38 protein-coding genes (2 of these 38 running past the window's edge) are annotated in these 57,671 nt (G+C 44.7%); 19 read left to right on the top strand and 19 right to left on the bottom strand.

The window, feature by feature from the left end:
- The 4 genes in view from bioB to RB622_RS13725 are tightly spaced (at most 3 nt apart) and all read right to left on the bottom strand, a layout consistent with a single transcriptional unit that may run on beyond the window.
- On the bottom strand, positions 1-927 hold the 5' portion of the coding sequence (gene bioB / locus RB622_RS13740) for a biotin synthase BioB (protein WP_308047136.1). Its footprint begins 63 nt before the window's first position; only the first 927 of its 990 coding nucleotides appear in the window; its start codon is at positions 925-927; the stop codon falls past the left edge of the window.
- A 3-nt stretch (positions 928-930) separates the two neighbouring features.
- Complete coding sequence (bioD, locus tag RB622_RS13735; RefSeq protein WP_308047135.1) at positions 931-1,557, bottom strand: dethiobiotin synthase; 627 nt, start codon at positions 1,555-1,557, stop codon at positions 931-933.
- On the bottom strand, positions 1,554-2,669 hold the full coding sequence (locus RB622_RS13730; RefSeq protein ID WP_308047134.1) for an aminotransferase class I/II-fold pyridoxal phosphate-dependent enzyme: 1,116 nt from the start codon (positions 2,667-2,669) through the stop codon (positions 1,554-1,556). Before RB622_RS13730 ends, bioD begins: the two co-directional genes overlap by 4 nt.
- Entirely contained in the window at positions 2,656-3,270 is a 615-nt protein-coding gene (locus RB622_RS13725) for a hypothetical protein (RefSeq protein WP_308047133.1), read from the bottom strand. The genes RB622_RS13730 and RB622_RS13725 overlap by 14 nt, the downstream gene beginning before the upstream one ends.
- A 66-nt stretch (positions 3,271-3,336) precedes the next feature.
- On the opposite strand from RB622_RS13725, the gene RB622_RS13720 reads away from it, so the two are divergent.
- From RB622_RS13720 to RB622_RS13680, 10 genes are all read left to right on the top strand, one after another.
- A complete protein-coding gene (locus RB622_RS13720; protein WP_308047132.1) occupies positions 3,337-3,519 on the top strand; it encodes a hypothetical protein in 183 nt (60 codons plus the stop codon).
- Between the two features lie 141 nt (positions 3,520-3,660).
- On the top strand, positions 3,661-4,224 hold the full coding sequence (locus RB622_RS13715; protein ID WP_308047131.1) for an RNA polymerase sigma-70 factor: 564 nt from the start codon (positions 3,661-3,663) through the stop codon (positions 4,222-4,224).
- A gap of 112 nt (positions 4,225-4,336) precedes the next feature.
- Complete coding sequence (locus RB622_RS13710) at positions 4,337-5,392, top strand: FecR family protein (RefSeq protein ID WP_308047130.1); 1,056 nt, start codon at positions 4,337-4,339, stop codon at positions 5,390-5,392.
- Positions 5,393-5,626: 234 nt separating this feature from the next.
- Positions 5,627-8,917: a TonB-dependent receptor gene (locus tag RB622_RS13705; protein WP_308047129.1), complete on the top strand. Its 3,291-nt coding sequence runs from the start codon at positions 5,627-5,629 to the stop codon at positions 8,915-8,917.
- A 33-nt stretch (positions 8,918-8,950) separates the two neighbouring features.
- Positions 8,951-10,441, top strand: coding sequence for a RagB/SusD family nutrient uptake outer membrane protein (locus RB622_RS13700; RefSeq protein WP_308047128.1), 1,491 nt, complete (start codon positions 8,951-8,953; stop codon positions 10,439-10,441).
- Positions 10,442-10,586: 145 nt separating this feature from the next.
- Positions 10,587-11,756, top strand: a complete 1,170-nt coding sequence (locus RB622_RS13695; protein ID WP_409021438.1) for an FG-GAP repeat domain-containing protein — start codon at positions 10,587-10,589, stop codon at positions 11,754-11,756.
- A 60-nt stretch (positions 11,757-11,816) separates the two neighbouring features.
- Positions 11,817-13,070: a GDSL-type esterase/lipase family protein gene (locus tag RB622_RS13690; RefSeq protein ID WP_308047126.1), complete on the top strand. Its 1,254-nt coding sequence runs from the start codon at positions 11,817-11,819 to the stop codon at positions 13,068-13,070.
- 113 nt (positions 13,071-13,183) lie between these two features.
- On the top strand, positions 13,184-16,633 hold the full coding sequence (locus RB622_RS13685) for a PVC-type heme-binding CxxCH protein (protein ID WP_308047125.1): 3,450 nt from the start codon (positions 13,184-13,186) through the stop codon (positions 16,631-16,633).
- A gap of 152 nt (positions 16,634-16,785) precedes the next feature.
- Positions 16,786-16,968: a RagB/SusD family nutrient uptake outer membrane protein gene (locus RB622_RS30330; protein WP_409021429.1), complete on the top strand. Its 183-nt coding sequence runs from the start codon at positions 16,786-16,788 to the stop codon at positions 16,966-16,968.
- A 25-nt stretch (positions 16,969-16,993) separates the two neighbouring features.
- Positions 16,994-19,144, top strand: coding sequence for an acetylxylan esterase (locus RB622_RS13680; RefSeq protein WP_308047124.1), 2,151 nt, complete (start codon positions 16,994-16,996; stop codon positions 19,142-19,144).
- A 167-nt stretch (positions 19,145-19,311) separates the two neighbouring features.
- Here RB622_RS13680 and RB622_RS13675 read toward each other — a convergent pair whose 3' ends face one another.
- Complete coding sequence (locus RB622_RS13675) at positions 19,312-21,261, bottom strand: beta-L-arabinofuranosidase domain-containing protein (RefSeq protein ID WP_308047123.1); 1,950 nt, start codon at positions 21,259-21,261, stop codon at positions 19,312-19,314.
- 648 nt (positions 21,262-21,909) lie between these two features.
- On the opposite strand from RB622_RS13675, the gene RB622_RS13670 reads away from it, so the two are divergent.
- The 4 genes from RB622_RS13670 (at position 21,910) to RB622_RS13655 (ending at position 24,586) form a co-directional block, all read left to right on the top strand.
- Complete coding sequence (locus tag RB622_RS13670; RefSeq protein WP_308047122.1) at positions 21,910-22,485, top strand: hypothetical protein; 576 nt, start codon at positions 21,910-21,912, stop codon at positions 22,483-22,485.
- Positions 22,486-22,718: 233 nt separating this feature from the next.
- Entirely contained in the window at positions 22,719-23,522 is an 804-nt protein-coding gene (locus RB622_RS13665) for an alpha/beta hydrolase (protein WP_308047121.1), read from the top strand.
- A gap of 271 nt (positions 23,523-23,793) precedes the next feature.
- Positions 23,794-24,159, top strand: a complete 366-nt coding sequence (locus tag RB622_RS13660; protein WP_308047120.1) for a DUF4180 domain-containing protein — start codon at positions 23,794-23,796, stop codon at positions 24,157-24,159.
- A gap of 196 nt (positions 24,160-24,355) precedes the next feature.
- Positions 24,356-24,586 (top strand): hypothetical protein, encoded by a 231-nt coding sequence (locus RB622_RS13655; protein WP_308047119.1) that lies wholly within the window; start codon positions 24,356-24,358, stop codon positions 24,584-24,586.
- Between the two features lie 190 nt (positions 24,587-24,776).
- Here RB622_RS13655 and RB622_RS13650 read toward each other — a convergent pair whose 3' ends face one another.
- The 7 genes from RB622_RS13650 to RB622_RS13620 form a co-directional block, all read right to left on the bottom strand.
- Complete coding sequence (locus tag RB622_RS13650) at positions 24,777-25,973, bottom strand: VCBS repeat-containing protein (RefSeq protein ID WP_308047118.1); 1,197 nt, start codon at positions 25,971-25,973, stop codon at positions 24,777-24,779.
- 14 nt (positions 25,974-25,987) lie between these two features.
- Positions 25,988-28,780 carry a PVC-type heme-binding CxxCH protein gene (locus RB622_RS13645; protein ID WP_308047117.1) on the bottom strand — a complete coding sequence of 931 codons (2,793 nt, stop codon included), beginning with the start codon at positions 28,778-28,780 and terminating at the stop codon, positions 25,988-25,990.
- A gap of 255 nt (positions 28,781-29,035) precedes the next feature.
- Positions 29,036-30,766, bottom strand: coding sequence for a RagB/SusD family nutrient uptake outer membrane protein (locus RB622_RS13640; RefSeq protein ID WP_308047116.1), 1,731 nt, complete (start codon positions 30,764-30,766; stop codon positions 29,036-29,038).
- A 13-nt stretch (positions 30,767-30,779) separates the two neighbouring features.
- Positions 30,780-34,256, bottom strand: coding sequence for a TonB-dependent receptor (locus RB622_RS13635; protein WP_308047115.1), 3,477 nt, complete (start codon positions 34,254-34,256; stop codon positions 30,780-30,782).
- A gap of 180 nt (positions 34,257-34,436) precedes the next feature.
- Entirely contained in the window at positions 34,437-35,507 is a 1,071-nt protein-coding gene (locus RB622_RS13630) for a FecR domain-containing protein (RefSeq protein WP_308047114.1), read from the bottom strand.
- 114 nt (positions 35,508-35,621) lie between these two features.
- Positions 35,622-36,197, bottom strand: a complete 576-nt coding sequence (locus RB622_RS13625) for a sigma-70 family RNA polymerase sigma factor (protein ID WP_308047113.1) — start codon at positions 36,195-36,197, stop codon at positions 35,622-35,624.
- Positions 36,198-36,643: 446 nt separating this feature from the next.
- The gene (locus tag RB622_RS13620; protein WP_308047112.1) at positions 36,644-37,549 is read right to left on the bottom strand and encodes a helix-turn-helix domain-containing protein; all 906 of its coding nucleotides are present in this window, start codon (positions 37,547-37,549) and stop codon (positions 36,644-36,646) included.
- A 141-nt stretch (positions 37,550-37,690) separates the two neighbouring features.
- Here RB622_RS13620 and RB622_RS30325 point away from each other — a divergent pair, with 141 nt between their 5' ends.
- Positions 37,691-37,819 (top strand): hypothetical protein, encoded by a 129-nt coding sequence (locus tag RB622_RS30325; protein WP_409021428.1) that lies wholly within the window; start codon positions 37,691-37,693, stop codon positions 37,817-37,819.
- Positions 37,820-37,918: 99 nt separating this feature from the next.
- Here RB622_RS30325 and RB622_RS13615 read toward each other — a convergent pair whose 3' ends face one another.
- From RB622_RS13615 to RB622_RS13585, 7 genes are all read right to left on the bottom strand, one after another.
- Positions 37,919-39,412, bottom strand: a complete 1,494-nt coding sequence (locus tag RB622_RS13615) for a c-type cytochrome domain-containing protein (protein ID WP_308047111.1) — start codon at positions 39,410-39,412, stop codon at positions 37,919-37,921.
- Positions 39,413-39,425: 13 nt separating this feature from the next.
- Complete coding sequence (locus tag RB622_RS13610; protein ID WP_308047110.1) at positions 39,426-40,901, bottom strand: DUF1501 domain-containing protein; 1,476 nt, start codon at positions 40,899-40,901, stop codon at positions 39,426-39,428.
- Between the two features lie 64 nt (positions 40,902-40,965).
- Positions 40,966-43,728 carry a DUF1553 domain-containing protein gene (locus tag RB622_RS13605; protein WP_409021427.1) on the bottom strand — a complete coding sequence of 921 codons (2,763 nt, stop codon included), beginning with the start codon at positions 43,726-43,728 and terminating at the stop codon, positions 40,966-40,968.
- Between the two features lie 124 nt (positions 43,729-43,852).
- The gene (locus RB622_RS13600) at positions 43,853-45,418 is read right to left on the bottom strand and encodes a RagB/SusD family nutrient uptake outer membrane protein (RefSeq protein WP_308047109.1); all 1,566 of its coding nucleotides are present in this window, start codon (positions 45,416-45,418) and stop codon (positions 43,853-43,855) included.
- Between the two features lie 27 nt (positions 45,419-45,445).
- On the bottom strand, positions 45,446-48,829 hold the full coding sequence (locus RB622_RS13595; protein WP_308047108.1) for a TonB-dependent receptor: 3,384 nt from the start codon (positions 48,827-48,829) through the stop codon (positions 45,446-45,448).
- A gap of 243 nt (positions 48,830-49,072) precedes the next feature.
- Positions 49,073-50,140, bottom strand: a complete 1,068-nt coding sequence (locus RB622_RS13590) for a FecR domain-containing protein (protein WP_308047107.1) — start codon at positions 50,138-50,140, stop codon at positions 49,073-49,075.
- A 195-nt stretch (positions 50,141-50,335) separates the two neighbouring features.
- Positions 50,336-50,902 carry a sigma-70 family RNA polymerase sigma factor gene (locus RB622_RS13585; RefSeq protein WP_308047106.1) on the bottom strand — a complete coding sequence of 189 codons (567 nt, stop codon included), beginning with the start codon at positions 50,900-50,902 and terminating at the stop codon, positions 50,336-50,338.
- Positions 50,903-51,445: 543 nt separating this feature from the next.
- On the opposite strand from RB622_RS13585, the gene RB622_RS13580 reads away from it, so the two are divergent.
- The 4 genes from RB622_RS13580 to RB622_RS13565 all read left to right on the top strand — a co-directional run.
- Positions 51,446-52,015, top strand: a complete 570-nt coding sequence (locus tag RB622_RS13580; protein WP_308047105.1) for an RNA polymerase sigma-70 factor — start codon at positions 51,446-51,448, stop codon at positions 52,013-52,015.
- Between the two features lie 205 nt (positions 52,016-52,220).
- The gene (locus RB622_RS13575) at positions 52,221-53,405 is read left to right on the top strand and encodes a FecR domain-containing protein (protein ID WP_308047104.1); all 1,185 of its coding nucleotides are present in this window, start codon (positions 52,221-52,223) and stop codon (positions 53,403-53,405) included.
- Between the two features lie 174 nt (positions 53,406-53,579).
- The gene (locus RB622_RS13570) at positions 53,580-56,969 is read left to right on the top strand and encodes a TonB-dependent receptor (protein ID WP_308047103.1); all 3,390 of its coding nucleotides are present in this window, start codon (positions 53,580-53,582) and stop codon (positions 56,967-56,969) included.
- A gap of 11 nt (positions 56,970-56,980) precedes the next feature.
- On the top strand, positions 56,981-57,671 hold the 5' portion of the coding sequence (locus RB622_RS13565; protein WP_308047102.1) for a RagB/SusD family nutrient uptake outer membrane protein. The gene runs 776 nt beyond the window's last position; 691 of the gene's 1,467 nt are visible here — the first part of the coding sequence; its start codon is at positions 56,981-56,983; its stop codon lies off the right edge, out of view.

Below are 57,671 nucleotides of genomic sequence, written 5' to 3'. Positions count from 1 at the left end.
CATTTGCATATCTTCCGATATGCCAGGATTTGGGGTCACCAGCAGGGTTTCGCGTTCCCCCGTAAAGATTGAATTGGCTCCTGCCATAAAACACCAGGCTTGTTCTTCTTCGGTCATTTCTATGCGCCCGGCACTGAGACGTACCACAGAAGCCGGCATGGTAATACGTGCGGTAGCAATCATACGCACCATATCCCAAATAGGCACTTTTGGATTGTTTTCTAACGGTGTTCCTTTCACTCGGGCCAGTGCATTTACAGGAACCGATTCCGGATGTTTAGGCATAGTCGCCAAGGTTAGCAGCATAGATACACGATCGGCAGGGGCTTCTCCCAGACCGATGATACCTCCTGAGCAGACCGTGATCCCGGCTTTTCTCACATTGTTGATTGTGTCGATACGTTGATCAAACTTACGTGTACTTATAATTTCATCGTAATAGCTTTCCGAAGTATCCAAATTGTGGTTATAAGCGTGTAAGCCTGCTTCTTGTAAGCGCAAGGCTTGTTCTTCTGTAAGCATCCCCAATGTGCAGCAAACTTCCAACCCCAGATCATTAACACCTTTTACCATCTCAATAATTCGGTCAAAATCTTTGTTGTTCCTTACTTCGCGCCAAGCCGCTGCCATGCAGAAGCGAGATGACCCGGCATCTTTTGCCTTTTGTGCATGTGCAATCACTGTTTCGGTAGGTAGAAGTGCTTGTACTTTGATATCGGTATGATAACGGGCTGCTTGTCCGCAGTACGAGCAATCCTCTGGACACCCGCCTGTTTTTACAGAAAGCAACGTACATACCTGTACTTCTGAGGGTTTGTGCCAGGTGCGGTGTACGGTTGCGGCCTGATAAACCAATTCTAATAAAGGTTGGTCATAAATAGCCTGAATTTCTTCTTTAGTCCAATCGTGTCTTAATTCTTTGTTCATTTTTTATGCTGTTAGGCTTGTTATCTGTTTTGCGATTTGTTGAACGGTAGCTCGGTCAAGTGTTGCTATATCGGGCAATTGCAAGATGCAGGTGTTCCGGTCTAAAAATTTGGTGATGGCTCGTTTGGTATCCGGATCAAAAAGCCCATTAAAGACAAAATAGGCAATCGGAATACGGTCTTCTTTCAAGACTTTTAACGTAAGTAGCGTGTGATTGATGCACCCGAGATAATCTCTGGCGACGAGTACTACCGGAAGCGCTAATCGTTGGATAAGATCGCGTACATAAACTGTGTCCGATATGGGTACAAAAAGTCCACCGGCTCCTTCAACAATCAGGTGGTTGTCGGTTTCGGGTAGTTTAAAATCCGCTAGCTGTATCGTCAACTGTTCTTGTGCTGCCGATTTATGTGGAGAGGCGGCCAGTTTCAAACGATAACGTTCCGGGTGAATCCGTATGTGTTCATTGACCAATTGTTGTATCTGCATACTGTCGGATTGCTCCAGGTCACCGGACTGTATAGGTTTCCAGTAATCGGCCTGCAGGTATTCAACGAGTATGGCAGCGCAAATGGTTTTGCCAACACCCGTCCCAATACCCGTTACAAAAAGTTTGTTAGATGCTTTCATGTCGTCAAATAATTGCGCAATGCATAAGTAAGTTGATCCAGCTCTGCTTGGGTATTAAAAGCATGCAGGCAGATGCGCAAGCGTTCTGTACCCGCTTTTACAGTGGGTGACACTACTGCAAAGGTTAAGAGTTGCTGCTTTTCTAGTTCCATTTGCAAGGCTCTTGCTGCGGTACTGCTCGGCACTAATAATGTTTGTATAGGACTATTTGCAGCCGAAAGCAATGGAATGCCAGAAGTTCTAAATTCCAAAATGCGTTGCTGTAATGTTTGAGCAAGCTCTGGATAATGCGCAAGAAATTCGTAACCTTTTCGCAAGCTCACTGCATGGAAATCGTTCAGGGCGGTGGTATAGATAAAAGCGGCGGCAAAATTAACCAGATAAGAAATCAAGGAATGGCTTCCTAAAATAGCTGATCCATGTAAACCCATCGCCTTACCGTAAGTAATTACAGTTGCAAAGACTCTCTCTTGCAGATCTTTATGTGCAACCAACCCATAGCCAAAAACGCCAAAGGCATGGGCTTCATCTACGATCAATGCGGACTGATAGCGTTCTGCTAAAGCAACGATGGTTTCCAAATCAGCAAAATCACCTTCCATGGAATACAAACTTTCTATGGCTATAAAAGTGGTTCCCTTGCTTTTTTTCAACAACTGCTCCAAGTGATTCAGGTCATTATGCCTGAATCTATAGCCCTGTGCAGCAGACAAACGGGCACCATCGCGCACAGATCGGTGTATGAATTCATCCATCAACAAAGTATCACCTCGTTTTGGCACGCTAGAAAATAGCGCAAGGTTTGCCATAAAACCAGATGGGAACAATAAGGCTGCTGCTGCTTTATGTTTTGCGGCAATGAAAGCTTCTGTTTGCATGGTGCATGCAGAATTCCCGCTAATCAGACGTGATCCTGTGGCTCCTACCAATAAAGAGGGGTCAGTATTAATTGCCTCAAGAAGTAGTGTGTGAAATTCATTGTTATGGGTCAATCCAAGATAATCGTTGGAGTAAAAATCAATCCCTTTTTTAGGAGCCTTTAAACTGCGTAGCATATCCAGATCAGTACGATGCGCCAAGGCTTTGTTTAGTCGTTGATTAATTTGATGCATGATGAATTTCCGTATTGATTCGGTGCAGCCAGTCCTCAAACAATACTTGTTCGAATGCTAAGATAGCCGAGGCGTGTTCTTTCCAATCTGATCGAAAGTTGTTCAGTTGGCCAATCATCTCTTCCAAATGACCTTCTTCCTCAACAATAATCGATTTTACCATTACATGATGTTTGACATTGGAAAGGATATCTTGGTAAACGGGATACAATAAATCAGCACGTACTTCAATAGCATAAGTCACAAATAGATAAGCCGCATATTTTAGTTCAGCTCCCTGTAATTGAAACTGCTTTTTTAAATAGCGAGAGCATTGGATGTCCAAAGCATGTAAATAAAAACGCGTTGCCCGAGGGGCAAGCAGCTCAGCATCGCTATAAGTGCTGCAACTGTTTGCATCAATTTTTAGAATTTGTTTTTTTAAATAATACGCATGTCGATGTTCTTCGGCAGCATGTTTTAATTGGATGATGCCAACTTGGGTAGGATGCTCACAGGCAGATATTTTACGTGCTCCTGCATTCTCCATAAATGATAAGGTATTGAGCCATTTTATGTGTAGCGCGTTATTTTCAACAATGCATTGAATGGTATTGGTCATTTTCTTTTAGTTTTTTGCCAAATATAGTTGCTTGCCGGATAGTCAAATGGTGCCGCTTTTTACTTTATGGATAGTCCGGTTAAAATTCTGTCGCAGGGTATCGTGCATCAACGCCATCCTACGTGGATATTTAACGGCAGGTACAAACTGCCCGGAACTGAAACCCTGGAAGGATACAATGACTATTTATTCTCTCATGGCGTGGTACCAGACGAAGCTATTTTGCGGACCTTAAAAAAGAATACCTGAAACCCAGGCGTTATAAATCGGAGACAGTGCAATGGTATTGGTAACGTTTAGAAAAAACATTACGCAGTGCCACATAAGTAGGAAAGGCCACCCAGAGACCTTTTTCTGTTGTTAACTTCACTGTTTTATTACAAAAAATAATTGAATTCTGATTTTTCACATAGTTCCGGACTTAATTCCCTTCCTGCAATAGCCAATAAAAAGGATTTCGAGGAGTTGTATAGGGAATACTGGCAACGTTTATACGATTTTGCGCTTGCTAAGACGCATAATAAAGACGTTGCGGAGGAAATTGTGCAGGATCTGTTTGTGACCATTTGGGAAAAACGTAATGAACTAAAGATTACCAGTATTCAAAGTTATTTGTTCGTTTCGGTCAGGAACAGGGTTATAACCTACTTCAAACAAAAGATATTTGCCGATCTTGACACCGCGTCGGATTCTGTTGCTCCTGATTATCCTTTATTTTTGGATGAACTGGAAGCTACGCTGCAGGCTGCGCTGGGTCAGCTTCCTCAGAAAACAAGGGATATTTTTCTTTTAAACCGGTTTGAAGGAAAATCGGCACATGAAATATCCGAGAAGTTACGTATTCCGGAAAGGACCGTCGAATACCACATCACCCAGGCGCTTCGCCAACTTAAAAGCTTACTTCGAAACACAACGACGATCTTGGTAGCAATTATTTCGAGTATTACGTTTTGAAGATAATTCTTCTATTTATGCTTGTTTAGTATAAATTTTCCGTTATTTTTTTATCTCATTTGCGGTGGGTGGTCTTTTTTTAGTCCTTATGAAAAGGGCACACAAAACGAACATGAGCAAGGAAAACTTTTATACACTGCTAAGCCGCTACAAAAGTGGAAAATGCACAGACCAGGAAAAACGATTAGTAGAACAATGGTTTGCTATTCTGGATGAGGAAATTCCTGAACGCAGCATTCAGGAAAATGGCGTCCTTGAGGAGCGAATCTGGAACGCGATACAAGAGGAAACCGAAGCGGAAAAACCTGCAATCGTTTCTGTTTTCTGGAAATGGGCGGCCGCCGCGATGGTTATTTTGGCACTGGGATGGGGAGGATACAGGTTTCAGTCCGTTCAAAACCCGGCCTCGACGTCATCTGCCACTGTTGCTAAGGAAAACTTCTATACAGAAACCAATCATTCTGATGTAATCAAGACGATTGAACTGCCCGACAGCTCCGAGATTCAACTTTCGCCCAACAGCAGTATCTCTTATGAACCGCGCTTTGATGGCGTCAGACGCGAAGTATATCTGGAAGGCAAAGCATTTTTTCATGTTAAACGAAATACCGAGAGGCCGTTTTTCGTACATACCGGCGAAATCGTTACCAAAGTTTTAGGAACCAGTTTTTGGGTCAATGGCGGCGACCATAACAGTGCTATTGAAGTATCAGTCGTGACGGGTAAAGTTTCAGTATCAGAGCATGGCAAAGCAAACTCCGCTAAAACCAGTAAAATAAAAGATGGGGTAATATTAACGGCGAATCAACGGGTTAAGTACACGACACAGACCCATTCATTTGAAACCGGCCTGGTTTCAAACCCAATACCTGTGGCTACGGACAAAAAAGGGAAACCGTTTGAAGGATCGTTTGTTTTTGAAGACAATTCGTTCAGTGATGTAATCGGAAGACTGGAAAAAGCTTATGGAATTGAAATAATCCTGGAGGATGAAACATTTACCGGCTGTCTTTTTACCGGCAACATTACCAGGCAGCCCTTATTTACCAAGCTGGATTTATTGTGTTCTTCTGTAAATGCGAGTTACGAAGTACGCGGAACCCGCATTTTGATCAGTGGAAAAGGCTGCGCTGTTACGAACCTAAACCCCACGCCAGATATGAGATAGAATATCAGTTTAAAGAAAAAAGAGCCGAACGTGTTGCGAGCACTTTCGACTCTTAGTTACCCCCTTTTTTGTGTCAACAGCTCTTCATTAAAAAATAATGAATGCAGAGGGGTTTTGCCAAACTTTTTCAAGCCTTAAACAAAACGTTCAAAACTAATGAAAAAACGAATACATCTTCATACTCTCATCCTACAAATTATGAGGATCACTGTTTTACAATCAATTTTAGTATTTATGGGTATATCGCTGGGTTATGCCAATGAGGCGCGTACCCAGGATCTGTTGGATCGTTCGATCACCATACGGGTAGAAAACACTGAAATTCGGAAGGTACTGGCACAAATTGAGACTCAGGCCAAAGTCGAATTTGTATACAGCTCCAGTGCCATTGGAGCCAATAACAAAATTAACGTGGTCGCCATCAATCGAAAACTGTCGGAAGTACTCAGCATGGCGCTCAGACCGCTGAATATTTCGTACAGTATCGTTGGCGGCCAAATTATGCTTCATAAAATACCGGAAAAGCCGGTGCTGAATAATCCTGAAAAAGAAGAAGCGATTTTGATCGACAAGGAAGTTTCAGGAAAAATCACGGATTCCAAGGGAATGGCACTGCCGGGTGTCAGTATTGTCCTGAAAGGTTCGCAGCAGGGCACGATCTCCAATGGTGAAGGTACATTTTCTCTCAGTGTGCCCGACAACAATGCAATTCTGGTATTTTCTTTTGTGGGATATATTAGTCAGGAAATTACTGTTACCAATAAAGCGGTCATTGACATAGTCCTTCGGGATGATGAGAAATCGCTGGATGAGTTGATCGTTGTGGGTTATGGAAAGCAATCCACACGACAGCTCTCCAGTTCGGTTTCCTCAGTAAATGGAAAGGACTTCGCAGATCTTCCGGTATCTCAGTTTACGCAGAAATTACAGGGTAAGCTTGCCGGTGTGCAGATTTCGCAGGCAACCGGGACACCGGGTGGAGGCATGACGGTACGGATAAGGGGTGCTGCTTCCATCAACGGTGGAGCTGACCCGCTTTACGTGGTGGATGGAAACCCTATTGTGGGCGGTATCAGTAATATTAATCCCAATGAAATTGAAAGTGTCAGTGTACTTAAAGATGCTTCTGCAACCGCATTGTATGGTTCAAGAGCAGCCAATGGCGTTGTGCTCATCGAGACGAGAAAAGCGGTTCCTGGTAAAACCCGTATAGATTACAGTACTTATTTTGGTATACAGCAGGTACCGCAGCGCGGCCGTCCAGACATGATGGATGCGCGGGAGTTTGCTACATGGCGCAAGGAACTGGCAGAAGAGAGAGGCCTGGCTGTGGATCCGGTTTTTCAAAATCCGGAACAATATGGAAAGGGGACAAACTGGTTTGATGCAATCACACGTACTGCGCCTATGACCGATCATAATTTGTCATTAAGCACCGGTACAGAAAAATTCAGTACGACAGCAACAGCAGGTTTTTTAAGTCAGGACGGTGTCGTTGTCGGATCAGGCTATAAAAGATATTCGTTGCGGCTTAATACTAATTTTCGGCCTCATGAAAAAGTGAACATAGGCCTGAACATAGCACCAACCTATTCTACCAATACAAACAGCGGCGTGGATAATGTGGGAGGGGCTTTTAATGAGGCTTTACAAACGTCCCCTTTGGCGCCGTTAAGGAACCCGGATGGCACGCTGACACTGACGGCTTTTTCGCCGGGAATGTTTGCGACGCCTAATTACGCCAGGACGCTTACGGACAGAGTTGTGGATAACAAGGATACGCGGATTTTATCCAATATGTATGCAGAATATCAGCCGGTAAAAGGTTTATACTTAAAGACTTCCGGTAATATTGATATGGGCAATTCACGTGGTTTCACCTTTAACGGCACCACCACTGGTGAGCGTGGTGTAGGTCTTTACAAAACACCCACTTCTGGTCTTAGTCAGGGTTCGTATCTGTCCTGGGTAAACGAAAATACAGTGAACTATCAAAAGGAAGTTGGAAATCACAGTTTCGACGGATTGATCGGATTTACCGCACAGAAATTCAGACAGGATGCCAGTGCTGTAAACGGAAGTAATTATCCTGATGATAAAGTCCAAACAATCAGCGCGGCCGGAACAATCACATCATCCAGCAGCATACAGGAATGGAGTTTGCTTTCCTATCTGGCCAGGGTAAATTATAATTACAAAGGGAAGTATCTGGTTTCGGCCTCCATACGGCGTGACGGATCATCACGTTTTGGTGCAGACAACCGCTGGGGTAATTTTCCTTCTGTATCGTTGGGATGGATTTTATCTGAGGAAAGTTTTATAGCCAATATTCATACGATCTCCTTCCTGAAACTGAGAGCCAGCTATGGGGTCACGGGTAACTTTAATATTGGGAATTACACGCATATACCGACCATTTCAACGTCGAATTACGTTTTTAACGGCGGTATTGCTGGGGGAAGAAGAGTGGATAATCTGGCAGATCAGGGAATTGGGTGGGAGTCTAATGAACAGTTTAACATTGGACTGGACCTGAATATATTGAATGACAGGATCAATTTTACGTATAACTATTACCGTAAAAATACGAGCGATCTTTTGTTTAATGTTGGCGTACCAAGAGCATCCGGTTATTCCAATATCCAGACCAATATCGGCGGTTTGAAATTTTGGGGGCATGAATTCTCCGTCAGCACGGCCAATATCCGCAACAATAATCTGAAATGGAATACCGATTTCAACATTTCTTTTGACAGAAATTTGGTGACCTCACTTGGAAACAAAACTGCCAGACTTATCACCGGTCCGGGTAGCGGCGTCATAGGCGGTTCCCACGTCACGATGGTTGGGCAGCCGATTGGCATGCTTTATGGCATGGATCACATGGGTGTGTATAAAGATCAGGCGGATTTCGATAGTTCCCCAAAACATGCTACCTCGCAGGTCGGCACCGTCAAATTCCGGGACGTGAACGGCGATAACGCTATCACCGTAGGCGATGCAACGATTATCGGCAACCCGCATCCCAAGTTTATTTTCGGGATGACGAATACGCTTCAATACCGGAATTTCGATTTTTCAACGACACTATCAGGAACTTATGGGAATGATATCCTGCGGGGATCGGAGCAGACCTTGACAAATCTTGACGGCGTTTTTAATGTGCTCTCCAATGTAAAAGATCGGTGGAGATCTCCGGAAAATCCGGGCAAAGGCAGATACGGAAGTCTTGCCGCAGGGACAACGGGACTGGAACGTGACTGGTGGGGTAGCCAGATGCTTTACAAGGCAAGCCATATTTCTATCAATAATGTCACACTTGGTTATGCCGTTCGTTTGAAAAGCGAAAATGCTTTAAAAAGACTTCGCGTTTATACAAGTATTCAACAGCTCCACATTTTTACAAAATACCCGGGGGCCAATCCGCAGGTAGCTGTGAGCACCTCTTCCACGGGATTAGGCATTGACGGAGGCTCGTATCCTGTTCCCCGTACCTACACGGTGGGTGTAAATGTTGGATTTTAAATATTTAAGCTAAATTTTAATCGAAATAAGGTCATGAGAGTGAAGGCCATATTAACTATAATTGTATCAGCGGCATTGGGCTCCTGCAGTGATTTTCTGGACGTCGCACCCCAGAATGCAGTAGTGCCAGCAAACTTTTTTCAGTCCGAATCTGATTTTATCCAGGCCGTTAACGGAGCCTATGCACCTTTGCAAAGCTTGTATAACAACCAGGCAAGCTGGGCCATGGGTGAAATGCGCTCCGATAATACCCATTTCTTTTACAACAACGATTTTCGCTCGCCTATGCCGGAAGAGATCGATGAGTTTGTAAACGGTGCTGAAAATACGGTAACCGCCGAAAGATATTACATCAATTTTGACATGATAGCGCGTGCCAATAAGATACTTTCTGTGATTGACGATGCAAAACTGGACAAGGCAAAAAGTGACAACCTTAAGGGACAAGCACTGTTTCTGCGCGCTCTGGGATATTTTGATCTGGTCCGTTACTACGGTGGTGTTCCGCTTCCGCTGACACCCGCCGCGGACCTGGCTTCGGCAACGTTGCCCAGATCAACCAGGGAGCAGGTGTATGCCCGGATTATTGAAGATGCCACTGCTGCTGCCGGTTTACTATTGAACAAAGCGAGTCAGGAGGCCGGCAGAGCCACTTCGGGAGCAGCATGGATGCTTCTGGGCGATGTGCATCTTCATTTGAAAAACTGGGCAGAGGCAGAAAGTGCACTTTCGAAAGTGACGGGATATACACTGATGAATGAATATGGAGCCTTTTTCAATCCGGCCAATAAGAATAATCAGGAATCGGTTTTTGAAGTTCAATATCTGCAGGGTACTTCTTTGAACTTGTCGAGTGCTTTTCCCTACGCTTTTATTCCGCTTACACCGGATTACGCAAAATATACGTTAGGACCGGTAGGATCTCAATCCGCTTCGGGTTCGGGATGGAATATTCCTACGGACGACCTGCTCTCAACGTACGAAGATCCTGCAAAAGACAAACGTTTTAACGCTTCAATAGGCTTTATTACCGGCCCTTCGACCGTATCGGATACCAGTTATGTCAATTTGCCGTACATCAAAAAGTACCAGTATCCGCATGCTGTGTTTAACCAAACCAATGAAAATTTCCCCATTTACCGTTACGCAGAAACCTTGCTGATGCAGGCGGAAGCGGCCAATGAACTGGGGAAAGTCGCAGATGCACAAAGTTTCCTGAACCAGGTTCGCAAAAGAGCCGGACTGGAAAATTCCTCCGCAAAAGATCAGGCAGCGCTTCGTGAGGCCATTATGAAAGAGCGCAGGGTTGAGCTGGCTTTCGAAAACAAACGTTGGCTGGATTTGGTGAGAACAGGTCGTGCAATCAGCGTTATGAATGCCTACGGTGCAAAATTAAAGGCGAACCCGGCCTATTTTTATCTGACAGCTGCTTCCTATACTTTGGATGAAAAGGATCTTTTATTTCCAATTCCATTTCTTGAAATACAGGTAAATCCTGATCTGGTGCAAAATCCGGGGTATTAACGGATCCATTTTTCAGGAGACATTACCCCTAAACCCTTCTCCGATCCCTGGCTTTTTCAAGACAGGGATCATTTTTTGAAAATAACGCTCATTTGAGCATCCACTGATTAGAGATCCGGACAACTAATTAACCCGAATTATGAACATTAAAATGAGTAAAAAGAGCTTTTTCTTGCTGACGATCTCCCTAAGTTGCTTTGCTGCACAAGTACTGGCGCAGCAGAAGGAAAGAAGATCTTCGCCCATTAGATTTGAAAAGAAAATGATCGCATCTGAAAGTAACGAGTCGGTCGCTGTGTTTGACGTTGACAATGACGGCAAACCAGATCTGATCTCCGGTGAGTTCTGGTACAAAGGTCCAGAATTTTTTGACAGATTCTACATCGGTGAAGTAAAGCGTTTCAGGGAATATTGGGATGACTTTGCCACAATTCCAATGGACGTTAACGGGGACGGGAAAATGGATTTCATTACGGGAGGCTGGTTTAACAAGAGTCTTATCTGGCGTGAGAATCCGGGTAATAATGGCCCCTGGAAAGATCATATTATTGACGAAACGGGAAACGTGGAGACAGTTCGCGCCTGGGATGTTGACAATGACGGACACCCGGAAATTGTTCCGAATAACCCGAATTTACCCTTCCGGTTTTACAAGCTGCAGAGGGATAAATCAGGGAAAGCCTTAGGGACATTTATCAAAACACAAATCGCAGAAAAACAAGGACACGGCGTTGGCTTTGGGGATTTGAATGGTGATGGACGAGGCGATTTTGTCATCAGTTCAGGTTGGCTGGAAGCGCCAAAGGATGTGATGAAGGACAAGTGGATTGCACACAATGATTTCAGTTTTGAAGATGCCAGTGTACCGATGATTGTTACGGACGTAAATGGAGATTCAAAAAATGATATTATCGTCGGTCAGGCGCACAGCTACGGACTGGACTGGTACGAGCAAACCACAAAGTCGGGCAAAATTGGCTGGATTAAGCACAACATAGACCCTTTCAACTCGCAATTTCACACAATGGATTGGGTGGATCTGGATGGCGACGGAAAGATGGAACTGGTTACCGGAAAACGTTACCGTGCGCATAATGGAGGCGATCCGGGAGAAAAAGACATGGTTGGCTTGTATTACTTTCAATGGAACGGAGAAGCATTTGTTAAGCAAATCATTTCACACGGACCTTACGGCGTAGGCAAAGGGATCGGTGTGTATTTTTCTATCGCAGACCTTCGGGGAACCGGCCGCAAAGATATTATCGTGGCTGGCAAGGATGGTCTTTGTGTTTTTTTTAACGAGGGTAACAATTGACTTATCCTAAGATAAACTTCTGTATAACATCAGGGAATAAATTACCTAAACTTAAAGTACATGAGAAAGGTATTGGGCACACTTGGTCCTGTTTTATTAATGTTCATCACAATTCTTTACAAACCTATTCAGGCTCAGAACGTACCGGTAGGCGCCTCTGGTCGTTTTGATTTAAAAAATGGTGATCGTGTCGTTTTTCTGGGTAATTCACTTTTTGAAAATGACTTTCAGTATGGCTGGTTGGAACTTCTCCTGACTACCCGTTTTCCGGATCGTGACGTAACTTTTCGTAATCTGGGCTGGTCCGGTGACAATGTCTGGGGAGACGGGAGAAGCACTTTTACAAATCCGCCCACAGCTTACCAGCACCTGATGCAGGATATTACCAAAGCAGCACCGACGATTGTCTTTCTTGCGTATGGTGGTGTGGAAGCGCAGGAAGGGCAGGCTGGTTTATCACATTTTAAAGAAGGGCTGAATAACCTGCTTAATAAAATTGATTCGCTCGGAGCAAAGACGATTTTGTTGTCGACGATTCCCGTTGTTTCAAGCGATACCGCTGTTAATGTATCAAAACGAAACGAGGATCTTGCATTATATTCTACCGCCATTGCTCAGGTTGCATCCGCCCGCAGCAAACAATTTATTGATATTTACCAGCCAATTCAGGAGATGAGCAAAAAGGAAACCATCATCGAAAACGGTGTTCACCTGAACGAGACGGGCTACTTTTATCTTGCCAGTGTTTTAGAAAAAGGGTTGCGCTTGAAAAGAGAAAAGGAAACTATATCCATTACTGTTTCGAAGCACGGGCCAGTAACTTCTTCGCCTGCAAAAATAACAGATCCGGGTAAGGATATGACGGACTTTAAATTTACAATTGAGGAAAAATTTCTACCGTTTTCTATGCCGGGGGCAGCTTCCAGTATGGCCGTCAATCCGACCGTACTCAAGATAACAGGCTTGAAAAAGGGCGTTTATAGCCTTGATATAGATGACAATCAGGTTTTTACAGCTTCTTCTCAGCGCTGGGAACAGGGCGTGGAAATCAAGCGGGGGCCGTCTTTTATACAGGCGGCTGAAATTCGTGATATGATCTTAAAAAAGAATGAACTGCATTTTTTTCAATATCGTCCCATTAACGAAACGTACATCATTGGCTTCCGTGCCTATGAACAAGGCAAACACGTCAAAGATCTCGAAGATCAGAATATTCTGATCAAATGGCTTGAAGGACAAATAGCAATAAAAAGGATGCCGAAAAAGACAGTCTATAAGCTTTCTTCCCTGCGGCAAAAAGTTGCTGGCAATTAGTTTTTAGCCAAAATATTATCCGCGGAAATTATTACTAAATAAGAAATACCAGTATAACAAAGCTAAAAGCCAGCAACGGCCCGTCGCGCAGCAGATAGCCAACAGCCAGACATATGAAAGCAATAAAACGATTATACGGGGTCATGATTCTTCCAATGATCCTGGTTATGAGCTCTTCCGTAAACCAAATTGATGTATACGAAGATCCGGATCCGAAGAAAGAACTCGCGTCTTTTAAGGTCGCAGATGGTTTTGAAGTTTCGCTCTGGGCGGCGGAACCTTTGGTAGCCAAACCAATTCAGATGAACTGGGATGCGGATGGCCGTTTGTGGGTGGTAAGCAGTACGGCGTATCCGCACCTGAAAACAGGAGAGGTAGCCAACGACAAAATTTTTGTCATTGAAGATACTGATGACGATGGAAAAGCAGACAAGACGACTGTTTTTGCAGAAGGGCTGACAACCCCAACGGGTATACTTCCTGGTGATGGAGGTGTATATGTGGCTAATTCAACAGAAATCCTTCATTTTGCTGATACGGATGGCGATGGAAAAGCGGATAAAAAACGCAGGATTTTGAATGGGTTCGGAACCGGAGATGCACATCATCTGATCCATACCTTTAGGTGGGGGCCGGAAGGTAAAATGTATTTTAACCAGTCGATTTATATTTTCAGCCATGTGGAAACGCCTTTCGGTATCAAACGTCTTGAAGCCGGTGGTGTATGGCAGCTAAATCCAAAAACACTGGAAATGGATATCTACGCCCGGGGGCTTGTCAATCCATGGGGACTTCAGTTCGATTCATGGGGACAATCGTTTCTTACGGATGGAGCCGGTGGTGAAGGTATTAACTATGCGTTTCCGGGAGCGACTTTTTTAACTGCGCAAAATGCCGAGAGAATTATTCGTGGGTTGAATCCCGGACAGCCAAAACACAGCGGGCTCGATGTTGTCTCGGGTAGGCATTTACCTGACGCATGGCAGGGGAGGTTGATAACCAATGACTTCAGGGCAAATAGAATCAATAGTTTTAAGTTGGAAGAACAAGGAAGTGGTTATGCTTCAAAGCAAATGGAAGATCTGATGTGGACGGATGATGTTGCGTTTCGCCCTGTAGATATTAACGTAGGCCCGGATGGCGCTATTTACGTCGCCGATTGGTATAATCCGATTATCCAGCACGGAGAAGTTGATTTCTTTGATCCGCGACGTGACCAGGAGCGTGGCCGTATCTGGAAGATTACCGCTAAAAATCGCCCGTTGGTGAAAAAACCTAAATTAAATAAGGCACCTGTTTATGAGCTTTTGGAGGCACTTAAATTACCGGAGGATCTGGCTCGTGCCAGCGCAAGGCAGGTATTGAAAGAACGTGGTGCAAAAGAAGTAATACCGGGTTTGCAAACCTGGGTGAATGCTTTGAGTAAAAAAGATAAGAATTACGAACACAATCTTTTGGAAGCACTTTGGGTGTATCAGGCGCTTGATATCGTCAATGAGCCTCTTTTGCTCAGTCTGATCAATGCTGAAAGTCACAAAGCACGCGCGGCCGGCTTGCGTGCGCTCGAATTTTGGCATACAAGAATTGCCAATGTACCGGCTATTCTTGCCAGGGCAGTAACTGACAAACATCCGCAGGTACGTCTGGAGGCCGTTATTGCTCTTCGTAAAACAAAAACACCCGAAGCTGCGCGTGCTGCCGTTTCTGTACTGGATTCACAAATGGATGAATTTCTGGATTTTGCCCTTTGGCAGACTGTACGGGAGCTGGAACCCGTATGGATGGCAAAAGTGAAAACGGAACCGGATTTCCTGGGTGACGCAAAGAAAACGGTTTATGCCTTGAAGTCAGTGAATTCGCCGGCGGCGGTTGCGCAGTTGATCCGTTTATATGACAAGGGGCAGGTGCCGGAAGAATATCAGAACGATGTTCTTGCCGCCATGGCCAAATTCGGTCAACCGAAGGATCTGAATGTATTGCTCGGTATGACGCTTCGTAAAGGCAAAAACGTGGCGGCACAACTGGCGGCTCTGGAAAGTGCAGCCAGTCAGCGAAAAATATTGCCTGATCAAAATACAGGACGAATTGCCGATTTTATAGGTAATGAAGACGAGGCGGTGAATTTAAGTGCCATTCGCCTGACAGGGTTATGGAAGTTGGAACAACTCGGTGGCCGTCTTACGGAGCTGATTCAAACCGGAACACCCAATACTAAAAAAGCAGCACTGGGAGCCTTGGCTTCGATAGACAAAGACAAAGCCATGAAATTGATGATCTCCATGGCAGGTGCGAAAAATACACCGGAAGTGCGTATCATATCAACCGCACAGCTGGCGACTTTAAATCCTGTTGAAAGTGCAAAAATTGCTGCTGAGCTCATGCGGACATTGCCAGCTGACACCGATATGACGGACCTTTTTATGGCGTTCATTCCGAGTAATCCCGCAGCGGCTGCCCTGGCGGATGCGATTGCTTCCAAAAAAATTCCCGAGGCAATAGCTAAGGTCGGAAGGCAGCTCGTTCGGAGCCGGGCGGGCTGGACACGTCAGCGAATTGACGAGATTACCGCGCTGAACAAAGCACTGGAAGCTTCTGGCGGAACATTACCGGTAGAAAATATGCCTCAGGATCTTAGTGATAAGGACATTGCCAATCTGGCCAAAGTGGTAACTGACAAGGCTGATCCTGTAAAAGGTGAGGTTATTTTCCGCAAAGCCAGCACGAACTGCACGACTTGTCATGCCATCGGCGGTGCTGGAGGCCGTATCGGTCCGGATTTGAGCAGCTTAGGAACGAGTTCTCCCGTAGAAACAATTATTCGTTCCGTTTTGTATCCCAATTTGTCTATTAAGGAAGGTTATGACCTAAAAAGGGTTGTAAAAAAAGACGGTTCTGAAACCATGGGATATCTGGCCAGTGAAAGCGCCTCGGAAATTGTTATCAGAGATGTGACGGGTAAAGAAGTATCAATACCCAAAAGCCAGGTAAAGTTGATGGAAAAAGTACCCGGGTCATTGATGCCACCCGGATTGACGGCTGGTTTGGGTAAACAGGAATTTATTGATCTCATTGGTTTCCTTTCTAAAATTGGAGAATCAGGTAAATTCCGTGTTGCCAATACACGTTTTGTGCGACGTTGGGAATCGTTAACCGGAGATAATCAAACGGCTGCTAAAATGTTAGCCAACGGATCATTTCCTGCTAAGGGAAAAGGAATTACGGCGCAGCCTGTTTACAGCAAAGTTTCCGGAGCGTTGCCGTTAGACGAACTCCCCGAACTAGAAAATGGGAGCAAACGTGTCAGCATAGTGCGCTTCGAAATAGAAGTGATGACTAAAGGTACGGTAAATCTGGCTTTCAACGCGACGGCCGGAATAACGGCTTGGGCAGCGGGGAAACCGGTTAAGCTAACAGACAGCGGTATGGCCGTTGATGTTCCACAGGGTGTTCAGACTTTTACACTGGCGGTGGATCGGGGAGTATTCAAAAATGATGCCTTGACCGTGCAGTTGAAGGAGGATGAAACCAACGGTGCGCAGGTGCGACTGGTTATGGGAAAGTGAAAAGCTAATACAAGAACAAAGTTTTAAAAGGTGGATATGGTGTAAATTAGCGTGTATAGCTAACTTATGCCATATCCATTTATGTTTCCAGGATTGTGCCCTGAACCATCGTATCGTGCAGTTTACTTGCTGATACTGAGCTTTTAATTGCCGTGGAGTCGGATGGTGAAGATGCGAAAAAGATGGTGATAACCCGAAATGCAGCAACGGGTTGGAAAACTTACAAAGTAGAAGTTTTTCAGCCCCGGTCTTTTAATGAACGTAACTATCTGGTTCCTATTCCACAATCCGAGACCAGGTATAACGTAAAATTTGAGCAAAACCCTGACTATTAAGTGTCCTACTAAATTGAAATAAAGCATGAAATACAATGCATTGATGCTCTTGACCTGTTGTCTTTTAGGTTTGTCAAATATTTTGTTTGCTCAGGATGAGCTTTCGGTTTATAACTACTGGAAGTTCCATCAGGGTACAGTGAGTCAAACTTTCTATAACGAACTAAGTCACCGGGCATTTGAGCAGTTGAAAAAACGGGAAGTGGCCATTGCGAAACTGAAAACAAAAGCAGATTGGCAAAAAAGACAAGCTGAGGTCCGGGCAAAACTAACCAGGGCAGTCGGGTCTTTCCCCGAAAAAACACCGCTGAACCCGTTTGTGACGGGGACATTGAAAAAGGAAGATTATACGGTGGAAAAGCTTTATTACGAATCCCGTCCGGGGTACCACGTGACGGCCGCCCTGTTTATTCCTGAGAAAAGACAGGAAAAGGCTCCGGCGATCATCTATTGCAGCGGACATAGCGAGAATGGCTTCCGGAATGAAGCGTATCAGCATATCATCCTGAATTATGTTAAAAAAGGATTTATTGTGCTTGCGTTTGATCCGATAGGACAGGGGGAGCGTATTCAGTACCTGCCGGACGAACTAAAAAAAGGCGCGGTGCCCGAACATTCTTACGCCGGCGTACAGTCTTTTGTTTCCGGACTGCCGCCCGCCAATTACTTTATCTGGGACGGAATACGCACCGTAGATTATCTGCTTACCCGAAAAGAAGTGGACCCTGCGCGGATAGGGATCGCAGGGCGGTCGGGTGGGGGCACGCAAAGTGCGTACATCGCAGCAATGGATGACCGTATTCTGGCAGCAGCTCCTGAATGTTACATCACTACTTTTGACAAGTTAATCCGGTCCAATGGACCACAGGATGCCGAGCAAAACCTCATGTACGGGCTGGAAAGCGGCATTGATATGGCGGATTTCCTGGAAGTACGTGCGCCAAAACCTGCGCTTATCGTAAGTACAACCCTGGATATTTTTAGCATCCAGGGGGCCAGGGATACTTATCATGAATCTAAAAGGGTATATCAGGCCTTTGGAAAAGCAGAGCAGTTGCAAATGACAGAAGATGATGCAGGACATGTATCCACACTTAAAAACAGAGAGGCCTCCTATGCCTTTTTTCAGAAATATCTGAGCAATCCAGGCATACCGACTGACGAGAAAGTAGAGATTTTGACTGATAAGGAACTTCATGCAACACCTGAGGGGCTGGTTATCCCATTTCTGAAAGGTGAAAGTATGTTTTCACTAAATAAAAAATACGCGCTGGCGATTGTTGAAAAAAGAGCGCGGGATAGAAAAGCCACTCCCGATTATCAAAAGAGCCTGAGGGGGAAAATGATTGGGATTTCGGGATATGTGAAGCCGACAGGAAAAAAAGATGTTGTTTTTTCGGGAAGGATACAGAAGCCGTATTATGCGATTGAAAAATATCTTGTAAAGGGAAACGGAGACTACTACATCCCGGTTTTATGGTTAAAGCCGAAAACTTCCTCCGGGAAAACAATTCTTTTTCTAAATGAGGGTGGCAAATCGATGGCTGCTCAGAAAGGACAGATTGCTGAGCGGCTCGTTGGTCAAGGGTTTGAGGTGGTACTGCCCGATGTAAGCGGCACGGGCGAGCTTGCCAGCGGATTTATGAAAAGCGGGGATTCGGTTATCGATGACATCCCGTTGAATCTTTGGTTTACCGGCATACTTACCCACAAGAATCTGGTAGCCGTTCGGGCCGAGGAAATTTCTATTCTTGCAGATTTTGTTAAAAGTGCCGGTGCCGCTAAAACGTTGAGCGCAGTGGCATCGGGGACCTTAACATCGGACCTGCTACATGCCGCCGCCATTGAAAATCCATTCCACAAACTGGTGCTGATCAACCCGCTGATTTCTTATCAATCCATTACAGAAGAGAAACTTTACAAAACAAAATTTGCACTATCGGCAGTTGCCGGTGCAATGCCAGTCTATGATCTTCCAGACCTGGTTGATATGCTTTCTTCGCAAGGTTTGTTACTAATAAACCCCATAACGGCTACGGAAAAAGAGATTGATCAGAATCGTGCCAATTCCATTTATGCTCAGGCCCTCAAACAAACAGATGCTTCAAATTTCGAAATTAGGCGAGATTTGAAAAGTGATGCCTGGGCACCTTCTATAATATCGTGGATTAAATAAACAGGATTTGCAACGGCTTAGTCAGTAAAGTCAGTCATGTGGGAATTTCTATATGGCTAACGTTATTGCTTGTTTTCCCACTTTTCGGTCTACTATGTTATCGGATATAAGCTTTTTGTGCCCTGGTTCGAGCGCTGTACTGATGCTCCTTTTACGCACATTGTATATTATCGTCTCCCAAAAAGTTCGTCATCAACAGCTTCACCCAGATTGGCCAGCCGGAAATATGTTGCTTTTCCACCGGGATCAGTAAATTCTGTCAGCAGCAGATCCAGTTCGTGTGGACCGTTCCCCAGGGTCCATCCTTCCCGCCAACCCTTTATCTTTAGAGAAATTCCATCCGGTCGGATCGAACGATCTGCGATCGGGCCGCTGATCGTGAGCGGGTCCAGAACGATACGGCCAAGATCAAAACCATTCAGTTTATTGTGCGGGTCAACCTCTTTATTGATATTGTCAACGCCCGGATTTCGCTCCGGATTCAGACAGAACAGAACCGGCCCCCGCATCACTGCCACACGACCAGCCTGCCGCTGACGTCCTTTCACCAGACGAGGTTCCATGGGCATTTCCAAAATCACTTCATCGCCTTTTGACCACTTACGACTGATCCTTGCGAATGATCCAGACTTCGTCGTTTCATTCCAAGGGGTGCCGTTTACAGTGATGGTCGCCGTTTTTGCCCAGGCCGGAATGCGTAAATCCAAACGAAAGGTGGCTGGTTTTTCAGGATTAACCTTGACCAATATGCGTCCCTGATTTGGGTATTCGGTCAATTGTTCAATATGTACAACACCCGCTTTTGGCAATTCCAGCTTTGCTGATGACGCCGTGTACAGATTGACACCTATGCCTTCGGAGCCCCGTACCACACTGCTGTAATAAATCATTTGCGGTAGCTCTGAAATAATGCGCCTGTAATTGTTCGGACAGCAATAGCCTTCCTCGTGAAAATACCGCCGCGGTCCCACCATAGGCGTATAGTAGCGAATTTGTTCCCCATGTGGTGATTGTGCTGCGAAAAGGGTGTTGTAAAGGGTTCGCTCAATCAGGTCCCCGTACCTTGAATCACCCGAAAGCCGAAAAAGGTTTTCGTAAACCCTGATCTGATACGCCGATGCGCAGGTTTCGCCAAGCGCATTTTCGCCATCCTGGTCGTCCGTCCATGCTTCCCACTGCCCGGCGGCACCGGAAATGACGGCTCCATCTTTTTCGGTTAAAAAATCGATTGCTTTGTTTGTCTGATTGAGCAACCTTGGTTCGCCAGATAATCGGTATAGTTCAAGCTGCGCGAGGCACATGCCTAAAAAACCATAGACATGTCCATTCAACCCTTGTCTCCGACCAATCTCAATTTCAAGATCCCAGTCTCTCGTTTTCTTTTGTTTAATACAAAAATCAAGATACGCCCGCTTTCCGGTGAGGCGATATGCAGTCAGCATTGCCCGGTCCAGGCCGGTTGCAGCTTCAAACAGATTCACTCCCGTATTTTTTTCCCAATGATAGGGCATGGACGACCAGTTGGCCATAATATAATCCAAGGTTCTGGTCGCGGCATCCAGCGATTTTTTTCTTTGAAAGAGTTGGTAATCTTTAAGCAAACCAAAAGCCAGGTAGCTCATTTCATGCACATCCCATAATGTCCACATACGTTCGGCTTTGGTGAACATTCCGATGTAGCCGTCAGGCTCCTGGGTCGCAATGACTTTGTCCACCAGAAAGTTTTTTATTCGGATCGTTCCGCTATCCTGCGCGTGTGCGGCCATTTTTGCCACAGCGTCGATCAGCATACCCGTACCGATGAAACCTTCACTCCGCTTCTTGTCCCGAAATGGTGCAATGAAATATTTGTCGAGGTGCAGGCTTTCCAGATTGGCGTGTTCGGTGATGTGGATACGTCGCCCAATTTCTCCACCCACTTTTACTTCCGAAGCTTTGGCAGCGGTAAAAACATCTGTGACCTTTGTTAGAACGGCCTGCTCGACTTTGCTCTGCCCCTTTAAAGCAAGACTCTGAACGATCAGTACGCCGATCAAAAAACTGTATTTTGTAGTACTTATGCTGCACATCAATATTTTTTTTTCATTTCCGGTGGAGGGGGTTGGTTTCAGAGCCATGTGGCTGGTCAGAAAGAATCAGGTTGAGCAGAGTGCCCCGTCTATTACTGCACAGATCATTTTCCTGGTGGTTCAGTTGATTTTGTCAGATTTTAACGGGTTGATGTATGCTTCGATTTTTAAGTTTTATCCTGGGGAACCTGTGGCATTGGTGCCGTGCATGTCTCCAATGTGCAAGTTAAATAAACCTAAGGGATTATTAACGGCTTTAAATGCACCATTTTAATGAATCGCTGTGGGGGTTGCAAAATGAAGAATAAGCTTGTGTATCTGTATGATGAAAGCGCAGACGTAGTGATAAGTACCTGTTGGTAATTAGCTATGTGCGATTAGATCAGTAACCTGATGATCAATAGCTTATAATGAAAATCAATAATATGAATTAATTTTTCACTACTTACTACTAAAAATCACTCCGCTACTTTCAAACAAAAGAATTGTTATGAGATATTTTCTTTAATGCCTGACAGTAAGCTTCATTTTGGCTTCTTGCAGTAAGACAAAAGGGCCAGGCGTAAGTAACCAAATGTTGTATTTGTATTAAAATTTTGTGAAAGTCATTGAATTAGTACAATTTTTGATAGTTTTATCCATTAGTTTCCCGATAGTTACTTCAATGATATTACATGTAATCAGTTTGCAATTCTTATGAAAAATAAATATGTCCTTTTTTTGCTGTTCCTTCTGATAAGTGGGGGGCTATATCAATGCAAATCCAAAGAAAAATTTGAATCTGAATTTGTTAGGATTGATTTTGACAAGGCAGCTGTGCAGATCATGGATACCCTCACGAGTCAGCTTATTGGCAGATGGAATTTACAACAAGTAGAATTCCATCTCAAATACATTAATTCCACAGGATCAGTAAAAAAAGACACCGTCTTTCAAAATTTTGCGATTTTGGAAATTCAGAGCATTTCCAGAGAAATCTTAAATCGTCCTAGATGCAAGGGACAAATTACATACAACGGACAGCTGTGGCCGGTAAGATTCGACCTTTTGGCTGATGCTGGTCGTATGATAGAAAAAAAAGGTCCACATGCTTTTACATTGTTTGAATGGGACTTTCCGGTAGGCTCCCGGACATGGAAACCAGAAGAAATGTTCATCAAGAATTTTGGTCTGGACGGCGAGAATTTTTCGATTGAACTTGATAATAATAAAAATATGGTTTGGAAAGGGCTTAACAGAGACATTAAAGAAATCAGAATGAAAAAAATATAGGTTGTTCAGACTTTTAGCACCCGAAGAGCGTAATAAATTCAAATAACCTCAGAAAGCATAGTACTTGAAAACGGAGGTAAGTAGAGACGGATTCTGCCCCAGTACAGATTTTGTATGGCTGTGTCCAATAGAAGGATTTTGCGAGACGACTTAATTTTTATTGTGCGTCAGGACTGTAAACTAAACTGAGTCGTTGCTCTTATATTTGTTGTCTCCTACTACTGTTCACAATCATGATCTTTAAGCGTGCTATTTTCATTATTCTTTCACTTATCGCTGTCAACGCGGAAGCACAGCTCATAGATACGCTAATTGATGTCAGTCCCTATACACTACATTTCCGGATTTTGAAGGGAAAGAATTTACCGATACTTTTTGAATCAGGAGGAGGGATGGATGCCTCACAATGGGATTCGATTGCCACTGTCCTTCATCATCGGCTTCAAGCCACAGTGATCACTTATGATCGTGCTGGTTTTGGGAAAAGCACGTTAGATACAGCCAATTATACGATCCTTCAGGAAATCAAAAGTTTAGAAGTCGCCCTGGGAAATTTTGGCTACGGCAATGCTGATTTTCTCGTTGTTGGGCACTCCCTTGGTGGTTTTTATAATCGTGTATTTGCTGGGCGACATCCTGAACAAGTCAAAGGAATTGTTCTGCTTGATCCGAGAATACCATCTTATGAAGACATGAGTTTCGCCAGAAATTATTTTAAGAGCCTTGATCGTAAGGACTATGAACCCGACGATATAAGTTTGTACCACCTGCTGGCCAACATGGAGCGGAATAGTAATTATGTCCGACAGGTGCCATTGCCCTCTGAAATCCCAATTCTGAATATCATGGCTGAGAAAGGACCATTTACGGAAGTGCAAGAAAATGAACGGTTTCAAGCCGATCAGCGCAGTTTTGTTAAAGCAGCTAAAAATCGCAAACTGGTTTTGGCCAAGGGCAGTTCACACAATATCCCCTATGACAAGCCTGGCTTGGTTATCGAACTGATTACAAATTTCTACCAAAAACTGAGAAATTGATTTACTGTGGGCTACTATGAAAAGTACGGATTGGTAACTTCATAATTAATAAATAGAATATATTATGTCGCTGGTATTGCAGACACGCTATATGCATGGCATTCAGAATTATTTTTTATACGGGGTCATTTAATAGCATACCGCATAGTATGGGAGACGGCGTCTTATTGCTTCACAAAACGATGTCACCACCGGATTTTGTGACGAGACTGAAAATCCGGGGGAAATTTATAATTTTAAGAAAAAAAGGTACTATTAAGAACAGCCATACATGACAGTTGAGACTCACCAAATTAATGAATTAAGAATAGCCGAGGTGATTTCGGATAAACTTGTAATCGCCAGCACTGAAGATGGTCTGGATTTATTGGGTAATTTGTATTACCAGGGATTCGATAGGATTATGATCAATGAAAAAAATATAACGCAGGATTTTTTTGATCTCAAAACGGGTATAGCCGGAGAGATTCTTCAGAAGTTTTCCAATTACCGGATGGGGCTTGCCATTATTGGAAATTTTGATTCGCATCCGAGCAAAAGCTTCCGGGACTTTGTCTTTGAAAGTAACAAGCTGGGGCTCATTAACTTTGTAAATTCCAGGGAAGAAGCGATCAGTCGGTTTTCCAGCAAACGGTAGTGGATTACAGCCTTATAGGTTATGGAAAAGGAAGCGACCGGTCACAGCAATTACATCTGTTCAAACGGACCATTATACGAAAAGGCCAAATTAGATATGAAATTTATCTTTCCAGAAGAAATGCTTGACGGATTAAAACACGGTAATCGAAAATCCGAGCCGGTAAAAAAAACAGAAATGGTCATTTATGTTCTTCATGCTGAATTCAACTGCATTGTATCAAATTGGTATCATGACGATCCAATATTATTTCGGCGATGACCGCCTTCCTTTGCGCTATCATTTTTTTGTTGGGATTACAACGTCGATTCTCGCGCTGATCATCGAATACCTAGTTCGCAGCAAATCACATCGATTTAAAATGTGGCTGGCTGCGTTGATGATGGTGGGGATGGTAATTTCTGCTTTGTTTATTCCAAGAGGGTAAGATGCCATTGGAGTATATATTCTTGACATCCTTGAAAAGCCAATATAAATCAAGCCGCAAAACGTGTTAACAAAGTAATTAATCTCTTTATTAATACGTTTTGCGACGGTCGATGCCATACATTCTTTTATTTTACCCTAACACGCTCCCGGCCACTTTTATTTCAATCAACCGGACCAAAATAGCGCATTTACTTTCTAATTCTGTTTTCCAACAAAAACACACCGTTTTTATTGGCCACAACGATATCTGGTTTTTTATCCTTATTGATATCCTGCACCACAATATTGAGACCGGCCCCTGAATCGTTGTCAATGACGTGCTCTTTAAAATACGGTTCTTTGTTTGAATTAAATTCGAACCAAAGCAATATCGCGGCATCGCTGTCGCCCGGATCCCGGCCATGGTGCGCCAGGAATCTTTTGCCTGTGATATAATCTTTGGTTCCATCACCGTTTAAATCTGCCATGATCGAAGCATGAGTTTGCGCCGTGGTGGTACTCATCAAATGCGTTTTGAAATTGATCTTACCTGCGGCGTCCGTAATCTGTTCGTGCCACCAGATGCCTAATCCATGGGCAGAGGCGCTTACGACATCATTTTTACGATCTCCGTTTACATCCAAAATTTGCATGTGGGAACAGGGCTCTCCCAAATTGGCCTGGTGAAAAACCCAGTTACCCGCTTTATTGTTCTTCGTCCCTTCAAACCAGCCTTCACGAATGACAACATCTTTTATGCCGTCCATATTGATGTCGCCATAGCCTATTCCATGTGAGAAAATCTCAGTTCCGGGCACATTTTCTCCACTTAGTGCAAAACGTTTCCATTCGGTATCCCCCTTCTTTGTGGGAGCCTGCAACCAAACGATCTGTTTTTTAACCTTATCGCCGCAAAGAATATCCAGCCTTCCATCTCCATCCATATCGATAAAACCAGGAGATTCATTGGATATCCCTAAGGAATCCGCGATGATATGCTTTACCCATTGGTCCGATTTGTTCCGGGGATTCTCAAACCAGAAGCCCGGTTTTCCGGGGAAATCAACAATCACGACATCATCCCAGCCGTCCAGATTTACATCCATGCCCAGATTCAGAAACGAATTGCTGTATTCTTTTCGCGGTTCAAAAACCCGGGATGGTGCCAATTCATGTTTCTTCCAGTCAGGCGCCTCAAACCAGTAATAGCCGGCGATGATATCCATTCGTCCATCTTTGTTCAAATCCGCAACAGCTGCACCTTCCGAGATAAAATCTCTGGTCAGTGTCGTTTTTTTGAAATTTTGATCACCCTCAGATTGTGCCAGGGAAAGGTTTGTACAAAGCCCCAGTAGTGCAACGATCCGGCAGATACGTTGTCTGTTCAACTTTATCGTCTTTTGCATAGATACCAGCTAAATTAATTTTTCAAAATCTTTCCAATCAGCATCTGACTTTCGTGGTTCTCGTGTGAATGCCCGTTTTTACCTAATTTGCTATCCAGCTCTTTCAGCACTTTTTTAGATTCATCCGTACCGATGGCACCTATGCGTTGAATGGTATATTGTAAAATTTTAGGCAGTTTGGATTTTTCCGCCATTAACAATGCACGTTTCATATCGATGGCGGCCAGTGGTTCGGCAGCATACCAGACCATTAGAGGCAGGTTGTGATCATCTTTGTCATCCGATTTTTGAACCAGTGCATCCAGAACATCCCACCTTTGCGCGGGCTCCAGTCTTGTCAGTGCCGAGGTAAGATATAACCTGACCACTGGCGAGGTATCTTTTTGGGCCAGGGCTGCGAAGTGTTTCAACGTTTCGGGGGAAACGCTTTTGTTTTCTGCCAGCAGCTGAATAGCCCAGCTTCTTACATCCTCGTGTTCGTTGGCTAATAAATCGGTCAGTTCTTTTTCAGTAAACCCTTTTGTGACATGCAGTGCCCACATGGCGCGTAGTTTTCGGGTTACGTCGGGATTGGTTGACAATATTTGTTTCAGTGCTTTGTGTACTTTTTTATTAGGTCCACGTTCCTGCAAAATTGTTCTCGCCTGCCGCACGTACCAATCGTTGGCATTTAACTGATAATTCACCAATGCCATATCGGAGGCTTTGGATAGGTCCACTTTTACAAACTTGTCGTTCTCATGCGTAATTTTAAAAATCCTTCCCATCGTTTTATCGTGTACATCGGGATTCGGACTGTGACATTGGTTTTTGTCATACCAGTCTATTGCATACACCGATCCGCTTGGGTCATACTTCATATTCAGCCATTGCGACCAGGAGTCGTTCATGGCCAGGAAATCATTTTTATGAGACGCCACATAACCAGATCCGTTGCGCTCGAAATGATCCACATTCAGTCGGGCACCATTGATATTGTTCATGAAAATTTCATTGCGGTATTCCTTTGGCCAGGAATCACCGCCGAGGTATATCATCGCGCCTGCGTGGGCATGTCCTCCGCCCGCAGAGGCAGACCGGAAGTTCCCTGCATGCGGTCCGCGATCGCCGAGCCAATGTACATGGTCACCAATGGTTTTGATGTCATCATAGGTATATGGGTTAAAATGCTTTCCCGCCTGCCGCTGGTAACGCGCCCCCTGAATGACATGATACATATGCGGAATCACACAAACGGTGATAAAGGGATGGCCATAGTCATTAAAATCGATTCCCCATGGATTGCTGGATCCTTCTGCAAACAATTCAAATTTATGGGTCGTGGGGTGATACCGCCAAACGCCTGCGTTTAACTTTGTCCGTTCAGAATCCGGAGCGCCTGGTTTGCCTACATTGGAATGTGTAAAAACGCCATGGGTACCGTAAAGCCAGCCGTCGGGTCCCCATCTTAAATTGTTCAGCACCTCATGGGTATCCTGAACACCCCATCCGTCGAGCAACTTTTGTGGTGGTCCGGCAGGCTTGTCATTTTTTGCATCAATCGGGATAAACAACAGATAAGGTGCGGCACCCAACCAAACACCGCCCATGCCCACCTCGATACCACTCACCAAATTCAACTTTTCCGCAAATACCTTTCTGCTGTCCAGCGTTCCGTCGCCATTGGTATCTTCAAAAATCAGGATACGATCCTTTCCTTCTCCCTCTTTGGCCGGAACAGGGTAGGTGTGCCCTTCAACGACCCAAAGCCTTCCTTTTGCATCAATTGTAAAACTGATCGGGCGAATGATAGCCGGCTCTGCTGCGGCCAGGGTCACTTTAAAACCTTTGGGCGGCGTCATGGCCTGAGCTGCTTTCACACCCGAAAGTCCTGCGTTCAGCACAGGGTCCAACGGCGGAAGAATTATAATGTCTTTTTGTTTTAGCTCATTGGGGAAATTCGGACGGCTTGGATAAAAAAGGAAGTCATCGAAATTGATATGTGCCCATTTGTCGTTTGGAATGTATGGAATCTGCGAAATCCCCGTCTCGTTGTCGATTATCCGGATGAAAATCTCCTTGTTCAGATAGGGTTGTAAATCCACAACCACGGGTTGTAAAGTGGCCCTGCCTTGTCCGGTGATATGAAAAATAACCTGATCCGTTCCGGCCAGTAAAAGTTCAACCCGCGTATCCTGCAAAGCCCCACCTGAAACCCTGAAAGCAGCAAATGGCTGTGTAACTTTAAAAGGAACCGATGTTAAGCTTCCCGTTAACTTCGCATTGACCGTTCCGCCACTGCTCAGAAAGTACTTGCCTTCAAAACCAATATGCATTTCCTTTTCATGAACCGGAGAGGGGTCTGAGTTGATGACCGGATTGGCGAAGGCGTTGCCGGTTGCCGTCCAGTCTTTGAGCAATCCCGTTTCGAAATTCAGATTTAAAGGCTGTCCGTCCTTCACAGGCAGCTGTCCGGCAATGGTTGTATTGGAGATAACCCCTTCGACCACTTCAAAACTTCCTACCATACCCGCAACGCGATGTCCTGGGACGGAACAGTAATAGGTGTCGTTTTGCGCCGCAGTGAAGGTGATACTCGTGCTGCTCCCTTTTTCGAGAATCACCTTACTTTTGATCCCGAGTTTTTCCAACGCAATATCATGCGTCATCAGTTCTCCGTTGGTGATCTTAATGCGAACCCGATCGCCCTTGTTGGCCTTTAAAGTAGGATTACGGGCTCCATCGGGAGCAAAAAATCCAAGCATGGTCGCTTCCAGTGCATAATCCCGGTCATAACGTGCACTGTCTTGCTTTTCCTTCCTATTCATGCCGAATACCGTGCTGGCAGGGCCCACAAGAAATAAAGCGAGAATAGTGATAACTACATGGCGCATAATAAATTAGTAATTGAAGTAATTGAAATATTATAATTGAACATTTGGTTGCAAAATAAGGAGGCGATCAGGTAAACAAATCGCCTCCCCGGTGTAATCAGATGGTAACTGCAATACTGTGCTAAAAGGATTAATTTCCGGTTTCAGATATTAAAAATGAATAAGAACAGAAATATACTATTCCGTATATCAATATCCGGGATTTTGTTTGTAAACGCCTCTTGACCAGTTCATTTGTGCTTGCGGAATCGGCAGGTACTCATCCCGGCCGGCGGTAAATTTCGCAACTTCCAGCCAGGGGCGCCGTTTCTTTTCTGCATCCAGATAGCCATTCAAAGTTTTGGCGGCAAGGCCCCATCTCACGAGGTCGAAAAACCGGCGTCCTTCCATGGCCATTTCCAGCCTTGCTTCCCACATCAAGGCATTCCAGGCAAATTCTTTATCCCATTTCACATCTGCGCCAATCACATAGGGCTCAACTTTGTACTTCACGGGGAATGTGCCGTCTGGCATTTTCAACCGGTCTACACTGTGTGCGGCGCGCTCCCTGATCTGATTGATAACGGGCAGTGCCTCCATATGCCTTCCGAGCTGAATCAGTATTTCCGCCTTCCAAAGCAAAACTTCCGCATATCTGACTTCCAGCTGATTCTTGGAATTGAACATCCAGAAAGCGTTGAACAAGCCCGGACTATTCGTCGTAACATTCTCTTTCAAAGAGTGGAAATATCCATACACAGCTGGTTGCCTCGAAGCGGTACTATCGAACAAAACGGTCTGGTATTTCCATGGATGCCCTGGAATGGCTACGGTATGGCCAAGCCGCGGATCCCAGGTGTTATGGGCAAAATACTCCTTCTTGTTGGTGATATTTTCATTGTTGAACGTATTGAAAAGCGGATAACCATTGGCATCCACTTTGAATGCATTCACCATATTATAGCTAGGCTTGTGAAAATCACAGCAGCTGAAATAGGGATTCCACCAGGGTGCGGTCAGGCCGTTTCCTTCATTTAGATTTCCCCGGACTGTTCCGTCATTGATGGTAAATTGTAGCTCCCACAATGACTCCGGCGACGCGTTATCGTATTCCAGCATAAAGTTCTCGGCAATATCCGTCGCCAGCTTGTATTTGCCGCTGTCAATAATTTCATTCACCAGGGCCAGGGCTTCTGTCAGTTTAGCGTTATCAAGGGTCGTGAGCTGATTCCGGTCATCCTGAGGGTAAGCCATCCACAATACGGTATAAGCCAAAAATGCTTTTGCTCCATATTTATTAATTCTCCCCTTATCCGTCTGGGTTGCGGGTAAATTATCGGCTGCAAACTTTAAGTCATCATAAACTTTTTGCCAGAGGGCCATGTCCGTTGTCGCCCCCTCGGGGCGGTTGGGAATCTTGACAATATCCTCGTTCGTGTTTTCTTCGGTCACATAGGGAATCCATCTGTAAATCCTTTTTAGTTTTAGGTGAATCCATCCTCTCAGAAACCGCATTTCAGCGATACGCTCATTTTTTTGTGGATATTTTGCTTCATCCATACGCTTGATGGCATTAATTGCCGTGTTTACGCGGGAAATTCCGCTATAACCACTGAACCATACACCATCATTATTTCCAACATTGGCATTCACCAGTGAATAGGTCTCCATCTGAAACCAGGGAGTTTGATCGTCCAGTCCACCGCCGCCCTTATAGGCATCGTCCGAGCGAAAGCTGGCAATCCACGGATTCATCGTGTCAAATGCATGAGCCCTTGGAATAAAGGCGTAGGCGGCGGTTACGAGGCCATCGACATGTTTAGGTTCGCTTATCTGCTCTTCGGTAATGATACCTTTGGGATTTACATCCAATATGCTTTGGCATTGGGTAAAAGTCAAAACCGAGCAAACCAGCAGCATGTATTTATTCATTTTTTTCATATCTGTGTTGTTGTCAAAATGAAGCATTGATACCCATCATGAATATTTGCGGACGAACGTACGGACTGGAATATTCATTTGCTTTTGTTGGATTCTCCGGATCGATGCCGGTGTATTTATTTGCGCCCCACCACTTTTTGAGATTGACAATATTCTGAGCGTTCAGATAAACCCGGAATTGTTTCATGCCAATTTTTGAGATGACGCGCACCGGAAGATTGTAGCCGAGCTCAATGTGTCTCAGTTTTAAATAGGAACCCGATTCCGTAAAATAGGTGGAGACTCTGCGCTCGTCGTTGGTATTATACAGGGATAATGCAGGAATGGTTGAATCGTAATTCTCCGGCGTCCAGGCTCCCAATAATCGTTTGGGATGGTTGAAACCGCTTTGGGTCCATACATTCCAAAAATCGCTATACGATTTCCAGTCATTGCGAACCGTGTTGCCTGCGATGCCTTGCCAAAACATGGAGAAGTCGAAATTCTTGAATTTAGAATCCATATTTAATCCGTACATAAACTTAGGATCGCTAACGCCAATCCAGGTCCGGTCATGCTCCCAGGTTATTTTTCCGTCGTTATCCAGGTCTTTATAGCGAATGCGTCCGAGACCTTTTCCCTGTTGTTCCGCAGAACTGTTCACCTCCTCCTGTGATTTAAACAGACCGTCCGCAACAAAACCGTAAATAGAGTTCAGCGGACGGCCAAGAATGTCGTCGTCCAGTCCGTTCCCGCCGTAAGTAAATTTTACCGACTCGGGCAAATCATCTACTTTGTTCCGGAACGTGCTCATGTTTCCCGTCAAAGAATACTCGAATCCACTGTCAAATTTGTCCCCGTAGGTAAGAATGAGTTCCACACCTTTGTTGGTCATGTTGGCGGCATTGATCCACTGATAACCACCCTCACCAATGGCCGCCAGATAAGGAGGCTCATACAGCATGCCTTCTGTGTATTTGTAGAAATAGTCGATGGATCCCGTAAGTTTTGAGCCGAAAATTCCAAAGTCCACACCTAAATTGGTCTGCCGGGTTGCTTCCCATTTTAAGTTTGGGTTTCCGATATGACGTCTGCGATACCCCGAATAAAGCGTTCCTGATTCATTTCCGGCCAGTCCATAACTGGTGGCATTATAACTGGCGTCATAGAAATTGACCAGGGCGTTGGTAGGGATGTTTGAATTCCCGTTCATACCCCAGCTTGCCCTGATTTTCAGGTCAGAAACAAAAGGAACATTTTTCAGAAAAGCTTCATCGCTAAGTCGCCAGCCGGCTGATACGGCCGGAAAAAAACCAAACTGGTTGTTGATCCCAAATTTTGAAGAACCATCGTAACGCAGGGTGGCAGAAAGCAGGTACTTGTCTTTGAAAGTATAATTGAACTTCGAAAAATAGGACAGCAGCGAGTATTCGTCTCCTGTTCCATATATTTCCTGCGTACCCGTGGCCGAACTTAAATAGCCATAGTCATAATTTTCCAGCTCTAACTTTCTTCGGAATCCTTCCATATTTTGGAAAGTATACCGTGAAGTTTCTATTCCGGCCAAAAAATCAAGACTATGATTTTTCAGACTTAAATTATAGTTTAAAGTGTTGGTCCAGGTGCTCGTAATAGCCTGTCCCTGATAACTTCTGACCCCGTTATTGATATTCCTTTTTCCCCCGCCTTCAACCCAGGTGAACTCGATATGCCTGTAATTGTTTCCGGTATAGTCCAGTCCAAACTGTGTTTTCAGGGATAGATTTTTAAGGATTTTCAGATTGGCGTAAACACTTCCTATAATTTTATTGGTCGTCGTAAAATTGTCCTTGCCGAGCGTGAGCATACGTACGGGATTATTGTAATCGTCCATGCCAAGGCTATAGGCTGTTCCTCCCCAGCCTCCGTCGGTGGTGTAAACGGGGATAATCGGAGGCATTGTTAAAAAGGAATGGCTGGTATTCTGGTCGTTGATTTTTGACGTGGAAACGGCAATATTTTCTCCGATGCTCAACCGGTTCTTGATCAGACTGTATTCGGAATTCAGGCGTAATGAAATACGTCGCAACCCGGTGTGAATCTGTGTTCCGCGGTTTTCGTAATAATTTACAGAAAACATGTTCCGAACATTCTGATTCCCGTTTGTCAGTGTAATCTGATGATTATTTTGAAGTCCCAGCTGCGATCCCGCATCAAACCAGTCCGTATCTGCCGCTTTCATGGTTTTTTCGGCATTGAGCCATTCCCTGGGAATCACCTCATCCAAAACAGGATTTCCCTTATCGTTCAAATGCGATTTGAAAGAATAGATTTGGGTCACTGCGTTAGGATCCTGTTTTTCGTTCACCGCTGCCTGCCAAAATGCCCGGCCAAACTCTTGCGTATTCATCATCGGAACCCTGTTCATAAAGCTGGAAACGCCTATGGAACCCGTGTAAGCAATCTTGGTTTCACCTATTTTCCCCTTCTTTGTTTCGATGAGAATCACCCCGCTGGCCGCTCTTGAGCCATATATACTCGCCGAAGCGGCATCTTTCAAAACTTGTATGGAAGCAATGTCGTTAGGGTTGATGTCCCGGAGGTTGATGTTGGTTGGAAAACCGTCCACGACTATTAATGGCGGGGCTGACCGCATGGAAGTTAATCCGCGTATCTGTACGCTCACATTGCCGGTCGGACTACCGTCCCCGGTGATGTAAACGCCCGGAAGGCGTCCTTGCAGCCCTTGCATGACATTTGAATAACTGTTTTTCTCAATCTCACGCGCGGTAACCATCGCAATGGATCCCGTCAAATCTGCCTTCTTTTGGGTCATGTAACCCACTACGATCACTTCCCCAAGCGCCTTGGTATCTTCTTTTAATAAAATTTCCACATGCGTTTGGCTGCCTATTTTTAGCTCCTGGGTTTCGTAGCCAACATAGCTAAAAACCAAAACCGCATCCTTGTTATCTGGAATAGACAACTGAAAACTACCTTTTTCATTGGTGGTGGTGCCAATTGTCGTACCTTTTAACACGACGCTTACACCAGGCAAAGGATTATTAGAATCCGTCATCAGCACCTGTCCGGTAATTGTTTCCTCAGCGGTATTTTCCTGAATAGTCGGCGCCACCACTTCATGCGTAAGCTCTTCGGTTTTTCCTTCTTCCTGTTTTTTGGTCAAAATGATATGTCCTCCGGATACCGCATACTGAATAGCCAGGGGGGCTAATAATTTATCCAAAACCACATCCAGCGTGTACTTTGAAGCCGATATGCTCACCCTGTGGTTATCTACAAGGGATGGAACATAGGAAAACTTCACATGGGCCGATTGTTCGATGCTGGCCAACACGGTTTTGAGCGGTTGACCGTTTGCTTCAATGCTGATCTCACGTTTCAGGAGCTCCTGGGCAAAGCCATCACCAGCAAACGAAAGGCTGGTAAAAACGAGTGAGATAAGGAATGGAATACAAGTAACCTTGATCACTGTTGCCAGAATTTTTAATGGTAAACTATTTTTTTTCATAACTTAGCAATGGTTTTAGTGTATACAAGCAACAAAGCCCTCCCACGATTCCCGAAAACGGAAACCTTTAAGTTCAACTTAAAATGGTGAGGAGTAATCGAGGTCGATAACGCTGGTACCGTTATCGGCCTTTTTTTAATTAAGATCTGATCATAGGAATCTGGTTAGGTTTGTAATGGATTAATTGCAGCCTTTACCTGAAACGATTACCCGACCATCGACGACACGATAACTGGCGCCAATTGTTTGGGTAATAATATCAAGTTTTGCAAAAAGCGATTCGTTGGTAAACTCAACATGAAGCAAGCATTTTGCCATCACCGTGCGATCATATTCAAATGGTATTCCGTAAACTTTTTCAAGGGATTCAAAAACTTCACCGATCGGCCGGTTTTCAAAAGACAATACCTGGTCTTTCTTCATATTTTTAAGCTGATCGGGAAAGTCGATATTTGTTTTGAAAATCGCCTGGTCTTTCGTGGAGAACAAAGCCTGCTGATTCGGGATTAGCATAAGTTCGGCACCTTTTTGCGCTATCCTTTCCCCCTTCCGCATAGGTGTTACAGCTACGCGTCCGGTACGAACCAAAACTTTCACTTCCTTCTCCGTGGTTTTGATCAGAAAGCTGGTCCCAACCACCCGCGTAAGCAGGCCGTTGGCATATACAAACAGAGGATTGACTGTGTCCTTGCGGATGTCAAAAAAAGCATCTCCCGAAAGATATATTTCCCGCCGTTTGTTTTGAATGAACGGATTTGCATAACTGATTTTACCGGATGGTAATAAAACGACGATACTGCTATCGGGTAGTGTTACGCGTTTTTCCTGTTTGGTTTCGTTCACTTCTTCATGCAAGGGCGTTGCTGCCGTTGCAATGATTTCGTTATAAGAATATGCAGCTGATCGGTTATTTGATTTAAAGAAAAATACGCCCAGCATTAGCAATACCGCCGCGGCAATAGAAAGCCAGCGAAATTGGCGGCTTATCCTGAACCTGTTTTTTTGCGGTATGGTATGCGACAATATGGCTGCCACACCTTCGGCCAATTCCTGTTGGGTTAACGAAGAAGTCTTTTGAGTTAAGGTAAGAAGCAGCTCACGTGCCTGATTCATGGTAAAAACTTCTTCAGGATTAAGTGCCAGCAATTCGTCCCAGTAAAGACTGTTTCCCTTCTCGTTTTCCCAAACGCAGAATTTGAAGTCTTCATCCAAGAGCAAGTCCTGAAGATTACACTTGTTAAATCTTTTCATGAAAAATATAAAATTTAACCTTACAGAGACATAACCCCCAAAAGCATAAGGGATAATGGAAAAAATATAAAAATTTTTACATTATTCTTCACAAAATTTACAAATAACTGTTTATCAGACAATTAATAAAATGAAAAGAAAACCATACAATGGCAATTTCCATTTTTCCTTTAAGAGCTTCAAAGTCTGATACAACAGATTTGCAACGGCGCCTCTCGAAATGAGCAAAATGTCCGCTATTTCCTCATTGGATAAATCCTCGTAGAATTTGAGGTGAATGATCTCTCTTTGTCTGCGGGTGAGCTGGCCTAATACAAAAGTAATTTTACGTTCTCTTTCCAGAACTGATTCTTGCGAAATGATCTGCATTTCCATGCTCTCATCCTGAAAAACCTGTTCCTCATAATCGTCAATATCCAGCAAAACTTCAGACCGGCGAAAACTTTTAAAAAGTCTGTTTCGAATGCTTTTTAACAAATAGGGTTTGATCTGGTCGACTTCACTCAGATGTTTGCGTCTGTCCCATAGGGTTGTAAACAGGTCATGGATATGATCTTTTACCTTTTCCCGGTCAGCGGTAAATTTCAATCCATAGTCAAAAAGAGCCGTATAGTGGGTTTGGACTAAATACTCGAAAGCGGCCCTGTCTCCCTCTACAAACCTTTGCCATATCTGTAAATCCTCAACCATATAAAACGGTAGCATGTTAATAAAAGATCACGGACAACGAATAGTAACAAGAACTTTCTTTCCAAACCGTTACAGACCTGAATTATACTCATGACGAGTTGTCCTTACATTACTACAATTGCAAGCAATGGCTGATTTTGCGTGGGCTGCCTAACGGTTGTTTTTTAGATGTGTTCCAGGGAAACGTACATCGTCTTGCCCTAAAAAGTTGAGAAGAAGCGGCTTGCAACACTTACAAATAGGTCGGTTTGGCCGAATCTTTTAAGTGTCGGTTAAAAAAAGTATGGATGCAAAAAAATATCGATGAAGTCGTTCAAACTTATCGATACTCCCGGAAGGATGATGTTATTGTGGAAAATTCGGGCAAACATTCACGTTACGACCCCGAAAGCGTGGCATAACTATTTCAGAAATCGAATTTACAACGCCGTCAAAACTGTCACACGTTAATTGGGATCTCGGAGTAAACGGTAATCGTTGGGTGAATGCCCGATGCGCTGTTTAAATAACCGACTGAAATGTTGTGGATATTTGAAACCCAGTTCGTAAGCAATTTGGCTGACAGACTTTCCCGGGTCAAATATTTTTTCTTTTGCGACGTCCATTATTTTCGTCTGGATATAATCCTGAGCCGTTTTTCCTGTTTCTTTCTTGATCAGATCACCAAAATAGTTGGCTGATAAATGTAGTTGATCAGCACAATACCTGACATTGGGAAGACCTAATAGCTGAGGCTTGTCTGAGTTGAAATATTCGTGGAGAAGGTTATCCAGCTTTTCGAGAATGCCCTTGTTGGCATTGTCACGGGTGATGAATTGCCGGTCATAGAAACGGATGCAGTAATCAAGAAAAAGCTCGATGTTGGCTGTGATCAGCTTTCTGCTATGCTTATCGATTCCTTGCTGAAGTTCATATTCTATCTTTGAAAAACAGTCTGTAATAATTTGACGCTCCTTTTCGGATAAGTGCAGGGCCTCGCGTACTTCGTAGGAAAAGAAAGTATAGTCGCTCATGTGGCGTCCAAGGGCGGTTCCCGGAAGTAAATCCGGATGAAATACCAGAGCTATCCCCTGCGGCTGATAATAATTGTCCCTGATGTTTTCTCCGATCACCTGGCCAGGTGCCAGAAAAATCAGCGTGCCTTCTTCGTAATCGTAGTTGTTAAGACCGTATCGGAGATCCCCGCAATGTATTTGTTTTAAAAAAACAGTATAAAAACCATAGCTCATTTTTCGTGACTCCCTTGGATCCGCTTTGGAAAGGTCAACAATGCTGACCAGTGGGTGTAGCGTTTCTTGTTTGTTAAACGTATTGTAATCACGGATACTGTCAAATCTTAGCACATTGTCCATAAGCTTCTTTAATAAGGATCTGGTACAAATCTAAACATAGTCACCGACATACAGCCTTGGGGACGGGGGAATCAGTGATTTTGGTATAAAATACGGTAATCTGTATACAAGATCTGGTAAGAATACCCGGTACCTTGCAGCATGTACTGGAAGTCTAAAAACAGTCGATATAGTACATCTGCAAAAAAGGTGGCTTATGCAGTCGATGCGGTAACCGGGAAGCAGATTTGGAGATATGATCCTTTTGATGTACATAAATCGCTAGTATAGCGTGATTTCAAAGGTCAAGGCGCAGGAAAATGGACGAAGGGCGTTACACAACAGCCCCGTCCATTTTCTGAATTCAGGTGGTTATACCGGACTGAAGCGCTAGCGCGCTTTGGTTGAATCCTGGTCTGTACTTTTTGCAATTTGCAAAAATTGCGCGACTGCCGATTCGCTAATGCCATTGCTGATGACAAGGCGTGGATTGGACTTACTTAATTGATTGACAGTGCTGTCGGTCACATTTGATTTCCATACATAAACCGATCGCATTGTTTTCATAGCGGCAATGCTTTTCAGACCATTGTCAGTCACTTTTGTATCAATCAGATTGAGATATTCCAGATACTGCATCGATTTGAGACTGGCCAGACCAGCGTCGGAGATAGCCGTACGGTCCAGGTAGAGCTTCGTCAAATATTTCAATTTGGCAATTTCTTTCAGAGAAGCATCTGTGATTTTGGTCCCGCCAAGTTTTAATAAGACAATCTGGCCTGATAAGTTCGTAAGCAATGGAACCTGAAGGTCATCAAAACCCTTCGCATTCACAGCGCTGACTTCGAGTAGATTCAAATCCTGAGAGAGCGGGTTAACAAGCAATCCAGCCTTTCGGAGCACATCTATTTTTTTATCATCAGCCTGGTCTACTTTAAGGCTCAATACGGGTGAGACAGGTGCTTTCTCCTGGTTGGTTGCGCCACCTGCCGTCAGCGAAGCCAGTGCCGGTTTTACGGCATCAGATTTTTTAAGTTCACTGACCTTTTTACCAACGGGAGCACCTTGCTCAATCCACCAGGACAACAGCGCCACTTGTTCGTTTGATAGCTGTGGCTTTCCCTTGGGAGGCATATGCTGATCATCGTTTTCATCAAGCAGGCATCTTTTAACCAGATCACTTTCCGCACTATTACCCGCTACGAAAGCCGGGCCGTTTTCGCCGCCTTTCAGGATAAACGCCATGTCGTCAAGCCTGAGGTCTCCTTTGCTTTTGCTTGCATTGTGGCATTGCACACAGCGCATTTCCAGGATGGGCTGCACAATATCCTGGTAAACAAGGGCCTGTTCTATATTTTCGATAGGCTTAATTTCTTCAAGCGGCACTTTGACCGGCGGCATTCCCGCCAGCGTGCGAAAAGGTTCGGGCGTATATTGGGAAAGAAATCCTTCCCCATGCGTCAGAGAGCCGCCGTCGTGACCGGCAGTCATTGTAAGCACAACCGCCATGCCAAATGTGCCTAAATAAATTTTAGAGCCGAACGGTATTTTTTTCTGGAATTTGTCGTGAGTCACAAACCAGGCTATCCAGGCAAAAACAGCCACGCCAATCCCTTGCCATTTATGCCTGTCGAGCAGTACGGCATCATACCCGCCACCCAGTGAAAGCAAGTATCCGGCAATGCACGCAAGTGAGGCTCCGATAGCCGAACATAATAGTATAAAAGTGATGGTCAAAGCGTTGACATTGACCTTATTCGTACGACGGCCAGTTTCCAGCAGTGCAGCAATCAGTAAAAAACCAATCGGCAAATGGACCAGCAGGGGATGAAACCTGCCAATGAAAAGTGACCAGCCGGTAGACTGGAGAAGTATATCAAACATAAATTGAAATAAACTAGGCTAAAACTTCTTTTACTACTTTACCCTCTGTATCAGTAAGCCTGAAATTTCTTCCCTGAAAAGGATAGGTGAATTTCTCGTGATCAAAGCCCATTAAATGAAGGATCGTAGCCTGTATATCATGAACATGTACACGGCCTTTTACACCATAGTACCCCAGCTCGTCGGTTTCACCATGTGTCACGCCTTTTTTAACGCCGCCGCCCGCCATCCACATCGTAAATGCCTCTAAATGGTGGTCACGCCCCATGTAGGGCATCACCAGTCCGTTCCTGTTTTCCTGCATGGGTGTCCTGCCAAACTCAGCCCCCCAGATCACCAGGGTATCTTCGAGCAGCCCGCGCATTTTAAGATCCTGGATCAGCGCTGCGATCGGCTTGTCGGTGGCTTCGCATTTTTTTCTTAGTCCGCCCTCTACATTATCTTGCTCTGAGGTGCCGTGGCCATCCCATCCCCAGTCAAAAAGCTGCACAAAACGAACGTCATTTTCCACGAGTTTGCGGGCAAGAAGACAGTTCATGGCAAAAGTACCGTCACCGGGTTTTACACCATACATATCCAGAATAAATTGCGGCTCTTTGGAAACGTCCATCACCTCGGGGACCGACATTTGCATCCGGAATGCCATTTCATACTGACTGATCCGCGTCAGGATTTCAGGATCCTTAACGTCCTCATAGGTCTGTTGATTGATTTGATTGATGGCCTCAATGGTTGTTTTCCGCATGTTGCGGTTCATGCCGCTGGGATCACTTACATACAAAACAGGATCGCCACCGGTGCGGCATTGGACACCCTGATAAACTGATGGCAGGAAGCCGCTTCCGTATACACTTTTACCGGCATCAGGTTGTCGGCCACCCGATGCCAGCACCATAAAGCCGGGCAAATTCTGGTTCTCTGAGCCCAGACCATAAACGGTCCACGCACCCAGACTTGGCCGTCCCAATCTCGGGCTTCCCGTATGCATGAGCAGCTGTGCGGGAGCGTGGTTAAACTGGTCGGTATGGACAGCTTTGAAAAAAGAAATCTCGTCGGCCACCTTTTGCAGGTGTGGTAAATAATCAGATATCCAGGCGCCTGACTGCCCGTGCTGTTTAAACGCACCCTGGGGGCCAAGCATCTTGGGAACACCTTGTATAAATGCGAACTTTTTGCCTTCTAAAAATTCAGCAGGGCAGTCTTTTCCATGGTATTTCAGGAGCTCAGGTTTGTAGTCAAATAACTCTAATTGAGACGGAGCACCAGCCATATGGATGTAAATGACCCTTTTAGCTTTCGGGGCGAATTGGGGAATGCCCGATTGCACAGATTTATCGGAAGCGTTGGGCTCAGTCGAGCTTGCCGAGCAGGAGCCCATCAGCGATCCTAAACCCAGAGCACCCAGGCCAAATCCACAAGATTGCAGGAAATGCCTTCTGGTCTGGTGTTCCAGTTTTGCATATTGTAATTCTTTGAGTAAATTTTCCATATTGTTAACACAGCCTTTCAAGCGTTTTTCTAGTAATTTTTTGATGATGGACAATCGTCGGTCATCACTCCTTCGTTATCACGTTATCGAGGTTGAGCATCACATTGGCGGAAACCGTCAGCGCGGCCAATTCCGGCGACCTTTCTTTTCCGTAAGGTAAAATGCTGTCTACCTGTGCAGGCTTCGTTTTGTATGCGTTTAAGGCTTCCTGATATACTTTCATGAGTACCGTCAGATTCTTTGGCTCAATACTTTTGTAAGTAAGCATCCGGTAACCTTCGGTTAACTGTTGCTGCGGCGTATGGCCTCTTTTTTGCATATTGGCAGCCAACTGTTCGGCGGCCTGAAGATACACTGGGTCGTTCAATGTTACCAGGGCTTGCAGCGGCGTGTTTGTCAGTATCCTTCGGGACTGACAAAATTCGCGGCTTGGTGCGTCAAAAGTAACCATCGAAGGGTAGGGGGATGTTCTTTTCCAGTAGGTGTAAAGTCCTCTGCGATACTGATCTTCTCCTTCACTCAGTACCCATTTTTCACCACTGTATGGCGATTGCCAGATCTTGTCGGGTTGGGCCGGCATGACACCGGGGCCGTACATTTTCTTTGAAAGCAATCCACTGGCGGCCAAGGCCTGGTCACGAACCTGTTCAGCACTCAATCGTACGCGCGGGCCTCGCGAGATCCAGACATTGTAAGGGTCTTTTTCAAGTTTATCATCGTCTGTTTTGGAACTTTGCCGGTAGGTAGCCGACATGACAATGCGTTTAAGAAGCTTCTTGACACGCCATTGATCCTTTTCCATGAATTCAACAGCCAGCCAGTCCAACAGCTCTCGGTGTGAGGGTTCACTTCCTTGCGAGCCAAAGTCTTCAACAGTTTCCACGATACCCCGGCCGAAGAGCTGCTCCCAGAACCGGTTTACGATCACCCGGCCGGTCAAAGCATTTTCCCGGTTCACGATCCATTTGGCCAGTCCCAGCCGATCTCTGGCATAATCTTTCGGCATAGCATACAGCAATTTGGGGACATCCGGTTTTACTTCGGCGCCTTTTACCATCCAGTTTCCTCTGACAAACACATGCGTTTTTCTGCTGAAATCCCCTTTCCCTTCCCATAATACAGGAATGTCTTCTGCTGATTTGGTTAAAAGTCGGCTGAATTCAGCAACCACTGCAGGATATTCGGGCTCAGTTTTTCCGGGTATTTCTTTTTGGAACGACAGCCATTTAATCCTTACCCAGTCATCTGGTGTTTTGGAACTCTCCAAACTGAAAAACAGATCCTGCTTACCACCTGCATGGGGAATGGGAATGATCATCACAGTGTCTTTACCCTGTGTGTTGGGCACAGCGATGCGGGCAATAAAGTTCTTTTTATCGGAAGTATCTTTTCTAATCGTCAGGACGGATTTGTCTATACTGGCACCCAAAGAAACGACCATCTGCGTCATTCCTGTAAGATTTGCACCTGGGAGCCTTCCCGAAGTTTTATGTTTTAACCCTAAGTATTTTCCATCTAATAATGTCGCGCCACCAATGATCTGGAAGTCATGGGAATTGATCCTGGGCTCCATGACCCGCATAAACTGGGTGAAGTTTTCTGTCTGCTGAGGATCGCGTTTGGCTACCCAGTCGATCAGTCGCTGCACTTTAAGCGAATCGTTTCCTTTATAAAACCGAAGGGTAGGGGAATCGTTAGGCACATCTTCGTCACGGGTATTGTTGAAATAAGCCATGTACTTATAATACTCGTCGTGCGAAATGGGGTCATAAGGATGGCTGTGACATTGAATACACGCAAATGTGGTTCCCTGCCACACTTCCCAGGTCGTATTGACCCGGTCTATCTGAGCGGCGACCCGGAATTCTTCATCCGACGTGCCGCCTTCATCGTTGTTCATTGTATTGCGGTGAAAGCCCGTGGCGATCAGGTTTTCATCTGACGGCATTCCGTTCTTTTTAGGAAGCAGATCGCCGGCCAATTGTTCTATCGTAAAAACATCAAAGGGTTTGTCCGCATTAAATGACCGGACTACATAATCCCGGTAACGCCAGATCCTGCGCCCGCTATCCTTTTCGTATCCTTTGGTATCAGCATACCGCGCCAGGTCCAGCCACATGGAAGTCCACCGTTCTCCAAAGGAGGAAGATTTGAGCAGCCTGTCGACCACTTTTTCATAGGCATTGGCCGAGTTATCATGCGTGAAGTCTGATACTTCTTTTTCCGTGGGTGGCAGTCCGGTAAGGTCCAGGCTTACCCGTCTCAGCAACGTTGCCTTATCGGCTTCGGGCGAAGGTGAAAGATCCTTTTCACGCAGTTTTTTCAGCGTAAAATGATCGATCTCATTTTTTGGCCAGTTTCTGACATCCTGATCCAAAAGTCCAAAAAGGTTCGAGAAAGTTCGCAATGAGGGAACCTCCGGTTTTTCGATGCGTTTGTAGGACCAATGTGTTTCCCAGGAGGCGCCCTGATCAATCCATTTTGTCAAAATATCAATTTCATCTTTCGATAACGGGTTGCCGTTTTTTGGCATTTTTTCATCCGGATCATCGGTCAGGATGCGACGAATCATTTCACTGGCGTGTGCGTCGCCCCGCACGACCGGGATTTTGCCGGATTTACCCGGTTCAAGCATTTCATGTTCAAACAAAAAACTGACGTCACCAGCCTTTTTTACCCCTCCATGGCAACCCATGCAGTGTTTATTGAGAATGGGTTTAACCTCGGCGTTGTAATCTACTTTATGTTCAAACAAGCCTGACCATGAAAACGATGACCAGAAGATCACCACCACACCCAGGCCAATAAAAGTCCGTTTCTTCATCATTAAGTCACTATTTTATGCTAATCATTACAACGAGTCGGCGAATGATCTTATACTTTCTCAATCTTATTGAAATTCAGTTCGATAAGATTGAGAAAGTATAAGTTAAACAGACTCTAAAAAGAAATTATTTCCATTCAGGATTCTGGGTTACCCCCGGATTTCCCAGCAACTCTTTAAGGGGCAAAGGCAATACATAATCCTTAGCCTTGGGAGCCCGGTCAATTTTGTATTTTGCAGCAAAATGGGTGATTTCTTTTCCAAGATAATCCTGTGTTCCTCCAAATTTACTTTTGCGGCGCAGTTCAGGATACATGACCTGTTCAAACACAAATTCCTTCATCCTTTCCTGAATGATCGCATCGCGCAAAGCCGACTGGTTGAGTGCCGTTAGCGGTTCCAGTCCCGCACGAGTCCGTACTTTGTTGATCGATACGAGCGGATCGCCCTGGCCGCTTTCATTACAGGCCTCCGAATGTCCCAGTAAAATGTCTGCCAGGCGGATGTAAATTGTATTTTTTTCCGTTGCCGCATTGCTCTTATCAAGCTCCACAATCTTGGCTGACCATGCTTTTCCAAAAACCAATTGAGCCGGGTCTCGCGGATTCGCATCGGATTTTACAACGCCTCCAAAACGTGATAAATTATAGTCCGCAGTTGGGCTCCAGCGTACGATTGGATAGGCACCATCCACCAAACCAAACCTACCTGTTGGGTAACTTTCAATAAATGTGCCTGCAATTCTTTTGTCGTTTTTATCATAAGCGGCTCTGAATTCCTGCGTAGCACTCAACCAGCTCCATCCCGAACCTCCAAGCTGGCTTGGGAAATCCTCAGGATTAAAATGCGCGGAATGTACATTGTATTCACTTGCATTGGCGGATGCAGACACTTGTGCTTCAAAAATGCGTTCGCCCTGATTTTCATGGGCCAGGTCGAAATTATGGGCAAAATCATCGAATAGCTTTAATCCGCTATTGTTGATAATGTCTTCGCCTGTTGCTTTGGCATCTGCCCATTTTTCATCCCAAAGCTGTGCTTTCATCAATATTGACTTTGCTGCCCATCGGGTTGCCCTTCCCATATCAACACCAGTGTAGCTTGCCGGTAGAAGCTCCGCAGCTGCCTTTGCATCTGCATAGATCTGATCGATCAACGCCCGTTTTCCGCCGCTGTTCGACGGTAACTCGTCGATGTTTTGGGTTGATTTTACGGTAATCGGGGCATTGTCAAAATAGCTGAGCAGACTGTAATAGTAAAATGCGCGAAGATAAAGGGCCTCGCCTTTCACCCTTTTGATCAGTGCCTCATTTGCCGGATCTTTCATGGCATCAGCCGTTTCAATGATGGCGTTGGCTCTGTTGATGGAGCGGTAACAAATGCCCCAAAAGGCTTCGATGTACTCATCTGCCGGGTTGACGTTGCCAATATTGTATTGCAGCGGCCCCTTTTCCCATCCAACCTGATAGCCGACCAGACATTCGAAAACATACCGGTCATAGAAATAGCCGCTACCTCCTGAATTCAGGTCGTCATAAACCGCATTGACACCCAATGCCAATTCGGCAGCGGACTTGTAAAAAGTGTCGGGATTAATAAAATCCGGCTTCTCCTTTAAGTCGGAACAGCCTGCTCCGGTTAGCAATAAGGCCGTGATAAATGTGTATTTAATGTATAAAAATACGTTTTTCATATTCATTCAAATTTTAGGCCGATACAATTAAATACCAATATTTACACCCAGGGTGAACATCTTTGCGCGTGGATACGCGTCATAATCGTCCCCACGGTTCAGGTTGTTTTGGCCTTGATTATTCACCTCCGGATCGAAACCCTTATACTTTGTAATCAAAAACAGATTTTGTCCGCTCGCATAAATTCTTGCATTACGGATAAAAGTGTTTTTAATCGGCAGCGTATAGCCAAGTGACAGATTCTGAAGACGGATAAATGAGCCATCCTGAATAAAGAATGACGAACGACGGAAGGAAATAAAATCACGGCGGCCATCAATAACCGGGCGCGATGCATTGGTATTCTGCGGTGTCCAGGAGTCTTGAAGAATCGTCCCGATCTGATTGATTTTTTGCACGCCATCGGCCATTTCTGACTGCTGAAGGTTCCGAACCTGGTTCCCGTGTACGCCACGAAGGAAAATTCCGAGATCAAATTTTTTGTACTTGATGCTCGTGTTGAAACCCCAGGTAAGCTTAGGATTAGGATCTCCTATAATCTTGAAATCGTCCGTTGTATACTTGCCGTCTCCGTTTACGTCCTCGTATTTAGGATATCCGGCACGGGCTGAAAAGCTTTTTCCCTCCTCGTCTGACTGGAACAGGCCGGTGTATTTATAGCCTCTCCATACACCGATCGAATTTCCGGCTTCCACCCAGCTTCCCAGCACACCCAGGTGGCCGCTTGTGCTGTTGGAAAAAAACGGGGTGCTTTTCCCAAGATCGAGGATTTCGTTTCGTAAAATAGAAACGTTACCGCTAATGTCCCAGGTGAACGAATTGGTGCTCATTAACTTATAGCCAGCCGAAAATTCCAGTCCCTTGTTGCTTAACGAACCCGAATTCAGCATGACCGTACTGAATCCTGTACTTTGCGGAATCGAGACATCCAGCAGTAAATCCGTTGTTTTATTTTTGAATGCGTCGATGGTCAGCGTTAACCGATTGCTTAGCAAGGCAACGTCCAGACCGACATTCAGCATAGAAGTGCTTTCCCATTTAAGATTTGAGTTTGAAATCCGGTTCGGTCCATAACCTGAGACCAGCGTAGGTGTTCCGCCGAAAACATAGTTATAGGATATCAATCCAGCCACTGAACGATAAACAGGAATCTGAGAATTTCCGGTAAGCCCGTAACTTCCCCTGATTTTAAAATCGTCAAAAATGCTGCCTAGCTTTGAATTTTTGAAGAATTCCTCATTGACGACTCTCCACCCGATTGCGGCAGAAGGAAATGTAGCCCACTTATTGTTGGGGCCGAATTTTGAAGAACCATCGCGCCGAAGGGTAACGGTCATCAAATAACGATCCTTCAGATTATAGTTGATTCTTCCAAGCATCGACATCAATTCCCATTCCACGCGACCGGAATTAGGTACCAGCGGTCTGCTGCCATTTTGCATATTGACAGCCGTAATATCATCTGAAGGCAAGCCTCTTGTGGCGTTGGATTCAAATCTGTTCAGTTCCTTCTGGTAAGTATAACCAAGTGTAACATCCAGGTTATGCCCAGGAGCTATTTGCTTGTTATAAGTCAGGATATTTTCATTCAGAAGGTTAGTCGAATTTCTGTTTGCCTTTTGCAATTCACGACCATTCTGCCTTCCCAGGTATGTATAATTATTGTAGAAGGTGGTACGGCTGGCATTTACAACGTCTACACCCAGGCTGGTGCGGAATTTAAGGCCCTCCATCAGATTAAATGTGAGGGCTGAGGTACCAAAAAGACGATTGGTAAAATCCCGGTCATAACCCTGCAGTGCTTCCGCCAGCGGGTTGGTCAGAAAGCGCTGATCATAACTGGCGTACTGATAATTCCCGTTTTGGTCATAAACAGGGACCGTTGGGTCAAGACCTAATGCTGAAATCACAATACCTCCCGGTCCTCCGCGGTCTGTCGGTACATTGCTGCTGGTGGAGCGGCTATAAGACCAGCTGTTGCTTAACGTTGCCTTACCATTCAAAAAGTCGTTGTCCAGATTCATCCGAAATCCGTAACGCTTGAAATCTGTATTCTGGATTATTCCTTTATTATCCAGGTAGTTGCCTACAAAAGCGTAACGCGTTCCTTTGGTTCCGCCCGTAAACGAAAGTTGGTGATTGGATAACCCGCCCGTTCTGGAAACAACATCCCACCAATCGGTTCCGGCACCTATTTCGTTGATTCTCTGGTCGGTATAGCGAGGACTCCCGCCTTGGCTTTTCTCCAGTAGATTGATATACCTTGCGTAATCGGCTCCGTTCAGGACATCAATTTCTCTTGCGATTTTTTGAAAAGAATAAGAACCATCATATTCCACACGGCTCTGGCCTTCTTTTCCTCTCTTGGTGGTGATCAGAATAACACCGTTGGCACCGCGGGAACCGTAAATGGACGTCGCGGAAGCATCTTTCAGGATTTCGATGGACTCAATTTCATTCGGATTAATGGTTGCCATGGCATTGGATGCCTGTCTGTTTCCGCTGGTACCCAGCGCTCCGTTGTCGGGATACATTGGAAATCCATCGATAACATACAATGGCTCGCTGCCGCTGTTGATTGAATTGGCCCCCCGGACACGTATTGAAATCCCTCCGCCCGGTGCTCCCGAACTTTGGGTAACCTGTACACCCGGAGCCCGTGACTGGATCGCCTGGTCAACGGACGTGACAGGCATTTCCCGGATCGCATCGCCCTTGATACTCGATACGGATCCTGTAAGGTCACTTTTCCGGACCGTACCATAACCTACAACGACAACCTCTTCCAACGATTTATTTTCCGGTAGCAGGGTTACGGAAAGAGAAGTCTGGTTTCCGACTTCAAGCTCCTGCACAACGTATCCGACAAAACTGAAAACAAGCACGGCACCGCTTCTTTCAGGAATGTCGAGTTGAAATTCACCGTCTTTATTGGTCGTGGTTCCCCGTTGCGTGCCCTTTAAAACCACACTTACACCGGGTAAACCCATTTTTGTGTCATCGACGACTTTACCTGATATGTTAGCCAGGTTATTGTCCAATACGACCTCTTCACCAGGTTTCGGCAGACTATTCGAATTGATCGGTTTGTTTAGGGTGAGCAATATTCGTCCCGAAGCAAGTTGATAGGAGACATGCAGAGGCTCTAAAAGTATCGTGAGCGCATCAGACAATTTTTGCCGTGAAATATTGACATTAACCGGTCTGTCCGCTCTGATCGTTTTCTGGCTGTACGCAAATTTTACATCTGCCTGATCTTCCAGATTTTTCAGGATCGTCTTGAGTTCTGCATTTTGCGCGTGGATCGTTACACGTCGCTCAAGGATTTCCTGAGCTCTGCTTTCAGTTGCCCCCTGTGTAAGACTGGTGCAGACAACTGAAAATATTATTTGGACAAGCGTTATTTTCATGACATTGCACAGTGCAGGGCACCATTTTAACTGTCGAATTTTTTGCATAGTTTTGAATGTTCTTTTTGTGAAAAACAGGACTTTAGCCTCCCTCACGATCTTGCCGGATCGTGTGAAACAGGGAGATCAATTGATCCGATGGTGTTCGAGCACCATCGGTTTTTAGGTTTTTGTGAATAAAGGTGTCTTTTATTTTGCCATACACGCGGTGTTAAGGTTCGTTACTATACCTGAGTATTTACGTTAATCACAACCCTCTCCGTTTATCAGTATCCGGGTTCCTCTGATCTCGTAACTCGCCAGATTGGACTTACACAATAAGTCCAGCTTCTCGTACAACGGCATTTCCGAAACATCCCCGGTGAAGGTGCATTGCGCCAGACGGTCATTTGCAAACACGATATCAATGGCATATTCATCTTCAAGCTGGCTGATAATTTCTGCGAGCGGGACATTGTTGAATGTCAGCTTTGGTTGAATTTTGGCTGCAATTTCAACCTTCACGGGCTCAGCCACGAGTCCGGTCATCAAATGTCTGCTTTCCGGAAAATAGGTAACCCGCTGATTTGGGGTAAGCACAACGCCATTGTTATTCTTCATGGCGGCTACCGCCAAATCGGTATTTTTGAATGCAGCATTATTTTCAAAAACAGATACTTTACCCGTTACAACTTCCACTTCGAGGGCTTTATCCCGGATATTGGTCTTGATGCTGAAACTTGTACCTAAGACCCTGGTTATCAGCTTTCCGGAGTATACGAGAAATGGTTTTTTAGGGTTTTTAGTAATTTGAAAAAATGCATTTCCGATCAACTGGACATCCCTTTTATTCTCTGAAAAGTGATCCGCACACATCATTTTGCTACCCGGGTAAAGCGTCACCACGCTCTTGTCTTCCAGTATGATCTGTTTGGGCTTCCCGGTTTTGTTTTCGTAGGTTATTAGTTTACCGGACGGAACCTGCAGCAACAACGGCTCGGCATGCGCGACCTTGTCGGTGACGCTAATGGAGAAAAACCAGGTATATGTCAGCGCAGTAATGAAGACGGCCGCCGCTGCGGAATACCAGGCGGTCCGCTGCCACCAGCTTCCCGAAACAAGTAACTCCTCATGCGATTTCTCAGGCTGTATATCCTTCCTGATTTTTTTCAGCAGCCGTTTTTCAATCAGCTCCTTTTCTTCGTTGTCAAGAGACAACGAAGCATCGCGGTTCAGGTTTTCATACCATGCGTGGATTTTTCGGATTTCTTCCACCGTACACTTTCCCTGACGATATCGTAACAGCAGTGCCTGAATTTCCTGGTTGCTCATTAAAGTGTGACTTCGTTTTAAATGATATCCCGGACCTTCCAATCGTGGAGGTCCTTCATTAAACAAGCCGTGTTATGGTAGATTTGCCCTAAATCATTTTAAAAAATCTTTAAAGATTTATATAATGTTCAGGAAAATAACTTATTTTTCTTGGGATAATTACAATGAAAATGATGGGTGATCCTGATGTGTTTGTCAGGAAAGAAAGGTAGCACTCCAAATGAAGAGGGAGATCATGGCATCCTTAAGCTGGAGGCGAAGGGATTTGGTCGCTTTGGTAAGATGATATTCAACGGCCTTCTCAGACAGCTGAAAATGCGCGGCGATCCTGTGGATGGGCCAGTGCTCAAGACGGCTTAGCCTAAAAATTTCCTGTGATTTTTCGGGTAGTATGGCCAGGCTTTCATCTACCGCTTTGTTAAGATCATTAAAAGCGATGGTATTTTCTGTGTTGCAATCTTCAAATGTGGAAAATGCCTGGTAGTAATCCAGGTATTTGGTTCTGGTACCCTGTGTACGGATGTGATCAATGACCTCATAACGAACCGCGGAAAAAAGGTAGTAGTCCAGACTTACAATTTGAAGGTTATGCCGCTCTTTCCATAGCCTGGCAAAAATATTCTGCACCAAATCTTCCGCAATTTCCTTATGCTGAAGTTTCCTGTATGCAACAAGAAACATCTCATACCAATATTTTTTGTAAATACTGGCAAATACGTCTTCATTACTGGCTCGTAAAGCCTCAATAAGGTTTTGCTCCAAGGTTTCTGGCTTATCGGTCGTGGAAAACTTTCATTTATTTACCCATAATTAAAAGTTTTATCCCGGAATATTATAATTATTTATTCACAAAAGGCCTTATGCAGCCAAAAGTACTTGTCGGACTCAAGGAAATTTACACAGAACAAAGATTCTCCGGCAGAGCGCTTTACAATGATGGCAATGGAAAGACACGGTTCTGTACCATGGTGAAATTTGGAAGAAAGGCAGCTTGATAACCCGGAGAGTCAAACGGGTTATCAGTCATGTGACGGAAAAATTTAACCGTTTTTTAAATCAGAATATGCCAACAAAGACTGTTTACTCACTTTCCTTTTTAAGGAGATGAAAGAGATCAGATACAAAATGGTAAACGATGCGTGCATGTTAACGCTTTGTTTTTCAGATCCAAAACATAAATGATTGAGCTTAATAAATTATTGATATATTTTTATAAAAATTTATACTTTTGCTTAGAAATTAGAGCTGAGGAAGAAGTTGTTCAAATATTTTCAGTATTTCGATATCGGGAAATAGCAGGAAGTGATGGAACTATTATCATTGTTTAGAAGAGAGGGCTCTTCCAAAAATTCAGATTTTCAAATATTGTTTAGCACCATTTACAACGGACTGGTCTATTTTGCTTGTAATATATTGGATGATAGAGATGATGCCGAGGATATTGTTCAGGACGCCTTCGTGAAATACTGGAATAGCAAAGATGAGATTGCACCTGATATTGCTGCCCAAAAAAGTTATTTGTATTCGACTGTTAAGAATTCCTGTCTGAATTTTCTACGCCATAAAATCGTTGCCAAAAAATATGAAGACCAGCTTACCGACACTTGGATAGACGATAGGATTGTGATCAATTCCATTATTCATGCAGAAGTGCTGTCAGAAATTCACAATGCAATAGAGTCTCTCCCCCTTGCCTGCAGGCAAATTTCAAAAATGAGCTTCCTGGAAGAAAAGAAAAATCAGGAAATCGCTGATGAGCTGGGGCTGTCAGTCAACACCGTGAAAACACAAAAGCAAAGGGCCATGCACATGCTGCGTGAAAAACTCACCCTGGAGCTGTTTTATGTCATGGTTTTAGCGTTTTACAGACACTAGCATTGTCTCTGCAAACTTTGTTCCTTTCTTAATCCGATAGCCGAAAGCAGGGGCGGCCCAGTCGACTGCCGATCGCACGGCAAAAGAAATCCGGATGAGGTTTTTAACCGAATTTTATATTTTTAGAATTTTTTCAATTTTTTTTATAATTGTTGTCACCCCAAATCAAAGCCAGGGTGTCTTAATGTTATAGATAGCAAATAACATGAATGAGCTTTTTGACCGGGCGGATTTAATATCGAGATATCTTAGGGGCGATTTAACCGCTGCTGAAAGGGTATGGCTGGACCAATGGCTTAAAGAGGATATCAGAAATCAGCAGCTACTGGATGCATTGGAAAACGAAGCTACTGTAAGCAACGATCTTTTGTTTTTTGCATCGATAGACCAGACAGCGGCATGGCAAAAAATAAACCGGAGAATTCGGGACTCCGACGAGCGGTCAAATCAGAACTTTTTTGCCAGATATTGGAAATATGCCGCCGCCTCAGTTGTTGTCGGGCTGCTTTCTTATGGCATGCTAAGGAATACGTATAAGGTAGATCGTTTGGGTGGTGTTGCCCTAAAAAAGACGATGTTGGAAAATGATATTCCACCAGGAAAAGATAAGGCAACGCTCACGTTATCGGACGGTAAGGTGATTACGCTGGAAACGATAAAGGATGGTACTTCCATTGAGCAGGACGGAATAAAAATGACCAAAAAAGATGGTAAGGTCTATTACCAGGTATTGGCGGGGGGCGATACAAAAAATATTCACTACAATACCATCAAGACACCGGTTGGAGGACAGTACACGATCATTTTGCCAGATGGAAGCCAGGTATGGTTAAATGCGTCCTCTTCTTTACATTTTCCGACCGTATTCGCGGGCAATACCCGTAAGGTTGATTTGATCGGAGAGTGTTATTTTGAAATAGCCAGGGACCGGACTAAACCTTTTATAGTCCAGGCGGGTAAAACGCAGGTTGAAGTCTTGGGTACTCATTTTAACGTCATGGCATATGCTGATGAAGGAAATACAAAAACGACACTTGTAGAAGGAGCGGTAAAAGTAGGGAACGAGACTTCAAGTAAAACGATTACACCGGGTCAGCAGGCTTCGGTTGGAGCGAAAATTGACGTCCAGTCTGTTAATACGGAAGAAGCAATTGCCTGGAAAAACGGATTTTTTCAGTTCGAAAATCAGGATCTTGGTACTATTTTACGTCAGTTGACCAGGTGGTATAATGTTGAAATTGCAAATGAAGATCAGATTCCCGATAGCCATTTTACGGCCGTTATTCCCCGGAACATCACATTGTCGCATGTGCTTCAAATGCTGGAAATGTCCGGAGAGCTTGAATTTGAAGTTGTCGAAAATAAAATTACAATTAAACAGAAAAAGTAAATGATAAAAAACCGGCAGCGCGTCAACGCTACCGGTTAACCTTAGAATTTACTCAATTAGTACAGTCCGAACCGTAAATTTTTAAACTCTAATTCATTCAAAATTATGAAAAGAAAGCTACACTTCAAAAGAAGTAGAAGGCTCTGCTTTGCTTCTGCTAAACTATTATATGTGATGAGGTTAAGTACACTATTGCTCACCATAACCTGCATGCAGGTATACGCAGCAGCCGCTGTTTCACAAAAAATGTCGATATCGGTCCAGAATGCACCACTTGAAAGGGTGATAAAACTCATTAAGAAGAAGAGCGGGTATTATTTCATTTATAACAATGAAATGCTCAAAAAGGCTGGCCCCGTTACCGTGAATGTATCGGATGGCTCACTGGAACAGGTACTCGACCAGTGTTTTATCAACCAGCCATTGACGTATGGCTTGCTGGATAAGACCATTGTTGTTAAATTAAAAACCCCTGAAACCAAGGCCGAGCCGGTGCCGAAACCCGAGCCGAAGATACAGATAAAAGGAAAAGTCGGGGATGAGACTGGCGTTGGTCTACCCGGTGTAAGTATCGTGGTGAAAGGTACGGCGTTTGGAACTATTTCGGATGTTGAAGGGAATTTTCAGCTGGATGTTGCTCAAAAAGAGCCTGTGCTGGTTTTTAGTTTTGTAGGTTATGTTTCACAGGAAGTCAAAGTTGTCAATGAAACTGCCTTGAAAATCGTGCTTCAGGTCGACAACAAGTCCCTGGCGGAAGTAGTGGTCGTAGGTTATGGTACACAGAAAAAAGTCAATTTAACCGGTGCGGTGAGCAATGTTTCTGGTTCGGAATTAACCACCAGGCAGGCTCCTAATACGACCTCACTGCTACAAGGAAGAATGCCGGGGGTACAGGTTACACAGAATTCCGGTCAGCCGGGTGCGGAAAACGCCTCCATACAAATTCGGGGCCAGGGTACTTTCAGTGGCGCAGGTAATGACCCGCTTATTTTGATTGATGGCGTGGAGGGAAATTTAAATAATGTCAATCCAAATCAGATCGAAAGTATCTCGGTGTTAAAGGATGCGGCATCAGCAGCAATTTATGGTTCCAGAGCGGCCAACGGCGTTATTCTGGTGACCACCAAAGCAGGTAAGGCCGGAAGGTTAAATGTGGATTATAGCTATAACTTCGGTAGTCAGCGGGCTACCTCCATTTACGATAGAATAACCAATTCTGTGCAGTACATGGAGTTGCTCAACATGGCGATCGGCCATACAGGTACCAATGTCAATCAGCTTTATACCCCCGCCCAGATTGAGATGTATCGTCAGGGTACTGTGACAAATCCTAAACAATATCCAAGTTATGACTGGTTGGACGCGATTTTTCGCACCGCTCCCATGCAGCAGCATTATTTGAGTGTCAACGGTGGTAAAGAGGGCACCACCTATAACTTTGGTGCTGGTTATCTTGATCAGGATGGAATCCTGATTGCAACGGGCTATAAAAGGTATGATGCCCAGTTTAATTTCAAAACGAGTCTGAACAAGCGTGTGACTTTCGGTACCAACATTGCTTTTTCAAAAGGGGAACGCAATGAAACCGCGTTGAACGGTAACTTTGACGGGAATTCAACCGAGGATCAAATATTGAGTGCGTTGGCTGCTCCGCCCACGGCTACTCCCAAGTTGGCTGACGGAAGTGGCAGATATTCGAACAGAGCATTTATCCAGGAAGGTGGAAATAAGAACCCGGTGGCCATAGCTGAAAACGGGGGGAGATACATCAAAAACTATTACGCGCTTGCATCCGCATTTCTTGACGTTGACATTCTTCCCGGCCTGAAAGGGCAGGTTAAAGGCGCCGTAAAATACAATGACAGGCAAACGAAGGTTCATGTGGTGGCTGTACCCGGCTATATGTTTCTGCCTGATGCAGCCGGACAAAATGTATTCAATGCCCAGTGGAATGGCACCATTGGAGAGAACAACCTGACCGTACGGGATGAAAAAGATGTCCAGTATACACTTTTCGGGACATTGAATTACAATAAGAGCTTTGGAGAAAGCCATAATTTTACTGCATTGCTGGGTGGAAGCCAGGAAACTTTTCGTTACGACCGTTTGCAAGGTTTTAAAAGGAATGCTCCTTCCAGTGATTTGACCGAACTTGGCGGATATTCCCCGGGGGGGCAGTTGGTCAATGGTTTTGCCTATGAATGGGCGCTTCAGTCTGTGTTTGGGCGTGTGAACTATAATTACCAGGAGAAGTATTTGCTGGAAGGTAATTTTCGCTATGACGGTTCTTCCCGTTTTCCGAAAGGAAACAAGTGGGGACTTTTTCCGTCGGCTTCCGCTGGATGGAAAATTTCGCAGGAGAATTTTTTAAAATCAGTTAAGTGGGTAGATAATCTTAAAGCCCGGGTATCCTGGGGACAGGTTGGCAACCAGAATATAAACCGTAGTCTGAGCGGGGAGTCAATGCCTTATCCATATCAGCAGGTCTTAAATCCGGTTTTATATAATATTGGAGGTTCCTTACAACAAGGCGTAACGCAAACGGATCTGATCAATAATAACATTACATGGGAAACCACTACGGTCACGGATTTTGGTCTTGATTTCAGCTTGTTTGAATCCTCTTTATTCGGAAGCGTGGATTGGTATTCAAAAAATACAAAAAACATCTTAAGACCTTTGCAGGTCCCGGAATTTATCGGTGTCGCCGGACCGACTGTCAACCTGGGTGAGATGAATAACACGGGTATCGAACTTTCTCTGGGATATGAAAATAAGATCAGCGATTTCCATTACAAAGTGCAGGGGAATTTTGAAGCCTATAAAAACAAGGTTGTAAAATTTGGTGCGAGGGAAATCAACAGTGGTAACGGCACAATAACACAAGAGGGACTGCCTTATAACTCCTATTTTATGTATGTGTTTGACGGTATTTATCAAAACCAGACCGAAATTGATAATGGACCAACGCCGCTTGTGAAGCCTAAACCAGGCGACATGAAATACAAAGATGTCAGCGGGCCGGACGGAGTTCCGGATGGCAGGATTACTACGGATGACCGAATGGTGGTTAGCGGTGCATTTCCTAAATTTAACTACGGATTAACCTTCAATGCCGACTATAAAAACTTCGACTTTAGTTTCTTTTTGCAGGGTGTGAAAGGTCGTAAAATCTATGTGAAGGAGTGGGGGATTGCGCCGTTCAGGCAAACCGGTCCGCCGCCGACATTCTGGGAAAATGCCTGGGATGGTGAAGGGACATCCAATACAATTCCTCACATTTTTAATGAAAATTATGCGCCCAATACACAGGTTTCGGATTGGTGGTTGCAGGATGCTTCTTATCTGCGTTTGAAGAATCTTCAGCTTGGCTACAATTTTCCTGCGAAAGTAATCAATAAGGCCAAAATTCAGATGCTGCGCTTGTATGTATCCGGAGACAATCTGCTGACATTTAGCGACTTTTTCAAAGGAAGTGACCCTGAGCGCGCTGCTGCCAGTGGCCGGGCTGCCATTTATCCTCAGGCTAAAATTTATTCATTCGGGGTAAAAGTTACATTTTAATCATTGATATTATGAAGACATTATATATACGAACAATGTTTGTGTTCATGTTAAGCACCCTGGTGTTTTCCTGTAAAGACACATTAGATACAAACCCACTTTCCAATCCAAATTCCGCAGATTTCTGGAAAACCGAAGGGGAGGCCAACAAGGCACTTATAGCCTGCTATTTTAAACTTAAGGAGCCCATTGTTTCCAATGGACCAGCTCAGAGCGGTAATTTCCTTTTCTGGGAGGCGCTCTCCGACAACGCTTCCAATACTTCAAATTATGAAGCCTTCGATATTGTTATGAGAGGTGATCACAATTCTGCCACAACGGGTATTGTCAGCAAATCCTTTACATTCGGGTTTCAGGGGATAGCCTATTGTAATTATTTTCTGGCTAATATCGACCGTGTCAGTGCCATTACGGATGTGGTGCGCAACCGAATGAAGGGAGAGGCCTTATTCCTGAGAGCTTTTTATTACAATGATCTTGCCCAGCTTTACGGTGATCTGCCAATCATTTTAAAACCTGCTGAGCTGGAAAGTGACTTCAAGAAAATACCCAGATCTGCCAAAGCCGACGTTGTTGCACAAATTATTAAAGACCTTGACCTGTCCATTTCGTATTTACCCGCATCATCTTATGTAGATGGCCGGGCGGTAAAAGGCTCGGCAATTGCGTTAAAGACAAGGGTTTTATTAAATAACCAACGCT

The sequence above is a fragment of the Dyadobacter sp. LHD-138 genome (genome assembly GCF_030929615.1).
In the GTDB taxonomy this organism is placed as follows: Bacteria; Bacteroidota; Bacteroidia; order Cytophagales; family Spirosomataceae; genus Dyadobacter.
This window is presented reverse-complemented; position numbering and strand designations above follow the sequence as displayed.

Excerpts from the sequence above, each read along its gene's own strand:
- bioD (WP_308047135.1), bottom strand. The coding sequence starts at position 1,557 with ATGAAAGCATCTAACAAACTTTTTGTAACGGGTATTGGGACGGGTGTT.
- RB622_RS13730 (WP_308047134.1), bottom strand. The coding sequence starts at position 2,669 with ATGCATCAAATTAATCAACGACTAAACAAAGCCTTGGCGCATCGTACT.
- RB622_RS13725 (WP_308047133.1), bottom strand. The coding sequence starts at position 3,270 with ATGACCAATACCATTCAATGCATTGTTGAAAATAACGCGCTACACATA.
- RB622_RS13720 (WP_308047132.1), top strand. The coding sequence starts at position 3,337 with ATGGATAGTCCGGTTAAAATTCTGTCGCAGGGTATCGTGCATCAACGC.
- RB622_RS13710 (WP_308047130.1), top strand. The coding sequence starts at position 4,337 with ATGAGCAAGGAAAACTTTTATACACTGCTAAGCCGCTACAAAAGTGGA.
- RB622_RS13705 (WP_308047129.1), top strand. The coding sequence starts at position 5,627 with ATGGGTATATCGCTGGGTTATGCCAATGAGGCGCGTACCCAGGATCTG.
- RB622_RS13700 (WP_308047128.1), top strand. The coding sequence starts at position 8,951 with ATGAGAGTGAAGGCCATATTAACTATAATTGTATCAGCGGCATTGGGC.
- RB622_RS13690 (WP_308047126.1), top strand. The coding sequence starts at position 11,817 with ATGAGAAAGGTATTGGGCACACTTGGTCCTGTTTTATTAATGTTCATC.
- RB622_RS13685 (WP_308047125.1), top strand. The coding sequence starts at position 13,184 with ATGAAAGCAATAAAACGATTATACGGGGTCATGATTCTTCCAATGATC.
- RB622_RS13680 (WP_308047124.1), top strand. The coding sequence starts at position 16,994 with ATGAAATACAATGCATTGATGCTCTTGACCTGTTGTCTTTTAGGTTTG.
- RB622_RS13675 (WP_308047123.1), bottom strand. The coding sequence starts at position 21,261 with ATGGCTCTGAAACCAACCCCCTCCACCGGAAATGAAAAAAAAATATTG.
- RB622_RS13670 (WP_308047122.1), top strand. The coding sequence starts at position 21,910 with ATGAAAAATAAATATGTCCTTTTTTTGCTGTTCCTTCTGATAAGTGGG.
- RB622_RS13665 (WP_308047121.1), top strand. The coding sequence starts at position 22,719 with ATGATCTTTAAGCGTGCTATTTTCATTATTCTTTCACTTATCGCTGTC.
- RB622_RS13660 (WP_308047120.1), top strand. The coding sequence starts at position 23,794 with ATGACAGTTGAGACTCACCAAATTAATGAATTAAGAATAGCCGAGGTG.
- RB622_RS13655 (WP_308047119.1), top strand. The coding sequence starts at position 24,356 with ATGCTGAATTCAACTGCATTGTATCAAATTGGTATCATGACGATCCAA.
- RB622_RS13650 (WP_308047118.1), bottom strand. The coding sequence starts at position 25,973 with ATGCAAAAGACGATAAAGTTGAACAGACAACGTATCTGCCGGATCGTT.
- RB622_RS13645 (WP_308047117.1), bottom strand. The coding sequence starts at position 28,780 with ATGAATAGGAAGGAAAAGCAAGACAGTGCACGTTATGACCGGGATTAT.
- RB622_RS13640 (WP_308047116.1), bottom strand. The coding sequence starts at position 30,766 with ATGAAAAAAATGAATAAATACATGCTGCTGGTTTGCTCGGTTTTGACT.
- RB622_RS13635 (WP_308047115.1), bottom strand. The coding sequence starts at position 34,256 with ATGAAAAAAAATAGTTTACCATTAAAAATTCTGGCAACAGTGATCAAG.
- RB622_RS13630 (WP_308047114.1), bottom strand. The coding sequence starts at position 35,507 with ATGAAAAGATTTAACAAGTGTAATCTTCAGGACTTGCTCTTGGATGAA.
- RB622_RS13625 (WP_308047113.1), bottom strand. The coding sequence starts at position 36,197 with ATGGTTGAGGATTTACAGATATGGCAAAGGTTTGTAGAGGGAGACAGG.
- RB622_RS13620 (WP_308047112.1), bottom strand. The coding sequence starts at position 37,549 with ATGGACAATGTGCTAAGATTTGACAGTATCCGTGATTACAATACGTTT.
- RB622_RS30325 (WP_409021428.1), top strand. The coding sequence starts at position 37,691 with ATGTACTGGAAGTCTAAAAACAGTCGATATAGTACATCTGCAAAAAAG.
- RB622_RS13615 (WP_308047111.1), bottom strand. The coding sequence starts at position 39,412 with ATGTTTGATATACTTCTCCAGTCTACCGGCTGGTCACTTTTCATTGGC.
- RB622_RS13610 (WP_308047110.1), bottom strand. The coding sequence starts at position 40,901 with ATGGAAAATTTACTCAAAGAATTACAATATGCAAAACTGGAACACCAG.
- RB622_RS13605 (WP_409021427.1), bottom strand. The coding sequence starts at position 43,728 with ATGATGAAGAAACGGACTTTTATTGGCCTGGGTGTGGTGGTGATCTTC.
- RB622_RS13600 (WP_308047109.1), bottom strand. The coding sequence starts at position 45,418 with ATGAAAAACGTATTTTTATACATTAAATACACATTTATCACGGCCTTA.
- RB622_RS13595 (WP_308047108.1), bottom strand. The coding sequence starts at position 48,829 with ATGAAAATAACGCTTGTCCAAATAATATTTTCAGTTGTCTGCACCAGT.
- RB622_RS13590 (WP_308047107.1), bottom strand. The coding sequence starts at position 50,140 with ATGAGCAACCAGGAAATTCAGGCACTGCTGTTACGATATCGTCAGGGA.
- RB622_RS13580 (WP_308047105.1), top strand. The coding sequence starts at position 51,446 with ATGGAACTATTATCATTGTTTAGAAGAGAGGGCTCTTCCAAAAATTCA.
- RB622_RS13575 (WP_308047104.1), top strand. The coding sequence starts at position 52,221 with ATGAATGAGCTTTTTGACCGGGCGGATTTAATATCGAGATATCTTAGG.
- RB622_RS13570 (WP_308047103.1), top strand. The coding sequence starts at position 53,580 with ATGAGGTTAAGTACACTATTGCTCACCATAACCTGCATGCAGGTATAC.